This is a genomic window from Paenibacillus dokdonensis (assembly GCF_004916975.1).
GTDB classification, from domain to species: domain Bacteria; phylum Bacillota; class Bacilli; order Paenibacillales; family Paenibacillaceae; genus Paenibacillus_AQ; species Paenibacillus_AQ dokdonensis.
Genome location: NZ_STGQ01000002.1, coordinates 826,255 through 883,925, shown reverse-complemented (window position 1 = coordinate 883,925; position 57,671 = coordinate 826,255). Strand labels below are relative to the sequence as shown.

Genomic DNA, 57,671 nt, shown 5'->3' with positions numbered 1-57,671 from the left:
TGTGTTTCTACTGTATTCATGGTAGTTGGTCGCTTCGAGCACATCCGTGTAATACCATTTATTTTGCGTATTGTCCGGCCATGTCTTCGCATTTTCATGAATACCTTCTACTGTGACTTTACGATTCAATACACTATTGATGAAAGCCATGGCTTCCGCACGTGTGATGTATTGATCCGGCTTAAACTTGCCGTCCGGGTAACCCTTAATCCAGCCTTTATTGGCAGCAGATACGATATACTTCTCAGCCCAATGGCCTTTAATATCCGAGAACGACGTATTCACCTGCTGATCCAAATCATCAAATCTTGAAGCGATAGCAGCAAACTCTGCTCTTGTAATTTGACGGCCTGGTTTAAATGTTCCATCCGGATAGCCGGTAATGATACCCGCGTTCTCCATGGTAGCGATGTTTTTGTTAGACCAGCGAGTTTTTTCAACATCCTTATAAGCGCTGATGTTTTTGATATAGTCGCTGCGTGTTGCATCATCCATCAATCTATAGAAGATGGCTGCAACCTCTTCGCGGCTAATATTGTTCTCCGGTTTAATCGTTCCATCTGGATAACCATTGATGTAGTTGTAATGGTTGTCGGTTTCCAGCTTCGGTGGCGCTGGAGGCAATGGTGCAACTACCGGTGGTGCCGGTGGCAGTGGTGTCACGCTTGATGAACCCGACGGTGTGCTTGGTGTTGGATCCGGCGTGCTCGGATTTGGATCCGTAGGAGTTACCGGAGGACTATTCTTCGTATAGTAGAAGATATATTCCTGTCCGTCTTCATCCCCGAACGTGTACACAAAAGTGGACTTCACAGGAGTGTATCCTGAGACCGAAGCAGCGGTCAGCGAAATGTTGCTTCCAACCTTGCCTGTTTTAATCGTCGGAGCTGCCACTTCAGTGTTTGTTTCTTGATCCAGGTATTTAACCGTAATCTTCTGATCCTTCTCTACCGGAGCTCCATCTTTAATGAAGTAGATCTCGGTTTCTTGATTCTCTTCAGCAGTGAACGTATAAGTGGATGATGGCGATTCCGGTTTATAAACAACTTCGCCTACTTTAATATTTCCAGGCGTTATCTTGATCATTTGATCAGGTCTTCCTTGGCGAATCTGTTCACCAATTTGTTCTCCAGACTCTTTATCCAAGAACTTCACCAAGACCTGTTGAATACCCTCAATGTCACCTTTTTCATAGTAGAACGTGTATTCCTGTTCTTGATTCTCAGTAATAAGGTAGTCATCGTTGAATATAACTGGCGTGTATACCGATTCGTTATAAGTAATCTTATCTGCGGTCAAGAAGAGTGTTTCGCCTACATTTCCCTCTTGTGCAGTAGATTCAGCGATAGTTTCTCCCGTTTCCTGATCTACGTAATGGATTGCTACCGTACGCTGTTCTACGTCAGGAGTCTCATCTTTGGTGTAATAGAAAGTATATTCTTGGCCTTGCTGTTCAGATACAGGGTATTGAACATAGTATTCTTCAGTTGTATAACCATCAAAATGCGGTGCTTCAAGTGTGATATCCTCCCCAACATTACCATCTTGAGTGGTTGGATCTTGAAGCTGGGTTTCTGTACCGCTGATCAGATACTTAATCGTGATTGTACGCTTTTCTTTCGGTTGTTCGTTTGCTGTGTAAGTGAATACGTATTCTTGACCGACTTCGTTGGTTACCGTGTAGACATCGCTGTCTTTGTCCGGTGTGTAGCCTTCTACATTTGCAGCAGTAACATCAAGCTGCTGACCTGCGGTACCTTCTAATGTAATTGGATCTGCCAGTTTGTTACCTTCTGCATCCTGGAATTTAACAATTACCGGGTAGGTCGTCAATGTGTAAGTAAACANTGACCTGCGGTACCTTCTAATGTAATTGGATCTGCCAGTTTGTTACCTTCTGCATCCTGGAATTTAACAATTACCGGGTAGGTCGTCAATGTGTAAGTAAACACATACAGTTGATTACTATTATTTGTTACTTCATATACATCCGTTTGTTTATCCGGTGTATATCCCTCTACTTCAGCTGCTGTAACATTCAGCTTTTCGCCGGCTGTTCCTTCCAACAGAACTGCGGTAGCCAGCTCTTTACCTTCCTCATCCACAAACTTCACTAGCACTGGATAAGTTTTCACCATGTAGGTAAAGACATACTCTTGGTCGGCTTCTTTGGTTACCGTGTAGACATCGCTGTCTTTGTCCGGTGTGTAACCTTCTACTGTTGCAGCTGTAACATCTAGTTCTTGACCTACGGTACCTTCTAATGTAATTGGATCTGCCAGTTTGTTACCTTCTGCATCCTGGAATTTAACAATTACCGGGTAGGTCGTCAATGTGTAAGTAAACACATACAGTTGATTACCTTTATTTGTTACTTCATATACATCCGTTTGTTTATTTGGTGTATAACCTTCTACTTCAGCTGCTGTAACATTCAGCTTCTCGCCGGCTGTTCCTTCCAACAGAACTGCGGTAGCCAGCTCTTTACCTTCCTCATCCACAAACTTCACTAGCACTGGATAAGTTTTCACCATGTAGGTAAAGACATACTCTTGGTCGGCTTCTTTGGTTACCGTGTAGACATCGCTGTCTTTGTCCGGTGTGTAACCTTCTACTGTTGCAGCTGTAACATCTAGTTCTTGACCTACGGTACCTTCTAATGTAATTGGATCTGCCAGTTTGTTACCTTCTGCATCCTGGAATTTAACAATTACCGGGTAGGTCGTCAATGTGTAAGTAAACACATACAGTTGATTACCTTTATTTGTTACTTCATATACATCCGTTTGTTTATTTGGTGTATAACCTTCTACTTCAGCTGCTGTAACATTCAGCTTCTCGCCGGCTGTTCCTTCCAACAGAACTGCGGTAGCCAGTTCTTTACCTTCCTCATCCACAAACTTTACTAGCACTGGATAAGTTTTCACCGTGTAGGTGAAGACATATTGCTGGTTCGCATCTTTCGTTACCGTGTAGACATCGCTGTCTTTATCCGGTGTGTAACCCTCTACGTTTGCAGCTGTAACATCTAGCTTCTCACCTGCTGCTCCTTTTAACGTAATTGGGTCCGCCAGTTTGTTTCCTTTCGCATCCTGGAACTTCACTACTACTGGATAAGTTTTCACCGTGTAGGTGAAAACGTACTCTTGATTAGCAGCTTTTGTTACCGTGTAGACATCGCTGTCTTTGTTCGGTGTGTAACCTTCTACGTTTGCAGCAGTAACATCTAGCTTCTCGCCTGCTGCTCCTTTTAACGTAATTGGGTCCGCCAGTTTGTTTCCTTTCGCATCCTGGAACTTCACTACTACTGGATAAGTTTTCACAGTGTAGGTGAAAACGTACTCTTGATTAGCAGCTTTTGTTACCGTGTAGACATCGCTATCTTTGTCCGGTGTGTAATCTTCTACGTTTGCAGCAGTAACATCTAGCTTCTCGCCTGCTGCTCCTTTTAACGTAATTGGCTCTGCCAGTTTGTTACCTTTCGCATCCTGGAACTTCACTACTACTGAATAAGTTTTCACCTTGTAGGTGAAGACATATTGTTGGTTGGCTTCTTTCGTTACCGTGTAAACATCGCTTGATTGGTTCGGTGTGTAGCCTTCGACATTCGCTGCAGTAACATTTAGCTTCGCACCCGCTGCGCCTTCCATCTTAACTGCGGTTGCCAGTTCCTTACCCGATTCGTCTTGGAACTTCACGGTCACCGGATAAGTTTTCACTTTATAGGTGAATACATATTGTTGATTGTCTTTATTCGTTACCGTGTAAACATCACTTGATTTGACTGGTGCATACCCTTCGACCTCAACTGCGGTCACATCGAGCTTATCACCCGCTTTTCCTTTCAGATCTTGCGCAGGTGCTACGTCCTTGCCGGATTCATCCTGATACTTGACTGTTACCTTATACTCGTTCGCCGTGTAATAGAACGTATAAACTTGGCCAGACTCTGCTGTAAAGGTATATTTAGCTTCCGATTTTTCAGGAGTATATCCAGCGACATTAGCCGCCTTCAAGTCCACTTCCTTGCCTGTACCGCCTTTTGCGGTCGTTGCTGGGGAAACTTCTTTGTTCGTGCCTTTTTCCAAGTACTTTACAGTTACGGTCTGTTCGTTGGCTGTATAGTAAAATGTATAAGTCTGGTCTTTATCGGTAGTAAAAGTGTACTTGTCGCTTGATTTTTCTGCCGTATAGCCCTGGATGGTTTTAGCTGTAAGCTGTACTTGTTTTCCTTTTATGCCCTTTTCCATAGTAGCGGATGACAGCTCTTTGTTCGTTCCTTTTTCCAGGTACTTCACGTTGACTTGCTGTTCGACGGCCTGTACGTAGCCAAACCAAACCGTTGGCGTCGGATTACCGATCGTCAGTGACACTTTTGTCGGATCTGTTCCCACTTTAAGCTCGTAGCTATCGACGCTAGGCGCGGCCACGTCGTAGGATTTATTGATGTCCAAAGATTCGTTGTTCGACTTATCTTTGAAGTAGTACCCCTTAACGAGTTCCTGTGCTTGCTCCGGCTTATCGACAACCACGCCGTCTTCATTGATCGGCTGGCCGTCATTGTTGACGCGGTAGCCTTTCACCAGAATCGAGCCTTTGCCGAAGCTTACTTTAGGAACCTCAAAATACTTAGTGGTTTTTTTACCGTTGATATCGTCATACTTGAGGATAGTATCGCCATTTGTAGGATATGCAGTATTTGAATCAATGGTTTGCTTAGGATCCAGCTCCACGTTATACGTCAGCGTAGCCGGCGAGCCCTCCATCACGTTTCCTACTTTCCAGGTAAAGGTCTCCGTCTTGCTGTCCCATTCAATGGTCCCCTGAGAAATCGCCGGTTCGTTGACCTTGTTGAACATCGCGCCCATCGGGTCGGTTACCACGGCGTTTTGCGCCGCATAGGAGATTTGTCCGGACAGTTCATTGAATACTTTACTGAGATCTCCGCTGTTTGAAGAGTAGTATCCTTTGTTCTGGACATTGTTCAGCACATATTTGGCATTGTCGTCATTTCCGACTTCGAGGCCGATGGAATAAATGCCGATACCGCCATCTCTGGCAAGTTTCGCCTCGGACAAAGCAGCGATGCCATTGTCCTGAACCTTGAATTTGTTGACGGTATAAGTCTCGTTTTTATAAGTGAAACCGCTCCAATACTCCAAGCCGAAATCTCCACCGGAACCCAGAACCTTATTGTAACTGAACTCCGAAAGAGTAAAACTATACTTATTGCTCGGCCATGTATACGCTGCTGCGTTGGATGCCTTATAGCTGTATGTCGGAGCACCGTCGCTAAGCAAAACGACGACTTTATTCTGCGCTGAGCTTTTTTCAAGCATTGTTCGTGCTTTATTGAGTCCCGCTTGAATGTTCGTTCCTTCATTGCTGACAGTGATATTTTTAATCACTTTAGTTAAATCAGCCTTTTTGTCGACTCCCACGAGTTCGGATTTGACATCAGCCGTTTTATCGAAGGTGACCACTGCGATTTTCGTTGTCGAATCTTTCAATAGCAGGTTATCCACGAACTTCTGCGCTGCGGTTTTGGCATTGTCCATCCGTTTAGAATTGTCCATGCTCCCTGAACGGTCAATCACCAGCACTACATCTGAAGCCGTCTTGATATTCTTGCCTTCCACAGTCAACGTGACTTTCCATTGACCTTTCTTGCCTTCCACGGGCTCGGCAATCTTCTTCAGATTGGTCGCGCCGGGATTGGGCCATACGATCTCGCCCGAAGCAGCTGCCGATGCCGAATTTACAAAGAAACCACCTGGAATCAGGCCTGTAAATAATGCCACGATGCACAGCCATGATAATATAAGTTTATAGCCTCGCTTCATCTCGTCCTCCTTGAAATTTTAAATTTTGTCCCTTGGAACGCAAAAACGCCCGGCTGCATTAACGATGTTAATTGCAGCCGGACGATCATAAGTCATAGACTCTTAGACTCCTGGGCTTTGCGAGCTAATCTTTCGATTAGTGTGCCAAAATATAAAATTGTCGTTAATTGCAGATGAACAAGATAAATATCTTTATGCGCTGCTAGTCCTAAAATAGTATATAAGAACTATTGGCCTAGACCAATATATACCAAGTACAATTGATTGTCAATTACCCAAATATGCAGAATTTTATTCATTATTTCTCCTTCGATGTTCCTCCTACTACAACAATTTCAGGGATGAATGCTCCAAATTCGACATCTACATTCTAGCATACGCTTCTTCTATTTCAGTCTCAAATTAGTCTCATTCTTTTCCCATTCATCATTGCGAAGCTATAATAGCTATACTTCCATGTAATCAACCTCACGCTCCGAAAGACATTCCCCCAGCTTTGCTGAAAGTACCTGTGCAAAATTAGCTACCGCCTTTTTAAGATACCGATAAAAGGTGGCGCGGCTCATACTGCATTCCAGCGCTGCAGCATCCGGATTTCCAGCATGGAGCCAATAAGCGGCGTGCAGGATGGCCCGGTTTTCTTCTGACAAGCCATACTCTTCCACGGATCGCAGCATATGAAGCAAAAACCGCTGCAGCTCCAATCCGCTGCCGATTCCTGCAAACCAGCTCGCATAATCCTCCAGCTCAACCGGTTCGTGGATGGAAAGAAGCATTTTTCTCAAATGCTGTTCCTGTTCTTTGGAATTCAGTGCATGAAACATTTCATTCGTTATCGCCTGCCGCTCATCCCTTCCATTAAAAAAGGAAAGTACCCACTCGCCAAAGTTTTCTGCACGGAAATCAAGCTCCAAAATATCCGCTTTTGCCCAAGTGACATCGCAGGCTCGGGCTGCCGTCGGCCTGATTTTAAAACCAATTCCCTGCAGTTGCTGCTTCAGCACATCATTGGTGGCAATCAATATGGCGCGGCTGCCGTCACCCAGCAGTGACAAACGATCCAATGTCAGCAGTCCGATGAGTTCCTCCCTTGTATAACCAGGCATTTGATTCGTAGCGGTAGTCAGAACGGGATAGTAGGTATCTGCTTTGTCGGGATCACACCTCCACTCCTCTTCCTTAAAGCATTCCGCCAGTTCGTGGGGAAAATAACGCTTAAGGAGCATGCCTGTTTCATAGTAGACCAATACGATAATAAACATTCCCGCCGCCTGCCCCTGACTATCACGTACCACCGCAATGCTTTCGGGAAAACGTCCCATAACCTCGTCTAAAAATTCATGATAAGCATCGTACGAATGCGGATCAATGCTATAGCTGCACCATTCCTCCAGCATTTCATGCAGCTTCGGCAGATCTGAGGCTGCCGCCTGCTCCAAGGAGGGAAGCCCTTCGACCGAGAAGTCGGCATACCCCCTGTGGGGAGAAAGCAAATCCTTGCTTAGTACTAACATCTGGGAAGCAATCTTTTGGCGTTCTTTGCGATCCGATTGCTGAAGCTTCCTGTAGAGAAGTTGCGCTGCGGAGGACTGCAGCTGCAGCAGCCGATCCGGTTCCCGCTGGCCAAAATCCCTCAGCAGATGCATTCGGGCCACATCATGCAATGCCAGCCCACCATCTACCGTACGCACGAATGATAAACCGGCAAGCTCCCGAAATTGCTGTACGGGTACCGGCAAATGGAGTAAGCGGGATATCATCTCTTGGTTAGCCTGGAGAAGAACGGTCAGCACATCCACCATGGGCTGCAGCAGCGGCGAGGTAACCTCATGCAGCACACGAGCACTGATCGATTGCGAAATGATTTGTTTTTCATGTCCACTGGAAACATCCCTCATGGCTGCATCAACCGACAGGGCCAAAGCAAGCGGATGACCGTCACTATGCCGGACCAACTGACCCACGGTTTCATCAGAAAATGCCCCAAAGGACTCAATATAGTCGTACATCTCTTTATCCGTAAAGTGAGCTAACTTGAATTCCGTCACTCTCGGTCCCCATATCGGATGGGCAATCCAAGTCAAGGGCAATCGCGGCCGGGAAGCAAGCAGGATGGCCACTCCCGTAGCAGGAAGCTTAGGCAGGAATGCGTCCAGCAGCCACCCCTCCAACAAAGAGAGCTCCTCAAAAGTATCTATGAAAAGCATTACACGCTTCAGCGGACTGGCTTCTATCAAAATTTGCAACGGATGAGCATAGGAGAACCCCAACTGCTCAAGTGATGCGGCAGCCGATAAATTTTCCAAAAAAGATGCTGGTGTTGGCGTAAATGAACGGCCATCGAGCCAAATGCACACGCAGCCTGCATTTTTTCCAATCTGTGATATGCGAGACATCAAGGAGGATTTGCCGATGCCTCCCATACCCGTAATGGAGAATACCTGTGTCCCTGCTGCCTGATCCTGCATCCAAAGCGACAACTTTGCCAGTTCGTCCAGCCTTCCAATAAAACGTTTGTCTTCATAGGGCATAGGTTGATTTGATTTTCGCTCCATAATTCCTCCGCTGCCAGTCGCATTTTTGTACTCATTATAACTTTGCATCAAAATAGACGACAAGCCCATTCTACTTCCTAGTCATTAGTAAATTTATATAGTCAACTCTATGTTATCTGTATTATGAAACTAAAAACACGTGATGCAAAACTGCGCCATCTTTCTGAAATCCAGTCTATCCCACGTCTTCAATAAACAAAAAGAGACATCCCTTGAGATGTCCCTTCTCATATTAGCAGGGTATATCCCTTACTCCCCCAGCTACTCCCCTAACTGCTTCTGCAGCTGCTCAAAAATCTGCTTCGTCTTCAGCGGATCTTTTTCATTATAAAAAATATACCCGTTATCAAGCTTAATCTTTAGATACGGTGGATTATTTTTAAAAATATACAATCTCGCTTTCCCTACTTCCTTCAAGCAAAAATGCCCTCTTGAATACTGGCCTGTGGCTTCGCCGTTCGTCTTGGCACCGGAAGGAACATGATCTACGAGCGACAATTCACGAATGTCATCGATGCCAAAGTCGTAGGAGTACATCGGATATTGGATATCCACTCTGTGGTCCGGTGTGATCGCAATCGTAGGAGATGTCATCTCTGACCGGATTATCATAAAGGAGACCCCGATGATGACCGCTGCCGTAATACCGATGGTTCCCCAGACGATCAATTTGCCAACCCCGGTCGCTGTATTCACGGTCTCTCCCATTCCCACGCGCTTAGGCACAAAAATACTTTTGTCATGGGGATTATGGTATGTAAAGCCGTTCGCCCAGTACTCATCATCATCCGTGTAGATGACTTTGCCGTCTTGCGCCAATACCTCTTGTTCGAGAGTATGGATTTTGTGATAAACATAATAAATGCTGCCGACCGGAATCGCGGAAAACAATGCAACCACTGTAATCCACAAGATATCCAAGCCTGCGTTCTCATTGATAAAGAACATTTGAGTGAGTAAAAAATGAATATTCTCAGCGATAGCCATAAACAGCCATAAGTAGGACAAAGCTCTGCGTCTTGCTTGATTTAAAACTAAGTTTACATCGGTATTAATACTGTATACCTTTGCCTTGTTTTTGCGCATATAGAACGAAATGAAGAAGAAAAGAATCGTAAGGACCAAACCGCCGGTTGTGACACCCCAAAGCTGATCTTCATCACGAATTGCCCACAGCAGCAAGCCAATTGCCATCGCAAATGGGATAAGGTAGAGCCATAAGGAAGCCGAACGTTTATTTTTTAGATGGGCTACACGCAGATCGCTCAGGATAACACGCTTGTTACCGACAAACCACTCATGTTCACGTTTAAGAGCCAGTGTATCGCGAAATGCCCGCCGAAATGGCATCAACATCACAAGCATGAAGACAGATAACCACACGAAAAAGTACAGAACTTGATATGGAATCCATGCGTAAAGAAGTAAAAATGGAACGAGGCCTATCCCCATCCAAATGCTTGCTTTTGAAAATAAATGATTAAACCTCGCCTGTACACTCTGAATATCCGTATGATCCATGACATCAGCAGGCAAGGTCACGGCAAACAGCATCCCTTTCTTATATTTCGCTTGCGGCTTGTAGGTAGCTAATATCGCAATGTAACAGATGATCGCTGTCAATAATAATAGGGCAGTTAACATCAAGACACCTCATTCCAGAAGGTTAAGTTTAGGGGTGCTGATAAGTCATTTTCGAAAAAATCTGAGCACAAAGCGCTTGGAACCGGGATTCGTTGATGCCCTGTATCGCCGCCTGCGCAATAATTAATTGCAGCTTCTCCTCTAATTGCGGGGAAGGATTCGGATTGTCATGCTCTTGTGGGCTTACCTTCGCTCCATGCCGCCGGTCGATAACAATATATCCTTCCTGTTTTAAAAGTGAATAGGTTTTATTGACCGTCATCGTATTGATGCCGAGCTCCTCAGCCAGCTGGCGGACCGTTGGCAGTTTCTCTTGTGGTTCTAACTGACCCGTAGCAATGCCAATGACAATCTGATTGCGCAGCTGTTCATAAAGGGGTGTATCACTGTCCAATTGTAAGGAAATAACCATGCGAATTCTTCACTCCCCTGCACGTTCATTCATGAATCCATTCGTTCATTAAGTATTACCTATCATAATACAAATAATACTTAAAGTCGAGGTTTATTCTGAGAGGCTCAATGACAAGCCGTATGCAGAAAATAACTCCATTTCATCTAGCTGGAACACCGTTGATTTTATGAACAAGAAAAAAAGACACCGACATGAAATGTCAGTGTCTTTGCACAATGCCTTCGGTTTCTCTTGGGATCATATTTTTCCGTCTATAGATGGACAGCAGCAGCCCCACCGTATATTAAAATGTAATCCATACCCCTGATTTATCATCTGATATTTTAAAACGGGGATAGCGGATGCATTCGGGATCGCCCTTCTCTAAGGCAAGAAGCCACTCAGCATAATTTTCCAAACCATCAGAGGCGATACATCGCAGAAGCCTTTCGTCCAGCTTCTCCATCTCTGGCGCTGTATTAGGCCATTCCTCCGGATAGAACAACCCGTCCGTCACGAGCAGCAAGCCGGCCAGCTGGATCCGATTGATTTTACCGTACTCGATATATTTCTCCGCATCCGGCAGTCCATTCAGCACGGAATATCCGTCATCGGTATTCATCTTATCCTTGTTGCGGAGTAATTGTGGCTGAACCTTCTCCCATAGCGCTGATTTGGTGCGGATACCTGAATCAATTCCCTGTTTCCATGTCGTCATAGAAACATCGCCGATATGGGAGACATGATCACGCGTAATTGTCCTAACCGAGCCATCACGGTATAGCGCCATCAGCATGCAATCTCCTGCCTGCGCATATTCGATATGGTGGTCTGTGATCCGGACGATGGCAATCGCTGCCGTCCACAGCTCTCTTTTATCATCCATCCGGATACCGCTCACGCGCATTTCTTCTCCAAGCTGAAAATTCGCCTCATTCGTCAACGTCTCCAGGTCACGGCAGTCCTCGCTTGTTAACTGTTCAAAATAACGTTGAAGCAGCTGCGATGCAAGTCGCCCGCCAGTTTCATTGTTTGTCCCTCTGAACGGGACGAGGGAAGTCGCGCCATCAATGACGCCATAAAGCTGCTGTTTCTCATTTAAGACAACTGCGTCTTCGTTCCATTCTCCGGTGCCTTGAATTGAAATATGATGTACCGCCATGTTGAACCCTCCTTCGGCCTCATCTAAATGGTAGCATATACACGAAAGATCGAATAGCCAATCGGAACGACCCGTTTGTGCCGCATTTAAAATCCAAAAAGAAAAACCTGGTCCTCATGCGGACCAGGTTTTCATGGTGGAGACGAATCGGTATAGCAAATCTACAATTCGCCGCCGTGTGCAGCCTATTTATTTTTTAGATTGGCTGGGGCTTGTATTGGTTAACACCGTCAGCATTTTCTGTTCTTTAACCATTTTGGACTGACATTGAGGGCATACAGGAGCCTCGGAGAAAGCGAAATTATCCCGCATCCATCCCTTGCAGTTCTCATTCGAACAAGACCATATTTCGGTTAATTCAGTGGGCAGATCTTCTAATGGTTTTTTTCGTGAGTTGTACATATGCATCCCTCTTTCTATCCAATATTGGTTTTAAAGGCAATAAAAGTGCCCCGAACAAGTCTTGTTCGGGGCACCAGGCTCTATATTAGAGCTTTACGACATTTTCGGCTTGTGGTCCGCGATTGCCTTGTACGATATTGAATTCTACGCGTTGGCCTTCGTCCAAAGACTTGTAGCCGTCTCCAACGATTGCGCTGAAGTGTACGAATACGTCGCTTCCGCCTTCAACTTCGATAAAGCCAAATCCTTTTTCTGCGTTAAACCATTTTACTGTGCCTGTTTCCATTGATAATTACCACCTTTTTTAAAATTATATGGCATTCTTATTCTTAAATAAAAATCACATATCGTACAAGGTTATTAAATAAGTGAATAACCCTCTACGTTATGTGAATTCCGTTAGGACGCTATTTCAATATCTTTATTATAACACAGTTAAGAATGAATTGATACTTCCAAGAGGTGTAAATTCAAAAAAATTTTTTTTGCTTAAATCCATCCATCGTCTGATGATGTATTTTCCGTTTATCCACGCGGGTTCTTGCTGTTTTGGTAAGATAAAAAGAGACCCCGGAAACGAGGTCTCCTTTTCCTTTTACGGAGCTGGATACTTGCTAAAAATGGAAGTGACCTGAATCAATTCAGTTTCTGGCCGCAATTCGGACAGAAGTTAGCCCCTTCGTTCTTCGCACCACAGTTCGGGCAAAAATTAAGCTTTTTGCCGCCCTGGGAAGCTGCGGAATCCGATGTCTCCGACTCCTTCTGAGGCTGAGGCTTTTGATTCTGGTTCATATTTTTCATCATTTCGTTCGCCATGTTCATCCCCATCATCATGCCCGCCATGTCCGAAGCCGCACCGCCGCCCTGCAGCTTGCCGGAAGACATTGCGTCGGTCATGCTGACCTGCTGGTATTTCTGCAGATTGCCGATCATCTCATGGGAAGCCGTCTTCGTGATCATATCCTGGATTTCCTGCGGATAATTGAAGCTCATCACCTGGAAGCCCGTAATCGTCATCCCGTGGCCCATCACTTCCATATCGAGATCTTCGCGGATGCCTTTGGCGATCTCGAACGCATTCGCCTGCAGATTGAACATGTCCTTTCCTTCTTTGCTGATCCACTTCATCAGCAGCTGGTCCAGCACAGCCGTGATCCGGAGCTTTAAATCCTCTACGAGATAGCTGTCTTTGATGCCTGCAATTTTATCGATGAGCATCACGTAATCATTCACTTTAAAATTGAACGTGCCGTTGGCGCGGATCGGCATGCCGCCCGGCAGCTGAGGCGTCGGGATCAGCACCGGATTCTGCGTTCCCCATCTGACGGTGAACTCTTTCGTGTTCACGAACAGAACTTCCACCCTCATGCCGCTGTTGAAGCCGAATTTAAATCCTTTTAGCGTGGAGAGAAACGGAATAATGTCCGAATCAATGTTGTACTCGCCTTCATCCTCGAAAATCCCTTCAATTTTGCCGTTGTTCATGAAAATAGCGTCCTGGCCGGAACGGATGATCAATTTACTTCCTTTTTTGATCTCCCGGTTGCTCCATTTCCAAAAGATCATGTCATCTCTGAACTCTTCCCATTCCACCACATTTGAAAATTGATTCTTGAAAAATCCCATAACTGTATCCCTACCCTTCCGTTAAAATGATCCTCTGCTGCCGCTGTGCGAATGGCCGCCTTTGGTCGTGCCGCCACCGCCCGAGCCGCTGCCCGTGTTCTTTTCGATTTTCCGCTTCGTTGTCGTTGTCCGAATATAACGGTCCTGGTGATCAAGGACTCCCGAAGTACTCGCATCCTCGTATGTCCGCCCGCTTACCGTAACGCGTCCACCGGAGCGGTATGCCATGATGCCGACAACAATGCCGCCAATCACCACGGCGCCGCCTAATTGAAACCAGATATTAAAGAAAATATTGTCCGGATTCACGTCCGGCTTGTAGCCCATATATTTGTAGGTTGTTTTAATATACTTTTCGAACGCAAGCTTGTAGTCGCCATCCGTTAGATCCGGTGTTATTTTTTCGCGTATTTTATCAAGCCTTCCATCATCCAAGTATTGCTTTGCTTTATAAAATCCGGCGAGATAGATATCCCTGTGGTACAGGTCCAGCGTCAATATAACGGCATTTCCGTGGGCTTTGTCGTACCCTGGTGCCTGCTCGTCATAGAAGTCCTCCGTCATTTCCTGCACGTCTCTGCCTTCGGGGTTATCAGAAGTAAAAATGATGATGTCCGTTTCCCGCTTGGCGCCGTACTCGTGGGCCATGGCGTTCAGCTCAGACTTGTCTTCCTGGCTGAGCAGCCCGGCTTCATCATAAATCAGCTGGTTATCATTCGCTGCATGCGCCATTTGAAAAGGAAAAACGAGATAAGCCGTGAAAATCATCAAAATAGTCAGCAGGCTCCAAACGGAACGATGTCTTTTCACAAAAACCCTCCCCCCATCATCCATGAAATCAGCTTCAATGACAGGAAAGAAACCCCGAAGATTCCTGCGAACCACGCCGCCACCTTCGCCTTGCTGATCGGAGGCTTGCCCACGACTTTTCCCGTCTGGCCGTTCATGGCAAACGCATAATTGGATTTGCGGAAGTCATAGTGGACCATCCATACAGGGAGCAGGCAATAATCAGCTTGTTTGGACTCGGTATCGATCTGCTTATCGGTGTAACTGACGGCAGTGTATCCCGAAACGGTTGAAGCGATATATGCCTCGATGAATTCCCTGATCTTATCCTTCGCCCGCGGAAAAAGCGCTTCGTCGTCATAACTGTATTTCTCCGCATTGTAACCAGCGAGATACGGCGATTTAAATTCCTTGAGGCGCTCATAGGGAAATGGCTCCAATTTATCCATCAATCCATCATTCATTTTTTCCGATGCATCGATCGGCACCTTCACGTAATTCAAGCGGATCTTCCGGTAGATGTCAAAATGCTGCGTTTCGGTATACTCGTAGTCACCGCTCGTGTACATTCTCACTTTGGTGGCATGACCATGTACCTCAACATGGTTATGTAATTCATATAACCAGAAGGGCACGTACATTCCGGTGATGCCCTTGATCCGATCGGCGGACATGAATCCGCTTGGCGTCAGTAGGCCATTCCTACACCACTTCTTGAACGCCTTCACTGCTTCTTCCTTGCTTACGGCAAAGGGAATGACCATCGCCGGTGCCAGCTTCCCGGTTAGCCGGTCGCTGAGAACCACCGCGGAACCGCAAAAACTGCAGGTCGTTGCGCTTGTCTCAGGATCGGTCAATATGACGGCTCCGCAGCTTGTGCAATGATATTCCTGGGTGTTATCCTCTGAAAAATCCTGCTGCTTCAGAGGATCGGGGATTTGCTCAATATTGTCTTTTCTTCCGCAGCTGGGGCAAGACAGCATTCCCGTCGCACTGTCAAAGACCATGCCGCTGCCGCAGTTTGGACATTTGTATTCGATAACCGGCATCTGTTCACCTCAATCAAAAGAAACTGATTAATCCTTCTTATTCATTTTTGCTTTGATTGCCGCCAATTCATCTTCGGCATTGGTAGTCGCGTCCGTGTCTGCATCTGTTTGTTTGTTCGAATCCTTCTCGAGCTGCGCGATCAGCTCATCCAAGTCGTCTTCTTTTTTCCCTGCCCGGAGTTCAGCCAGAGCTTCTGCCTCGTTCAGCACCTGGTTCGCTTTTTCTTCCATAGCATTGAATGAGGAGGAGACTCTCCCGGAGGACGAGTTGCCCGTATTCATGCCCTGCTGCAGCCTCGCAGCGGCCATCTTTCCTTTCAGGTCCAAGCGCCGCGCTTCCAGCTGTCCGAGATCCGACACCAGCTTATCCTGCATTTGCTGCATTCTTGCAGCATTGGAGGAGGCTTGGTCGTAAGCCGTTTGCAGCTCGTTTTGCTTCCCAGCCAGCTTCACTTTTTTCTCCAGGAATTTCCTGGCTTCTCCCTCATTCCCCGCTTCCACCGACTTCTCGGCATACCGCTGCAGCTTTTTGATCTCGTCCTCGCACTCATCCAGCGCCGCCCTTGCCCTGCGCTCATTGGAGAGCAGCGAAGCTGTCTCTGCTTTAACCGCTCCCAGATCCTTGTTCAAGTTTCGCATATATTCATCAATGGTCTTTTCCGGATCTTCCGTCCGTTCCATCAACGAGTTGATATTGACCTTCATCACATCCATAAACCTCGATAAGATTCCCATGATGAGCTGCCTCCTCGACATTTCCGTTTATCCTATAATACCGTAATTTTAGGGGAAAGGTTTCATTTGCGAAAGATCAAGGTGAAATCATGAAGCGTACTTACGTGTACCCGCCCGGGCTGCTAACTTCATTTCTGGCCGCAGTTCGGGCAAATGCCTGCTCCTTGGCAATTCACGCCGCAATCAGCCTGCAATTCATCCATCATTTCCAGAATCGCGTTCATTCCCATCTTCGAGACTGTAATAGGAGTATTCTCTTATCTTGATATGAAATGCTCCAACAAATTTTCTTTATATTCCATTGTTTGAAGAAACTAGGTCTAACCTAATAATACATCAGAATTAGGAAAAACGATTCATTTTTCAGTGTTTGTTCCAGGTCATTTTCAAGTTCCGCAAATCGGTGTAGATCAGCAGCAAGCCACGTGAAGATTGTCTGTATTGATGCCCCGTTCCGGAAGATTCATAGGCTAATATAGGTGACAGGCCTTCTCACCTATTCATATGCTGATTAAGGAATGGGGGGAGTATGATGAAATACAAAAGCACGTCTATTAAAAGTAAATGGACGAAAACCAAATGGCTCTTGCAGCACCCGAATTTAAGCAAGCATATTCCATCAACAATGCAATTTAATAAACAACATTTAGAATCCATGCTTTCTGCGTATTCTACTGTCTATTTCAAACCTACCACCGGCTCAGGCGGAGCTCGTATTATTCGGATTAAAAGGAATGGGAGCGGATATCAAACACAATACAACACTTTCAAAGTAAACCATTCTACCCTTGATCGTTTATATGATTATCTGAATCGTTTTTCCAAGCGCCGGTCCTTTTTGCTGCAAAAAGGGATCCATCTGGCCAAGACGAACGGTAAGCCTTTTGACATCAGAGTCATGGTTCAGAAAACGAACAGCGGTAAATGGGAAAGCACGGGTATTTTCATGAAAATAGCAAATAACGGCAAAATCGTCACCAATTATAATCAAGGCGGAAAAATCGGATACTTCCGTCCTGCACTGTCTGGGGCAGGCTTCGATACCACCTCGATCAATAACATAGAAGCCGAATTAAAGCGGATGGGCGTCACCGTCGGAAAACAATTTGATCGTTATCATGGGGGATTCAAGGAGCTAGGGCTCGATGTAGCCTTGGATTCTAAGAGAAAACCTTGGATTCTCGAAGTAAATACGAGACCTCAAATTTATCCATTGTTAAATTTGAAGGACCGGAAGCTGTATCAACGCATCCTTTCCTATGCGAAGCAGTATGGGAGAAATAAGTGAATTGGAAGCAAGGCAAATAGGCCACCCGTACCGGGCGGCCTATTCAGCTCATTGCACGTTCCTACATTTATACTTGCTTAAACTCAATCCAGTCGATTTGCAATCCTGGTTTCACGAAATCCAGTTTCAATTCATACAGACCTGCTTCGAGTTTGATTTTAACAAGCTTCTGCTTGATCCATCTGCCGTCTGTACCGTTCGTTTGAATGGTCGTCATCGACTCATCATTCAGCGTCACGTTGCATGCGCTTTGCGCAAGTTCAGATTCCGGAGACATGATGCGGACAATGATCCGGTACTCGCCGGCCTGATCCACCTTCACAACTGTCGATTCGGCTGCAGTAGGCTTCACCTGGGCGTTATCGGACAAGGCTTGCGCTTCTGTTACCGAGAGGGACGGATCACCCGTGAATGCGGCAACCACTTCTTCAATCACCTGTTTGCGGGAGAATACCGGTGCATGCATTATAAATTCGCAAATGTTGATGGCGCTGCGCTGCAACTCTCCGCGGGTCAGCGTACCATTTGCCAGGGATTCCAGCGTATTGTCATCCCATGCGTTGATTTCCGCGCCATAGTTCATGACTACCATGTACAGATCGTTTTGCGCGCGGACCATCCAATTTGTATATTTCCGGTCTGCAGGGCCTCCGTTCACCACGTCATTCATAATGGCCCACCAGTCCGTCATGACGATGCCTTTGAATCCCCATTCTCCACGAAGAATCGTGGTGTTCAAATCATAGTTTGAAGCCGCCCAGTGTCCGTTCACCGGATTGTAGGAGGTCATAATGGAGTTCGCTCCACCCTCTTTTACCGCAATTTCGAAGCCCTTCAGATAAATTTCCCGCAAGGCGCGCTCCGATACGATAGCATCGACTTTACTGCGGTACTTCTCCTGGTTGTTGCAGGCAAAATGCTTCAGCGTCGCATTAGAGCCGCCCTTCATGATTCCGCGCGTGCAGGCGGCAGCGAATGCCCCGGAAACCAGCGGATCCTCGGAAAAATACTCGAAATTCCGGCCGTTAAGCGGACTGCGGCGGATGTTGAGCCCGGGTCCTAGCAGCGCATCCACATGGTAGCCAAGCAGCTCGCGGCCCTCCATGACATACAGCTCTTCGACGAGCTCAGTATTCCAGGTAGCTGCAAGCAACGTACCAATGGCCACCTGCGTCGCTTTCTGTCCGCTGTCCATGCGGATCCCGGATGGGCCGTCAGCCGTGCAGGCCACCGGAATGCCGTAATGCAGCAGACTATCGCTGACTCCGCCGAAGGCCGATGCCGTACCCGGGGTCACCAAAGGACTACTCATGCCTTCTCCTCGGACGATAACAGCCAGATCCTGATCGCTCAGCTGTGCGATAAAAGTCTCCATGCTGACCTTTCCTTCATGCACGTCTCGTAATTTGTAACCCTGATCACCGGTTTGCAAAAGCGTCTGCGGCAGATTCTTTTCAATCCGTTCCGCCATCGAAATGCTGCGCGTCGGCACCTCCGCATAGGTCAATTCATATGAGCCGTCTTCCTTGCGGACACCTGGCTTCATTCGCTTAAAGCTTTCAGTCGGCGCCATCGCCTCCTGCAGCTGCTTCACGACTTTAAAATCTTCCACGACGTAACCGTCTTGTGCTCCGACGCTGACTTCCACGAGATCTCGGACGCTGCTTCCTGCAAACAAGCGGTACGTCCCAGCTTCCAGTACATATGCGGAAGAATGTCCCGTCACGCCGGCGTCATCATAAGAGGCCATGGCATGTGCCGGAAAGCTTATCGTAAGATGCTGCGATTCACCCGGCTGCAGTTTCTTGGTCTTACCGAATGCTGCCAAAGCTTTGGCTGGTTGGCCCAACATCCCTTGCGGCGCTTCCGCATAGATCTGGACGACCTCTTTTCCGGCATAAGTAGTCCCGATATTTTTAACCGTTACGCCGACTTCAAGATACTCTTCTCCATCTTTGGTTACTCGTTTGCCTTCCTCCGGCGAGAGGCTAAATTCGGTATAGGACAAGCCGTAGCCGAATTCGAACTGAACCTTATCCGGGCAAAACGTCTCGAAGTAGCGGTATCCTACGTATATATCTTCCTCATAAAAATTTTTAAACTCATTGCCGTAGTTGCGGGTCGACGGATAGTCTTCGATGGAATACGCGATCGTATCCGTTAATTTGCCGCTCGGTGTTACTTCTCCGACCAGGACGTCGGCAATCGCGTGGCCGCCTTCCATGCCGCCCTGCCAAGCGTAAATGACGCACGGAATCGGGTGCACGTAACTTTCATCGTTCAACCAGCTCATATCGATAATGTTGGATACATTCAGCACAACGACGGTCTGCTCAAAATGGGCTGCCACCTGCTTCAGCATCCCCTTTTCTTCGGCCGTTAACAGATAGCTGCCCGGTTCACTTGCGTTATCCTGGTCCTCACCCGCCGTGCGTCCGATGACCACGATCGCCTTGGTGGAGATTTTTCTGGCTTCGGCCACCAGCTCATTGGTCAAAGGCATTTCCTTCTGGTGCCACGGCTCTGCCGCCCAGCCACCTCCGCCGTTATCGAAAGGATTTTGTTCAATCCATTGTTCATATACAGCCGCTAACTCTTCATTGACGATAATATTATTTTTGCTGCGCAGACCGTCCAGCAGATTGGTCGTATGCGTAACATGGACACTGCCTCCCGAACCTGTACCGCTGCGATAATAATTCACCTGCGTTCTGCCAAAAACTGAAACGTTTTCGGTTTGCTTAATCGGGAGAACATTCCCTTCATTTTTCAACAGTACGGCACCTTCTGCGGCTACCTTTCTGCTGAATTCGGAAAATCCTTCTAATGGGGCTCCAAATTTTTGTGTGCTCAAAGTATTCCCCTCCTGGTTGGATGTCTCTAACCTCTATATAAAGCTATGTAAAAACGGTCGTGACGACTTACGCATTCCATATTTTAAAGAAATATAGGTCGTCGAACCATCTTGTATATCAAAAACATCAATAAATCATGTGATCAAACTTTGAATCCAATTTATATAGTATCATAGCAACAGATTGTACAGAAGCAAATAAAATCGGTTACAAGTTCTATCTCCTTCAGGGAAAATAGCTTTTCTGAGGATTCGCTGTCTAATACGAACCCATGTTTTTTATAAAAATTTAAATAGGGCTGTAACGAATACAGTCATTTTCGGATATATCGCTTAAGGAGGTGAATGAATGCAGGACACCGAGGAACTCTACAGGGAATATTCGACGCAAGTATACAAGTTCGTTTTTAGTTTATGTCATAGCCACTTGCTGGCGGAAGAGATCACCCAGGAAACCTTTTATAGAGCCGTAAAATCCATACATAGATACGATGGAACCTGCAAGGTGTATGTCTGGCTGTGCCAAATTGCCAAGCATGTGTGGTATCAGGAGCTGGATAAGCAGAAAAAGAGACCGGCTGATGCGTTCATGGACATGCCCCTAGTCGATCCGATTTCCCCGGAATCTCAGTTCATCATGGCTCAAAATAAAATGGACTTATACAAGCAGCTTCATTCCCTTGACCCCAATACCAAAGAAGTCATGTACCTGCGCATGACCGGCGAATTCAGCTTTCGGGAGATTGGCGAAATTCTTGGAAGGGACGAAACGTGGGTAAGAGTGACCTTTTACCGCGGAAAGCAAAAGTTAATGAAAGGAAGATCCTCATGAAATGTGATATGGTTCGGGACTTATTGCCTTCCTATGCTGAACAACTCACCTCTGCCTATAGTAACGACGAGATCGAGAAGCATCTGAGTTCCTGTATGGAATGCCGCCAGTATTACCAGCAGATGACGGAGCCGATCGGTTCGAGCCTACCCATCCTGGATGCGGAAGAAGTAGAGAAACTCGATTACCTCAAAAAAGTGAGGAAAAAGAACAAACAGACCCTTTTTCTTTCCATCTTTGCCGTACTTGTATTGGTCATGGCCGTCATCGGACTATTTGCCATCGGTCTACCGGTGTCCTCCAAGGATGTGAAAATTTCTTATCAGAATGTCAACGATCGTTTGGAGGTTCATTTAACCCTTGAAAACGGTAAGGATTTGATATTCTCGAATAAAAGCAAATTCATTTATGATGAAGATCATAACGTTGTAGGATATGAGACTCGTTACACGCCGAAAGGCGTATTCCACAATCCGTTCGATGATGTAGGAAAAGAGATGATGCTGGGGATGCAAAATCACTCCTCATCGGATTATAAAAGTATCTTCATTCTGGAGTTTAAAGATAAAACGATGACATTTGTAGATGGGATTTTGGTGAAGTGACATTCTGACCAACCCGTCTTCGGAACCTGATCCGATGGCTGGTTTTTTTTATTCTCAACGATACCCTAAACATCCTTGCAACAACTTCCAGCCCGAGTTAATCCTCCATTTACAAATGGAATGTATACTAATCGTTAAGAAAGGTGACGATAACACGCACCTGAAGAAAGGAGATTAATATGGGAATTCATACGTATTTTCAATCGCTAAATGACCTCGAGCGCATTATTCGCTGTCCCGGTAAATTCAAATTCGAAGAGCACAGCGTATCCGCCCATTCCTGGAAGGTTGTGCAATATGCCAAAACACTAGCCGACATTGAGGAATCGAATGGAGTCGTCATCGACTGGAAAAAGCTATACGAGATCACGAGCAGCCATGATTACGGAGAGATTTTTATCGGGGATATCAAGACGCCTGTTAAGCATCATTCCCTGGAGCTTCGGGCCATGCTGCAGCAAGTGGAGGAAGGCATGGTCGCCCATTTCATCGACGAGCATATTCCTGAGGAATTCAAGCCGATTTTCCGCAGACAACTGCGCGAAGGCAAGGATGATTCCGTTGAAGGACGAATCCTCGAGATTGCTGACAAAATGGATCAAGTCTATGAGGCTTTTGCAGAACTTGCGCGCGGCAACACCGAAAAGGAATTTATCGTCATGTATCGTAATGCCCTGATCAAAATCAAAAGCATCGAGCTGCACTGCGTAGACTACTTCTTGCAGCATATTTTGCCTGATTTGGTTCGCGAAGGATCCCGTTCCCCGATCAATATTGAACAAATCACGAACGAAGCTCTATCCTCTTAATCTCTGCGCTCTTTTTACTCCTTTATACTCCATTTCAACCCCGGATCACTCATTTTCTTTCCTCTCTTTTATCTTCAAAACTCCGTTTATTTCGCCTTGTATCCTATTTACTCTCCAATATCCTTTTTCCCACTTTCCATTCTTACGTATTTTCTCCGTTACGCACAAAATCCCCGCAAGTTCTTTTAGCTCCACTTCCCTCTTCATAGTTTCAATTTCTTCCTACATATGAACTTAAGCAGCCCCTGTTTTGGTGCTCCTATCCCCCTATTTCCTATTTCTCTCCCGTTCACCATTAACATTTTTGAATGAAAATTCCGAAATATTATTTAAATGTATTCCTATTATTTTGAAAATAAAAATCAGTAGTTCTAGCAACAAACATACATATGAGGGGGAAAGGCCCATGAAATGGATTGCCAATCAAAAAATATCGCACAAGATCAACAGCTTAATCGTGCTTTCTTTGCTTTTTCTGGCTGTCACTGGAACGATCGGGTTCGTATCTTTAAAGGCCGTTAATGCCAATGCGAAGGGAATGTACGAAGACAAGATGCTGCCGAATGAAGCATTGAGTCAACTCATTACGACCAGCACTCAGATCGATACCTATCAAACCAAGCTGCTTCTGGGGGATGCCAGAGTGGATCGTGCGGGCACAACCGCTAAGCTGGACCAGCTGAAAGAGCAGGATGCAGCGACGAGAAAGCAGCTTGAGGGTTATGGAAAGAACGCCGTGGATCAGGATCTTTACAAGCAGTATTTGAAATTAGTCGATTTCGGTGAAGAGCATTATAAGCGCGTAAAAGAGCTGCTGAGCGAAAACAATGCGACGGAAGCCTATGTATACTATGATTTGAATTTCAGGACAAATATTGAAAGCATCGTAACCGTGTTAAGACAAATGAAGTCTACGAATCTGGAAATTGCAGAGCAGTTTAATCAGCAAAACAGTGAGCAGGCCCGGAGTATAATGGCTCTCGAGCTAATTGTCGTGCTGGCTGCAATCGTGATCTGCGGTACGGCAGGCCTCTACATATCCCGCATGATTAACAAGCCGATTAAAGAGCTTCAGAAGGTGATGGCCATGGCGGAATCGGGTAACCTCGCGGTCAAGGGCAGCTATCAATCCAAGGATGAACTAGGAGAACTCACGAAGAGCTTTAACGGCATGATTGGAGCGATTCGCGAAATGATTTCCAACATGACCGCACAATCATCCGTGATTGCCGCCAATACCGGAAAACTGCTGTCTAACGCCGAAACCATGACCCTACACTCTTCCCATAATGCCGAAGATCTGCAGGAGGTCGCATCGCAGGCAGTCATTCAATCCCACAGCATTCAGGAGAGCAGCCGAGCCGTGGAGGAAATGGCCGCCGGAGTTCAAAAGATTACGGAAGCCACCGCATCCGTTGCGGACTTTGCCAACCATTCCTCCAGACAGGCCGACACGGGCAGCGAGCGGATCGAGCGTATTCATGGCCAGATGAACGCCATTCTGATGAGCTCGAAGGAGACGGAGGAAGTGATCCGTACCTTCCATCAGCAGACTGAAGACATTGGAAAAGCCGTGCATACGATTCAGGAGATCGCGGAGGAAGTCAATATCTTGTCGCTGAACGCTTCGATCGAAGCGGCCCGTGCAGGGGAATACGGAAGAGGATTTGCCGTGGTCGCGGAGGAAGTGAAGCGGCTTGCAGACCACTCCAAGCAATCCTCCCTGGACATCGTGAAGATCGTGAACCGGATTCAGGAGCGCTCCTCGCATGCGGTCATGCTCGTTGATAAGGAGCAGCACGAGGTGCAGCGGGGCATGACGGAGATGCACGCAGCCAAGCAGGCTTTTGAAGAGATCAACGCGTCCGTGCAGCAGCTGACCGAGCAGTTGCATGAAGTGTCCGCCTCTGCGGAGGAAATTTCGGCAAGCACGGAAGAGGTTACGGCTACGCTTCTCCATTTGAATGGAGCGATCGAACAATCGTCGAACCAAACTGTGCATGTTGCCCAATCGACGAACGAACAAGTAACCGTCATTCAGCATATGAAGGATGATGTGCATGACTTAAGCGGGGTCGCGGTCGAGCTTCAAGGGCTGGCCCGGAAGTTCAAGCTATAAAAAATAGGGCCTGACTCATTCCGGAACCGGATTCGTGAGGAAACCGAGAACTTGTTAAAACGCTACTGACACTACGTTATCAGTAGCGTTTTTCTATGATCGGAATTCCATTTTTGAAGGGTTAAGCCAAGATCCTCGCGGCCGCCAACGCGCCGGGTTTCATGCAACAGCCTGTATCGATCGGAGTGAATTGGGCTGGACCTTCAACTCACTATTGGAAATGCATTATCCCTCCATTTCCAGCGAATACTAACGGCGAAATGTTAATTTCCCAGTCGTTAGGAGCTAAGAACGATGAACAGCCATGAAAAGCACAAATACCATTGGCCACGGATCGGCAAACGGCCGAAGCCTAAGCTGCATCAAGACGACATTACCATCGTAGACGCGAGCATGGCGAGAAAAGCCGTTGTCGCCACGGCCTTGGGCAACGCGATGGAATGGTTCGACTTCGGCATCTATTCCTATCTTGTCGTCGTGATCGGAAAGGTTTTCTTTCCGTCCTTGAGCGGCTCCGTGCAGCTCATTTATACATTCGCTACGTTTTCCATTGCTTTTGTCGTCAGGCCTTTTGGCGGATTGTTCTTCGGACGTCTTGGAGACCGCTGGGGGCGCAAAAAAGTGCTCACCATAACGCTGCTGATGATGGCCATCTCCACCCTCTGTATTGGTCTCATTCCAAGCTACGCATCGATCGGAGTAACCGCATCGGTATTACTCTTGCTGGCCCGGCTGGTACAGGGCTTCTCCACCGGGGGCGAGTATTCGGGAGCGATGACCTTCATCGCCGAATCGACGCCCGACAAAAGGAGAGGCTTTCTATCCAGCGGACTGGAAGTGGGAACCTTGATCGGTTACATTGCCGGCTCCGGATTGGTCACGCTGCTGACCTATCTTCTCGGTTCCGAGCAAATGGTGGCTTGGGGCTGGAGAATTCCCTTTTTCGTTGCGGCACCGATTGGTTTGGTCGGGCTGTATCTCCGCAGACATTTGGAGGAAACGCCTGCTTTTGAAGCGATGGAGAAGGCCAAAGATGAGAATAAGCCGAAGGTGCCGCTTAGAGAGCTGTTATCGAAGCATTGGAAGGTCATGCTGATCTGCCTCGTGCTGGTCTTTTTCTTTAACGTCGTCGATTATATGGTGCTATCCTATATGCCTTCACATCTGACCGCCGTGCTGGGATACGGGGAAGCCGAAGGGCTGCTGCTGATTCTAATCGTCATGTTTATCATGATTCCGATCGTATTGGCCATGGGGCATTTCAGCGACCGGATCGGCAACAAACGAATTATGCAGATCGGGCTCGCGGGGCTGCTGGTGCTCTCGCTTCCGGCTTTTTTATGGATCGGCAGCGGCAAGCTGGGGCTCGTGTTTCTGGGGCTGCTGATCCTGGCCGTGTTCCTCACCTGCTTCGAAGGAACGATGCCTTCCGTGCTGCCTGCGCTGTTTTTTACCGATGTCCGGTATGGCCTACTAGCGATCACGTACAATATTTCGGCGTCCTTGTTCGGCGGCACGACCCCTCTCGTGATGGCTTGGCTGATTAACCTGACCAAGAACAACCTCGTTCCGGCCTATTTTTTGATCGGTACGTCCATCATCGGCTTGGTCGTCGTGACGGTATGGTTTACCGAGACTTCAGGCAAAGCGCTTCGCGGGTCCCCGCCTGCCGTCACGGAGAAGCATGAGATTAAGGAACTGCTGGAGGAACCGGAAGAGGCGCTGTGGTGGCATGAGGAACATGCCTTGATTCAGGAATCCGGAGCAGGTCCGGAGGAGAGGAAATAGACCGGCTGCTTCAAGTTATTTTGATGTAAAAAACCACCGCCCCTCTTCAAGTAAGGAATGCGGTGGTTTTCATCCAACCCAAAACATGCGCTGAATCAATAAAAACCAAGCCAGCCTACTCTTCCATGCGGAAAAGAGGCTGGCTTGTTCTGTTAACCTTTGAATCGGTTAGTTGGCACTCCGGTTATCGATCAGCTTGGACTTGATTAAAAACCGCTGCACAATCACTGCAGTTTCAGCCCGGGTAAGGTTCCCTGCTGGCTTCAAGCCTTCTGTCGATCCTTCCACAAGTCCATTCTTCACGGCTGCGGCAATGGCGGGCTTCGCCCAGAAAGCTAGCGCTGCACGGTCTGCAAACGGAGACAGCAGCACATCTGCGTCTAATCCGTCCGCTTCAAGTCCAGCCAGCTTCATCGCCCGGGCCATGATCACCAATGCTTCCTGCCGGGTGATGGTCTGATCAGGAGCGAACGTCTGATTGTCGTAACCCTTGATCAGGCCGTATTCCACTGCCTTCCCAACAGGGCCAGCAAACCAATCGCCGGACTTGACATCGGTGAACTCTGACTTGCCGTTGTCTTTGTCAGATAAGCCTAACGCTCGTACAACGACAGCAGCGAGCTCTGCCCGCGTAATGAACGCATTGGGGCTATAATGGTTGCCATCGCTCCCTTTGACAATCATTCGGGAAACCATGTCGTTTACGGCCTGCTTCGACCAGTGCCCTTCCATGTCCGCAAAAGCCTTAGGATTCCATATGAGGAAGTAGTCACTGTTAGTGAGACTTTTCACTACCGCAACATTCTTCCCTTCACGAGTCGTAATATAGGTTGGGACATGGCGTACGCTGCCGTCCGCGTCCAGCACCGCAGCCGTCGTCACCTTGCTGGGGTCGAGGCCGGCGGGAAGCGGAATTTCGCGTTCCACGTAGCTGCTGAATTGCTCTACGTTTACCGTTTTACCATTGTAAGATGCCGTTACATTAAAGGATACGGGCGGAGCCGTAATCGCAAAGTTCCCTTGGGTTGCCGCAGCCTCTGCGAGAGCCGCCGCGGCCTCATCGCTCTTGGCAATCTCCACATGTACGACAATGTCTGAAAGTTTGACTTGTTCGCCCAGTTTAGAGGAGATATTATCGATGGCTATTTGTCCGGCAGGCAGCTTGTAAATTCCGTATGGCGTCTGTACCTCCAAAACCGCCTGCTTGGTTTCCATGCTCTTCACTGCTTCTCCGGTCAGTACCACCGACACCTTGTCCACGCTTGCGGTAACTGGAATAATTACGGTAGATTTATCCGCCGCCTGCTTGAGCTGATCAATCAGCTTCGCTTGGTTGATTGTGGCCGTCAGCACTGACTTACCGTTTTCTTTGGTGGTCAAGCCTGTAGCGATTTGGTCCTTCACGACGCCGTCGACGATGACTTGAAAGCCGTCGGGCTTCTCAGTATTCGTCGTACTTGGAATGGATGGCGTGCCAGAGTTATTCGAGTTGTTCGAGTTGTTCGAGTTGTTTGAACCATTACCTGCCCACTTTGCATACAGCGTCACATCGGACGTAACCGTATCCGCCGCGAAATTCCATGCATGCGTTCCCGCCGCTTCTTTGTACCAGCCTGCGAATGTGTAGCCCGCTCTCGTCGGCGCTGGAGGAGCGCTGATGATCGTGCCGCTATCCACGTTAGTGATGCTGGAAACTGCACTGCCTCCCTGCGAGTCGAACGTCACGATGTGTTGTACCGGTCCCTCTTTTACCGTAACTTTACCGGGAGTCAACGTTTTTTCCATCTCGTCTCCAGCTGAATCTATGATCGAGAAAAGATCCGGCTCTTCCGTCTGCACCGTCAGTGCCTTATCGCCTAACTCCGCTTCGCTCTTGATCTTGAAGCTGATGGTGAACAGCTTCTCTCCCGCCGCAATCGGCGTATCGCCCGCATCGCTGTCTACCCATGCTGCTTTGAGCCAGCCTGCAGCGTTATCGTAGTTGGAGTCGAAGTAATCTCCAGCATTTCCTGTAACGCCTGTTACTTCCAGGGCCTCCGTGTCAAAATCAATCTGTACGCCATAGGCTGCTACTCCGTAGGAGGAGTCGGCCACTGTGACCGGTACGTCCACAGTAGACCCAGGCGTTCCGCTCACCGAGCCGATCTGAATCTGCGCCGTGTGCAGCGTCCACTTCGCGTACAGCGTCACATCGGACGTGACCGTATCCACTGTGAAGTTCCATGCGTTAGTCCCCTCTGCTTCCTTGTACCAGCCTACGAACGTGTAGCCGGACTTCGTCGGCGCTGGAGGAGCGCTGATCGTCGTACCGCTGACCACATTGGTCGCGGGCTCTACCGCGCTGCCTTCCTGCGAATTGAACGTCACGGTATATTGCTCCTGCACCATTGCCGTCCACTTTGCGTACAGCGTCACATCGGACGTGACCGTATCCACTGTGAAGTTCCACGCGTTAGTCCCCTCTGCTTCCTTGTACCAGCCTGCGAACGTGTAGCCAGACTTCGTCGGCGCTGGAGGAGCGCTGATCGTCGTACCGCTGACCACATCGGTCGCGGGCTCTACCGCACTGCCTTCCTGCGAATTGAACGTCACGGTATGTTTAGCGCTCGCTGCCTTTACCGTAATTTTGCCGGCATCCACCGTTGTCGAGGCGATTTCTACGCCCTCATAGAGCTCATGCTTGGGCGCAGTTATATCCAAATCGCCAGGCTGCGCAGAGTCCTTGATTTTGAAATGAAGGGTGAACACTTTTGTATCTTCAATTAAAACCGGGTTGTCAACCAAATTAGCTTTTACATTGGCGATCCCCGTAATGGTGATATCCGTATCGAACGTATCGCCTTGACTGGCACCCAGTTCATTTGTAACTTCATTCCCGGGCAACAGTTCGAGCGACGCAGCATCGAATCCGATCGAAATGTCGTATTGGTTGATCATATCCTCCGGTGTCAGAAACACCGATACATCAACCAAATCTCCGGCATACCCTACTTCGCTGCTTACCTTCATCGAGTTTGACGCTGTATCCTGATCGGCATGGCCTATCGTTTTGAAGGGCAAGAACAACAGAACGACCGCCAGCATTACCGAAATCATTTTTTTCCAATGCATAGAATCAACCCTTTCCCACGGAGATGGCAAGTATCGCTTTGACATCCTCATCATCCCATTGTCCGTCGCCATTCATGTCGAGCGCCTGCAATTGCTCCGGCGTTAGCGTAATCTTACCTTTGATGTATTTGGTCAACAAAAGCGCGTCCGCAGCCGTCACCTTGCCGTCCCCATCCGCGTCTCCCATGACAACCACCGTGTAATATGCGGTATATGTCACATCAGCGGTCACCGTCGAAGCGGAAACCTGTTGGCTGCTAAGCTTCGTGATGCCTCCATCGCTGCTCCATCCTGCAAAATGGTACCCCGCCTCTGGCGTGACCGTCGGAACAGCTGCCGGATGCCCCCCGATTGTTACCTGTTCACTCGTTCCGCTGATCGTTCCGTGATCTCCAGGTGCATAGCTTACCGTCGCGATCTGCAGTGTAAGCTGCGCGCTCGCTTCCACCGAGAAGGAGCTCTCCCCATTATCGTTAATGGCCGTCACAATGAAGTAATAGGTCGTTCCACCCGCAAGCCCCTGAACAGTATAATGGCCGGTCGCGCCATCCACTGTCGCGATCGGATCAGGCCCGTACACCCCGCTGGCGGTGCCTTGATAAATCTTGTAATTCGCTACCCCAGCTCCCAAATTCCAGCTAAGCTCCGCTTCCCGATCTCCTGCAACCGCTTGTAAACCCGTAGGGGCAGCAGGCGGTTCCCGACGTTCGGACACATGAATTTTCGAGACGTCGGACCATGCTAGATACATCGCGTTGTTCAATGAGGCAAAAGAAGTAACGTTGCCGAGATTCCTGTCCGCAAGTCCCTGGTCCGCCGGGCTCCAATTCGTGCCGTCGTATTCCTCGACCCGCAGATTCCACTGGAACCCTTGCGAATTCACATCGTTCCAGACAGCAACCAGCTTCTGATTATATACAAATAAATTCGGGCTTTGCGATTGAACCCCCGCCGGTTTATCCAAATTGCCGCTACCGACAGGGCTCCAGGCATTTCCGTCGTAGCTGCTTACCTTCAACTGAGCCGGATTGTTATCCCTCCATACCGCATATAACCGCCCGTTATAGGCTTGCAGAACTTGGCTTCCAGCCGATGTCGTCGTATTCGTAATTCCCAAATTTCCCGACACGTTCGCCCAAGTGACACTTCCTGCACCCTTGACCGTTCTTTTCATGACGGGGATATAAGAGTAATACGGGCTGTCCACCATTTGCTCGCTCCAGGTTAAATAAAGATCGTCTTTATAGACTGCAAGCCGCGGCCCAAATGCCGTTACGTTTGGAACGAACGTCATATCCACCGCTTCACTGCTCCAGACGCTGCCGTTATATTTTTTCACTTGAATTTTTCGGCCCGTACTCCCGTCCGAAGTACCTATCCAAGTCGCATACAAATCACCTTGATAAACGAGGAGCACCGGCATTTCACCTCTGCCGCTGCCGCTTACCGGATTGTTTCCACTCGTCGTAGAGACCCATCCGTCCCCACAATTTTTCTTGGCCATAATCTGGTTGAACGGATACCCGAATGAGGTTTCAGCTTCCGTCCAGATGGTGTACAAGCAGCCCTGATATACAGTAAGCGAAGGACTGCTTGTACTGCTGCTCGACATAAAGTTCAGGCCACTCCCGTCATCAGCCGCCGACCACTGATTGCCGTCCCACTTCATTACTCTTATTTCTGTTTCCTGCTGCATCTGGTTATTCATATATTCCTTTTGCTCTGACCATGCCGCATACAATTGGTTGTTCCAGGTCGCGATGCTCGGGTCCCTCGAGCCGGAGTTCGAACCCGTACCCGCGCTGAGCCCGCCCCCGTCGATCGGCTTCCATACGACTCCTGGGGCGGCGGAAGCTTGTCCCGGCACCGCCAACAGTTGGAAAATCGCCCCGAACAGCATGACCAGGCTTATAATGACGGATATGACCGCCCTGCAAGCAGTGTTGTTCCTCTTCTGTGCGTTCATGTCTGATCCTCTCTTTCTGAATGTATAAATTACGGACCTCATGGTCATGAGATCGCCTGCATCTGAGTCTCATTGTAATCAGCAGCTCTCAACATTTTCACAACATTACCCCATAAAACGACAAAAACAGCCTTCAAATTGGTGTTTGAAGACTGTTTTCTCTACATTTTATGCGATTGTTGTCTGCTACTTCCGTCCCATTCGCCCCCGCTCTATTCTCCCTTCAGCTCCATCTGCTCCATCATTGCCCGCACCCGGAAAACGCCATCCTGATCCCCGGCTTGGTTCAAACAATCCGCCAGCAAATCATAGTAGGACAGCCGGCTTGGCTCCAATTCGATCAATTTCCACAGAAGCAGCGAACGGTATTCATGCGCGGCCTGATCCAGCGACGCAGTCATAAAAGACATCATGACCGATCGAAGCTCCATCCGGTAGGCATTGGCCCATTCGTAATGCTCCATTTCCAGATAATCGCCACCGTACAGTTGAAGCAACTCCCTAATTTCCATCGTTGCATTCCCCTGATCCAGTCCCCCAAGGAGCTCCTCCAGGTCGCCGCGGATGGCCGACGAATCAATCCAATACCGCTCGTCACCGTATTTCACGAATCCGTCGTAGCCTTCCGCCTTGAATAGGCTCCGCAAGTAATAAAGGGACGTATGCAGCAGCTTTTGTCCACGTTCCGCCGAATCATCCGGCCACAAATATTCCAGAATCGCGTATTTGTAGACCGGCCGGCTTCGATGATGCCAAAGCAGCGCAAACAGCTCCTTCGTTTTCTTGGTACGCCATGTCAATAGCCGTCCGTCCGGGGCGTACAGTTCCATACTGCCCAGCACTTTGAGCGACAGCCGCTGCTTATCTTCCGCTTGTCTTTCTAGTCCAGCCGCCGGACTGGCAGCACTCAGTGCGTTCCCATCCATAGAATCACCGCTTCGGATCTGCCTTTTGGCTTGACGATCCGCATAACGGGATAGCGTCTTAACAAGCTTGTCCTTGGCGACCGGTTTAAGCAAGTATCCGATGGCTGCGGTATCGAACGCATCAATCGCATACTGGTCGTGAGCCGTCACAAAGATGATTTCAGCGTCCGGACAGCATGCTGCCAGCGCTCCTGCAGCTTCCAGCCCGCCCACTCCAGGCATTTCGATATCCAAAAAAATCAAATCCGGTTGGAGAACGCCGCATCGTTCAAGCGCTTCGGCAACCAACTGAAACCTGCCGACTACCTCCACACCGCCAACCTCGGTCAGCATGATGTCCATGACATCAAGCGCGATCTCTTCGTCATCAATCAGAATGGCTCTCCACATAACGCCCCTCCGTCAAATAAATCGTGATTCGAGTTCCTTCGCCCGGGCGGCTATGAATATCCAGATTCCGCCCGTATCTCATTTGCAGCCTCCGGTTCACATTTCCGATGCCGATGCCGCCTGTCTTTCCATGCTCCAGCTGCCTAAGCGTACTTTCATCCATTCCGACTCCGTCATCCTCGACGATGATCTCAACGCCGCGATCACCGCGGCGGACGATGATATTCACCGCTCCCCCTTCGGGCTTCTGCCCGATTCCGTGGCGGACTGCATTTTCGACAATCGGCTGAAGGGTAAGCGGCGGCAGCATGGTATGCGCATGCTCATCGATTTTATAACGGACGACCAGCCGCTGGCCGAAACGAAGCTGTTCAATGGCAAGATAGGCTCGTACCAGCTCTAATTCCCTTTCCAGCGGGACTAGTTCTCCCTGAAAAACGAACGTGAACTTGGTGCGAAGATACGTGGTCAAATGCTGAATTGTCTCTCTCAGCTTATCCACGTTTTTGTAGCTGAGTCCAACCAGCGCGTTGAGGCTGTTGTAAAGGAAATGCGGGGATATTTGGGCCTGCAAAAAATCCATTTCCCGCCGCACTGCCAACGACGAAGAGCTTTTCATCGCCAGGAGCGACTGCACCCGGGCCCGAAGTTCCGCCAGTTGGAACGGCTTTTGCAAAATATCGTTAGCCCCCGCCCCGAAGGCGGCCAGAATATCGCGCGTCTGTCCCGAAGCGGTCAGCATCAGCACCGGAAGCTCCGCCAGCCCGTGCAGTACGCGGATTTCTCGGCAAATGTCTAGCCCTGATACGCCGGGCATCATCAGGTCGAGCAGCACCAAATCCGGCTGCTTTTGCCGCAATGCTGCGAGTGCCTCGGCCCCGCCAGCCGCCGTCGTATACGTATGTCCCATGGAAGCGATGGCGTCCATGGCCACTTTCAGGTTGGAAGGCTCGTCGTCGACGATCATAATATGGAACGTCTCTTCCACACCCCCAGGGATAGGCGAGAGAGGAGCTTCCGGTACCAGGTTGTTCCCGTTCTCCTTGCATTCCTCGTTCTCGGGGTATTCCATCTCCCCTATACGTTCGGCTTGTTCCGCGGCTGCTGCAGCCTCGTGCGTTCCGCTCCAGGCCAACGGCACTGTAAAGGTAAACCGCGAACCTCGGCCAACCGTAGACTCGACCTGCATATGCCCGCCCTGCAGCTCCACCAGCTGCTTGGATATGCTGAGCCCTAGGCCGATGCCATCGCGCGAATGGGAGCCCTCCTCATCATGTTGAAAGAACGGCTGAAACAGCTCATCCATGACATCGGCTGGAATCCCCCTCCCGGTGTCGCTGACCCAAACGGCCAGCAGTTCTCCTCGTATCTCCGCCGAAATCGTGACGGTTCCCCGGTCGGTGTATTTAAGTCCGTTCTCCAGCAGATTGTGCAAGATCTGACGCAGCCGGTTCTCATCGGCCAGTACCAGAGGCAGCGAAGGAGGCAGCTCGCACACAAGCCGGACGCCGCTCTTGATCGGCGAGATCGACAAGGTTTCCATGACGAAGCGCGTCGACACGTACAGATCAACCGGCTTCAGCTGCACTTGGAGCTGCCCGTACCGGATCCGGTTCATATCGAGGATATCATTCACCAGTCCGGCAAGCCGCCGCCCGATCAAATGCAGCAGCCGAACGTTCTCACGATGCTCTGCTGCAAGCGGCGCTTCCTTGTTTTCCAGCAGTACTTCCGACAGATTAATGATCCCATGAAGGGGCGTGCGAAGCTCATGCGACGTTTTCGCCAAAAATTCATCCTTTTGCCGGTCATGGATCAGAAGCTGTTCGGCCAAGCGTTCGCTTCGCAGAAAGGCTCCCCGAATCCGATCTGTCATCAGGAACGACTGCGACAGCACAACCAGCAAAAGAGTAACGATGATGTAATAAGGACTATCCAGCGCCAGCTGGTAACGAGTCTGGGCAAATACCCAACTAATGAGCAAAAAGAACACGCCAAGCAAAATATAAAAAATCTGGATTCCCTGATGACGATTGCGGAATATCGAGGCAAAGATAAACCCGAAGGCCACAATCTGCAAAATAACACCGGGCCACAACAGAACCAGCAGAAAATCATTCGGAAGACCGGCCAACAAAGCCAGATAGGCAAGGGAAACCCACTGGAATGCCCTGAACCAGTGCCCGCTTCTGTCGCTTAAATAGATGCGCACATAATGAATAAAGAACAGAATGGCCAGGTACGGGAGGATGAACAGAAGCTTTTGCAGCAAAAGAAAGGACATGGACGGAACCAGGCTTCCCATAATAATTTCATTGTCGATGCTGAAAAAAAGCCCCAGTGCCAAACAGAACAAGCTGAAAAATATCAAGTACGGCTCCCGTCGCCACTGCCTGAACATCCCGGCAAAATAAATGCCAAAAGACAGCAGCGTAGTCATGACGATCACGTCGGCCATGCGGGCGCTATCCCGCCGGTTCATGACATCGGCCGTCAATCCAAACTCAGGTGCCTGTACGAGTCCTCCTTGCAGATATCGGTAGCTTGACACCTGGATGATAATATCGATCTCATGACCATCTGCCTCGACCGATCCAAAGAACGGAACATTGCTCGGCATAAAACCGTTATCCGACAAGGCAGGCTGCCCAGTGCCTCCAAGCTCCTTGCCACCCATGTAAATGCGGCTCGACATCCTAATTTTTTTGGCTCGAAGTCCATAATCTCCAATGTCGCTCACCAAAAGCCGCAACCGGTACGTTCCGGCACCGTAGCCGTCGTTCGACACCTCTCCTTCCCATCCTCCAGGGACGGAGAAAAAATGCCGCTCCGGCTGCAGTTCCGTTCCCCGTTCGGCAGGATCGGTGAAGTCCCGAGGCGTCATCAGCCGATCCTTGTAAAATTCCCATTCACCTCGAAGGGGAATGATCCCTTGCTGCGCAAAGTTCCATTGCCTGGTATCCAGCACGCCTTTACGTGCTTCCGGGTAGTTAACGTTTGGATGAAGCCATTCATAAATGAAGACAGATGTCGCGACGGCAAATACGGCGACCATGACGATCAAACCTGACAATTGCTTTTTCATAGGCTGCAAGTTCCCTCCTGCCATAGGAAACAGATTCAAAGAGTATAATCATTGCACGAAGGCATGATTCAAAGCATTAAAAGTCATCCATTTATTCCCACAAGAGCTGGGTTAAAGCTATCATACCACGCCTTCCCGGCTCAGTTATACATGTCTGCTGCATCGGAAGAAGCCAGGCACGCTCCATATCGCATCCTTGAATCATTCCTTCCGAGCATACCTTTGATCACCTACGTCGGCATACGCAAAAAAACCACCGCCCCTCTTCAAGAGAGGAATGCGGTGGCTTTTTCATTATAGAAGATATTTAGGATAAAGACATATGATAGCAGTTCTCGGTAATGCTTATTTTTTATCGAGCTGGATGCTGAACGAAGAACCGGCGTCACCCGCGAAAACGATCGTTCCGTCCTTGGGAAGGACGACTTGGTTCGAGCCGCTGGCTTCGCTCATATTCACGTATTTGCCTGCGGCATCATATACAGCGAATCCGCCTTCAACCGGCAGCTTCACGGTCATCGTCTTGTCCGCTGCCGCAGCAGGGACCGTGAACCATCTGGCGTAACCGTCATCCTTCACCGTCACGGTCGACTGCTTGCCGTGATAGAGCGGTTTGACCAGGTCTTCGCTGACGAACAGGCTTCCCGCCGTTTCCAGGTACTCGGCACCATCCTTTTGGTAGAAGCTGTATCCGGCCGTATCCCGGCCGTCCATACCAGGAATTTGCAGGCTGCTTACCGCCGTGTCCGGTCCGGTAATTTCCTTGTCGTTCACATACCCTTGAAAATCTTTGGAACGCTTCATTTCGAGCGTAGGCTTCATCAAGTACATCACCGAGGTGTACTTTTCATTGACAGGATAGTACGTCTTGCCTTCACGCTTCGTCCATGCGTCTTCCGCGTCTTCCGTCAGCGGATTGCTGTCCAGCTTCTGGGCGAGATAGTGGGACATCGCCACTTGCCCGAGCTCAGGTACCGTGCTGTATTGGCGAACCCAAAGGTAGGTTAGACCGTTCGATTCGGTTACGAAGCTGAGCTTAGCGGTTCCTGTTTCGTCCACGAACGTTCCGTCTGCTGTGTACACGTACTTCTCTGCCGGATATTCGGGTACGCTCGGCACCGTAACGGACATGGTTCCATCCTTCAGATCAACCTTGACCAGCTGGCCCGTCGAGCCGTAATATCCGGCATGCTTCTTCATGTCCTCCGGAAGGCTGGCCGCTACCGGCTTGCCGAACGATTTGTCCGGTTTGATGTCCTTAATGGCTCCTTTTTCTTTCAGCGCTTCGAGCAGAATTTGGGTCGCCAGGAGCTGGTTCGTCGAGCTGCTGCCGCCCGAGGATACGACGGCCGCGGCCATGTTCTGCTCCGGAAGGACGATCAGCGAAGCATGATACAGAATCGTGTCTCCGCCCTTCACCACCGCCTGAATGTCGTAATCATTAAAAGGATACAGTCTTACGCTATCCCAGCCGAGGCCATAGTCAAAGGAATTGTCCGCGTCTTTAGGCCACAGTCCTTTTTTGTATTCGGGCTGTCCCATGGCTTCCACTGCTTTGGCAGAGAGAATGCCCGGTTTCTGGCCGGTAAAGATTTGCGAGAACCGTGCCATATCTTCCGCCGTGGAATAAATGCCTCCCGTTCCGATGACATTCACCGTTTCATTCGGCAGCTGCTGCGGAATTGTAGGATAATACAGCCCTGCGGTTTTAGCCGTATCTACCATATCCTGCGAGGTTTTGGTATCGTTCATGCCCAGCGGCTCGGTGAAATGCTGGTGCACAAAGGCGGTAAACTTCATTCCGCTTACGTGTTCCACCAAAATCTCCGCCAACGTAAAGCCGTCGTTGCAATATACCGAGAAGGCGCCCGGGTCGGCCTTCAAGCTTTGCTTGGACAGCTGCTCCAGCAGCGTATCGTGGGCGTAAGGGTCCGAATCCTCGAACAAAAATGCGTTGTTCAGGCTGGAACCCTGAATCCCGGAGGAATGGTTCAGCAGCATGCGCGGGGTAATTTGCTTGTAACGCTCATCCTTCATTTTGAATTCCGGTATGTACTGCACAAGCGGGGCATCCAGATTGATTTTCTCCTCATCAGCCAGCTTCATGACGGCAGCGGCCGTGAACATTTTGCTCGTCGAGCCGATGCCGTACATCGTGCCCGGGGTAAGCGGAACTTTCCCCTTTTCGTCATTTTTCCCGGATTGACCGGATACGGTGATCTTTCCCTGATCGATGAGCGCGTACTGAACGCTCACCGTTCCATACTGCTCGGTGAGCATCGCCGCCTTTTTCGCCGCGAGTGCTCCCAGCCCTTGAGCGGCCGCTGCTTCCGTGCCGGATGCCATCGCCGCGGTTGGAACAAGCGGCGTCAATGTCAGCGCGGCAGCCAGAAGCCATGCCATTCTTTTCTTCATGAATGAACCTCCTTTTGTTGGATTACACTGTAGTACGTTTTGGACCCTGATTTGGTTCAGTTTTCCAACAAAAAAAGGAACTTCGTCTCATACCGCGGTCCAATATAGGACCAGCCGTCTATCGGGAAAACGATGGAACACGCCTATCAGCTCACTTCAAAAAGGCAGCCGCCCTGAAAGGGGCAGGCTGCCTTTCTCACCGCACGCAGCTCCCGGCGGCAATGCGGCGTTACATGACGGAGGTCCACCACATGCGGCCTCGGGTTTAATACACCCGAATTTCAACCAGCTCCGCGCACGGAGCGCCGTTCGTCTCTTCGATGACGATGCGCAGCGCATCGGCCAAGACCGGCTCCTTCATACGGATGCGATTGCTTCTACTCCGATTATCCCCAACTGATGTTGCAACACGCCACTGCCGTTGAACCCGGGCCTCGATCCGGTACGACTTCACCAGCTCGGGAATGATATCGAATGACGTACGGTGATGATGAAGGTTGATCAGGTCCTCGTTCACGTCGTCGTTCCACGTCAGCATGATTTCCTTCATCGATATTTCATGCTCCCAAGTCAATTGCAGCCAAGCCTCGCGCTCAGGCCCGATCGGCTCGGATGTCCACATATTCGGACCGCCGAATGGCCGTTTGTATCCACCAACTGCCTTCTCCGGCGCATAGGCTTCTGTTCTGCCCTTGACCTTAAAGCAGAAGGGCTGACGGACCGCCGCCTTCATGCTCCAGGCCACGACGAGTTGATTCTCGTCGTGCTCCTCCAGATTGGCCGATGCATTAGGAACTGCCCCCTTCTCAAAAGCGAGGATGCCGGTAAGCGGTTCGACCGCCGGGTCAACCGGGAACAAAATCGCGGCATCACGCTCCAGCCGGTATGCCTCATGCGGTTTATCCACACTGATGCTGCTTCGAAACGATGATGCCGAAACCTGCGCCAGGCGGGCCAGGTCCCGTTCGTCTTCATGCCGCAGACCGATGACGGAGGCGTCCTGGCGCAGCAGCGTCTGCTGCAGCTCTTGTAGATGTGAGCGGTAGATCTCCCTCGGAGATACGCCCTTCGCGGCGCACAGCGAAGCAGCGGTACCGGCCGCTTCTCCTATAACCGCGCAGGTTGCCATGACGCGCGTCGTGCCGAATGCCACATGGGAAGCGCTTATGTTGCGGCCGTCGAACAGTAGATTTCCCACGTTGGCCGTGTACAGGCTACGGTACGGGATATGATAATTGCCGTCCGCATGCATATGCTTGGAACCACTGGCTTCGGCATACATCCCCTGCGGGGGATGCAGATCGATGGACCAGCCGCCAAAGGCGATCCGGTCATGGAACGGCTCCTGCGCGATGATATCGTTCTGGTTCAGCACATAATCGCCGACGAAACGGCGGTATTCCCTTTTTCCGGGGATGGAGCCGACCCACTCCAAGGTCATGCTTTCGGCCTCAAACTGCCCCGAATTTCCATATAGTCCCAAATGCCGTAAATGACAGACCACAGCTCGTCCCGGATCACTCGCTTGATCGGGATTGGCGTCTGCTCGATGTCCTTGGCGAAGGACGGCGGCATGAACCGGACCGGATGCCCCGCGTCCTTCGTGTAGAATAGCAGCGTACTGCCCAAGGTAATGCCGTCCGCTTCCTCCGGCGCCCACGCTTCCCCGTATTCATGGGAGGCTTCCCGGCTGATCCGGTGCCGTGCACAAGCCATGAAGCCGACGAGGCCGTCGCCGGTGCAATCCACAAGTAGCAACGAGAATCTCATACCATGCCTACTGCGCCTTTCCAACAAACGGGAAAGTATTTCCCTTGCACTTACCGCCGAACTAGGCTATTTCATGGCGCTCTAAGTGTGTAAGACTATTTCCAACAAGAAAAAACTACGTATGAAATTACTCAAGACTTTTATATTCTGTTGCTTCTTGAGCTTTGACAGTAGAATTGATACTTGAATCTGATACGCTATGTAGACAAAACTATGATTCCTATAACCTAAACTTCGTTAGAAATGTGATGAGAGCACTTTCATCAATTATTATATACGCCAACTAAGAATTGTACATATTTGTAAAATTACAGTCCTCACATATAATAAAATTGCAATACAAAAAGATTCTTAAAGCAAAGGAGGAGGATCACGGGTTCAACCGGTCTTGGTAACAGACGTCTTGACATACAAAGCCAAAATAAAGGAGATGTAGTAGTGAAGAAAAACGTATTTTCTTTATTCCTTATCTGTGTCATGCTGCTAACCTATATGGGAAATGCTGTACCAAAGGCGTCGGCTGATTCGACGGTGGAGCAGACGAACGTAGCTTTGAAAGCGATTGCAAGCACAACGGCTGGTACAAGCCAGAATACGATCGGCAGCATCAATGACGATAGCATGCAAATAGGATGGGTAAGCAGCAATTTTACGATGCCTGCGTATGTAACGCTCGATTGGGGCACCAATAGGGTGACCACGAGCAAAATCTCGTTGTCCGCTAATTTTGGTCCGAAGCAAGGTATTAAAACGATGGACCTCGAGTATTTTGACGGTCAGTCTTGGCAGGTTGCCAAAACAGATATCGTCCTTAATTGGACAAAAAACGAACAGGCGGCTGAAACCTTGGATATTGTTTTCCCGGAGATATCCACGAGTAAGCTTCGTATTAAAGTGAAATCTGCGGCTCAAACATGGAGTGGGTATGTCATTATGGAGTTACAGGTATGGGGGAAACTCGATTATTCTTCGAGCAGTGTAGCCGGATCCATCACAAGCATCAAGCAGCCCGGCAGAGGTCAATTAGTGCTCGATCTTCCAAATGTCCCTGCTGGATTTATCGTTCAAATTTATTCATCTGATCGGGAAGACGTCATTGCGTTAGATGGTACGATAGCTCCTTTACCGAGCGATGAGAAGGTAACCGTTGTGCTTGAAGTCAGCAAACTAACAGATCAGACTAAAGCGAACACCTCAGCTCTTCAAGTTCTTGTACCGGGCAAGCCCCCTGAAAATTATATAACGACGTTACCTAAAGAAGATACAACAAGCATCATCAAAAATCCTGCGATGGGTTGGGTAATGTATGTTGAGGAATTTGGCGGTGGCGGAAATACGATGGGTAATATGAATGCCCAGACATATTGGGATACGGTTGATCCTTATATAGATGCTGCCAATATGCTTTATATTCGTGTCCCTTGGTCCCGGATGGAACCCACAGAAGGACATTATGCTTGGAATGAAGACGAGAATTATAAAGCCTATGTGAAAATGGCTCTCGATCGACATATAAAGCTCGCTTTCCGCGTTGTCGTTGACAGCCAAGACGTACATATGCAAGCGACACCGCAGTTTGTATTTGATGCTGGTGCAAAAGGGGTCCCTACCGCCTCCAATCCTAACTTCAAATCCCCCGTTGTCACCGATGCAAAATTCAGAGAGAAATTCGAGAAGTTTGTTCGGGCATTTGCCAAGGAATACGATGATCCAAGTATCGTAGATTTTGTTGATGGCGGCGGTATGGGGTATTGGGGGGAGATGTACACATTTAGTCACAGTATGACGAAAGCGGAGAAAGACGACACCTTTAAGTGGATCGTCAATTTATACGCAGACAATTTCAAACACGTATTGATTGGTCAACAAGACGCGAGCAGTTTTGATTGGGCGTTGCAAGATTGGGCTTACAAAGAGAAAGGTTTTATACTTCGAAGAGATAGTTACGGCAGTCCGGTATATTTCGATCAAACACAAAAAGACCGAATCGTTGCTCGTTGGCCGGAAGTTCCGGTCTTTGCAGAAAATTGCTATCAAAATTTCGTATCCAGAGCCACTTCATGCGATGGTCAGAATAAGCCGATTGGCGATATGTTAACCAGAGTTGTTAATGATGCGTTGTATACACATGCCAATACATTGGATCTAAGGCATCCGGAGGATGTCATTGAATTTTCAGTTAACCATCCGGCGTTGGTCGAGAAGTTTGCACTGCAAGGCGGTTATCGCTTTGTTCTGAATGAGGCCGTCTACCCGACCACGATGAAGCCTGATACATCCTATAAGATTTATCATTCATGGAAGAACACCGGAGTAGGTAAACTACCTAACGATCTGGCAAACTGGGATCATAAATACAAGGTTGCCTTTGCACTGCTTGATCCGAAAACGAAGCAACCGGTGACGATGAGTATCGATAAAGCAGAACCAGCCGATTGGATCAAAGGTCAAACGTATAGCTACACCGGGGATTTTAAATTCAGTAGCATTCCAGATGGAACGTATGATTTGGCTGTAGCGATTGTAGATAGCACGAAAAAGAATACGCCAGCCATTAAACTTGCGGTTAAAGACATAATGACGAGCACAGGCTGGTATGCATTAGGTCAAGTTCAGTCTTCTTCATCCTCTGCATCTGCGGAGACAGCAACAACGCTATCCGCTGTTGACAGCGTGCAGTCGGGCAAGGATTTTAACGTTAAATTAGGAATGCGCGATGTGAGACCAAGCGTGTATGCGCTCGACACTCGCATGGACTATGACTCCAACCTTGTCGAGTTTATGTCTGTTGAGTCAGAGAAGGAGGAAGTCAGCCTTGTAGAGACCTTGAACAATGCGCCAGGCAAGCTGCGATTTATCATGGCGAGCACAGGAGCGGCAAATGCCCTCCCTTCTGATGTGGATCTGCTAAATCTGGTCTTTAAAGCAAAGACCGTTCAGCAGTCAGTAGAGACAGCCTTATCAGTGACGGACATGACTATGGGTGATGATACAGGGGCAGAAACGAAGGGGACTCCTTCTTCGATCAAAATCCAGATTACGCCAGAGAACGTGCCACCGGTTATCCCTGGCGATGTTAACAATGACGGTAAGGTGAGTATCGGGGATCTTGCGCTTGTAGCGGCAAACTACGGTAAAAATTCGACTAGTGCGGATTGGGACCGAATCAAGCAAATGGATATGGATGGGAACGGCAAAATTGATATCCTAGACCTTGGATTCATTGCTAGTAAAATTGTGAAGTAAGCATACAATAAACTGTTGGCAGCATTCAAAGACATGCGTGTGAATACGTTGTGAAAGGACCTCTATAATCGGGATCTTTTTTATAAAATTCAATGTCAAATGACTCAGTTTAAGTTTAAAACTAACCGCTTTGATGAAGACGCCATATAACGGACATTGAAAAAAGCCTCTAGTCAACAAGCTGTCGTCGGCTGCCTACCGACGTAAATTTACAGCTTAGGAGCGTTTCCTCATTCTATAAAGAAAATCTTTAATACAATGAATGAAAATGGGGCTGTCTCATAAGTGGATTTCCCACGACAGAGACAGCTCCGTTTTATTTTGGGATCCAAAAAAGGAGCGATTCTCCCGTTATTGGAGAATCGCTCCTTTGCGCTTTTGCTCTACTCCGGCTTGCTTCAGCATATTATGGGCAAGCGAAAGCCATCCGACCTCCAGCGTCACTTTCTTCATGCCGCGAAGCAGAAACCGCCGGAAGCCCCGGTTGTTTTTCAGTTGGCCAAACACACTCTCCGGCTCCATCATTCGCCGTACGGCCAGGGCATAGCCTTCCTCACTTCGGAGGCGTTCCCGGGCTTGACTTTGGTATCGCAGCCTTTCCAGACTTACCGCTACTGTGCACCGATCTTTCAGCGGGCAGCCTTCACAGCTTTGACTTCGGTAATGACGCCTTCGAATCTCATATCCACTTTCTAGTGTTTCCTTACTTTCTCTGTGGAAATGCAGTGTTTGCGCGGCGGGGCACGTCCAGGTATCCTCGGCTGCGTTGTACGTCCAATTCTCGATTTTACTCACATCTGCTTTCCACGCTTTGCTCTTTTCTTTATGGTAACTGCCGTATTTAACGACTGCTGTGATCTCTTCCTTTTCCAGATAGGCATAGTTCTCTTCACTTCCATAGCCTGCATCTGCAATGATTGTCTGTGGATGTTGCCCCAAGATCCGCCGTGCTATTTCCAGATGCGGCTCTAAACAACGGGTATCCGTGGGTCCTTGGTGGACACTGTAGGCTAAAATGAACTGATTTTCCGTGCCAATCTGCACATTGTATCCCGGTTTTAACTGTCCATTTCGCATGTGGTCTTCTTTCATCCGCATGAAGGTGGCGTCCGTGTCGGTTTTGCTGAAGCTGTTTCGATTTCCAAGCAACTTTTGGTAATGTTCGTACTTCACAAGTCTTGGAAGCAAGTCCTTCCGAAGCTTCCGAACGGCTTTCTTTAAGGGGGTATCCTTGGGATGTTTCAGCAGCTGAGCTTCCAGTTGCTGCGTGACTTGTTCGAGCTTGCTGCTATCCAACTCGGAAGCCTCACCGAGTTCGGTCAGGTCTTTGCCGTGATGCTCGCACTCTTCCTGATGCTCTGCGGCTTCGATGGTGGAGAAAAGTGCATGTACCTTCTCTTGCAGTTTGGTCTTGTGTTTGCTGACCGCTTTACCCCAGACGAAGGTGTAACGATTGGCATTGGCCTCAATCTTGGTACCATCTACGAAATAATGTTCCAAGGAGATGTACCTTTCATCGACCCCCTTAACATTTCCCGTAAACTCTATCGAAACAATTACATACCTCCAAAAAGATAGAGAAAGGATCGCGGAAAATTAGCATCTTTGCTTCAATAAGTTCATCTAAACAGGAAAGACCTAGTCTAAAGTCTAGGTTCAGACACTCCCTAAGACGGTTATGCCAGGCAAATAAGGCGGATATAATGGATTTATAACTCAGAGCGTGACGTATGAAGCCAAAGGAGTGTTTGAATGTGAAGGCAAAAGAAGCGCCGGCAAAGGCGCCAAACGGCAAGGTGAATTGGGTGTTTTTTAATCCGAAAACCTATGCAACGATTCTCTATTTATTGCTATCCCTCCCATTAGGGATTATCTATTTTACAATAGCGACAACGGGACTTGCGCTATCCATCGGTTTAACTCCGATATTTATCGGAATACCGCTGTTTTTTGGAGTAGCTAGGCTGCTGAATGGGATTGTCAATTTTGAACAAGGCATGATTAGACATATTTTGGGTTTACCGCATCCGGCTGCTTCGAATACCTACCATCCACAGCCTGAAGCTGGACGGAACTGGTTGGTGCGAATGGTGAGAGGTTTTGACGGTGCGCTATTCATTCGGAATCTGCTGCTCGTCGTACTGAGATTTGTAACAGGCATTGTCTTCTTTGTTATTATGGTAACGGTGATTTCGCTAGGACTAGGATTTATTGCGCTCCCTGTCGTACACATCATTTTGATGAATGAAATGCAGATTGATATTTTAGAGAATAACTTGTTTAGTTATTTCCATATCGATTGGACCTATAATCAGCAATATCTGCTGTATGTAGGCGTTGGCCTTGTCATCTCTTGGATCGCGCTTCACGTCGTGAATGGGCTCATGCAAATTCAGCGCAGAATCCTGTATGTGGATGAGCCCTATCAACAGCCGTCAGTGTCCGCGGAAGCACAAATGTATTCGTCGGTTCAATCGCCATATGATGAGTACCAAGAGGATCAGCCCAATCAAGGGATGATGCAGCCAGCCTATAGAGAGCCTTAACTTACTGACCGTCAGTAAATAGACCCCGCACCTTACGATGGGGGTCTATTTTTTTTGGTTTGTTCCGCAAGTTCTTAATAAAAAAAGAATCAAACGCGTGGACCATCGAAAAGATGCTCACGGTTTAATTCCTTTTAAGTACATCGTGGGGGTGAGCACTGGCTGTTTAAAACCTCGATTCGCCTTGTGATGCTTAACCAAGCCCTACTCTTTCACCGCGCCCAGCATAATGCCGGATACGAAGTACTTTTGTAGAAAAGGATATACGACCAGCATCGGCACCATGGCGATAAATACCTTGGCCGCATTCAGCGTCCGGTTAGACAGCTCCGACAGCTTCTTGTATTGTTCGGGGGTCAGATTAGTGCCAACCGGAATGTTGACGACAAGCTGCTGGATATAGGTCTGGAGCGGATATTTATCGGAAGTGTTCATCAGCACCAAGCCATTAAAGAACTCGTTCCAGTGATACACGCTAAGAAATAGCGCGACTGCAGCAAGAACGGGGATGGAGCATGGGATATATACCCGGAACAAGATCGACCAAGGACCGGCACCGTCGACGACGGCTGCCTCATTCAGTTCCTTCGGCAGATTGCGGAAGAAGTTCATGATCAGGATCACGTCGAATACCGGCACGCCTCCGCCAAGCACTAACGCCCAGATCGTATTGAGCAAATGATAGTTTTGAATCGTGAGATACCACGGGATCAGTCCTCCGTTAAACAGCATGCAGAAGACAAGAATCCACATGAACGCATTGCGCGCTTTGAAATCTTTTTTAGGCCTTGCCAGTGGATAAGCCATTAACACGGTTATCAGCAAGGATAACCCTGTGCCGAGCACGGTCCGCTGGATAGAAATCCAGAACGAATTAAAGAACAGGCGATCGTTGATAATTTCCTTATACGGCGACAAGGAGAAGCCGATGGGGAAAATGGTAACCAAGCCTGCATTAGCGGCGGATTTGTCGGAGATGGATACACAGAAGGTGTACCATAGCGGGTATATGCAGCTAATGAGCAGGAGGCCGAGGACGATGATATTGGCAATTTCAAACGTCCGTGAGCCTAACGTTTTATTTCTGACCAATGCAGCGCCCTCCTTTTAGAATACCGTGTAATCGGCATAGCGATATGCCAGACGATAGGATATGAATATCAGCACAAAGCTAATGACCGACTTGAACAAACCGGCCGCCGTCGCCAGCGAGAACTGAAGATTTTGCAAGCCCAGCCGGTACACCCATGTATCCAAAATATCTCCGGTTGAATACACAAGCGGATTATACAGGTTGTACACTTGATCGAATCCGGCGTTCAGTACGTTGCCTAAACTCAAGACGCCTAGCAGGACAACCGTGGTCGTCAGCGCAGGCAGCGTGACGCGCCGGATCAACTGCCACCGGTTGGCGCCATCAATGGCGGCCGCCTCATACAGATTGGGATTGACGCCTGTCAGTGCCGCCAGGTAGATAATCGCGTTATAGCCAAACTCCTTCCACACATCGGTGCCGATGAGCAGCTGCCGGAATATCCCCGCATCCGCCATAAAAAGCTTGGGATCAACGCCGAACATGCCAATGACCGTGTTGACGACGCCATAATAGCCGAAGATTCCGATCACAATCGTTGACATAATAACCCACGACAGAAAGTGCGGCAGATATACGACGGTCTGAACCAGCTTTTTGTAACGCAAGCTGCGAAGCTCATTCAGCAGAATGGCAAAAATGAGCGGAATGAGCAAATTGAACACGATTTTGCCAACAGCGATGATAAAGGTATTGAGAATCACCGTCTTGCTGTCATTGAGCTGAAACATATACTTGAAGTTATCCAATCCGACCCACTCGGATTTGAACAATCCAGCTCCCGGATTATAATTCTGAAATGCCATCGCAATGCCGAACATAGGCACAATACTGAACATCACAAGCCAGACCATACCCGGCAGCAGCATCAAATAATAGTGTTTCTGATGGCCCAATTTTCTCATTACGGCTAACCTCCCGTCTCTCTATATAAAATGAACTAAAGTTTAACCTCGATTCTCCTTAATTCCATCCGGAATACAGGCGATGTGCTTCCCTTTCTTTAGTTCAATTTATCTAGCAGGATAGCAAAGCTTGCTAAAGGCACTTCAAACCGCCAGTGCCTTCCGCAAGCTTCTGCATCATTACTTCTTTAAGAGCTCCGCGACCTCTTTCGTGATCTCGTCTCCGCCTTGAGCCTTCCAATCCTTCACGAATTTGTCAAAGGAGTCGATTGGCGCTTGGCCAAGGATGATTTTCAGAACGGTCTCATCCTCCATCTTCTTCAGGTTGGCCCATTTCGTTTCCATCGTCGGGGTCTGGTTGTAGGTTACGCTATACACCTTCTTATCGATTGGAATCGTTGTGAACGGACGATCGCCGATCATGATGGAATAGAGGCGCTGGAAGTCGCCGAAGTTAGCCGTGTTGAAGTTGCTGACATTCAAATCGTCGTACGGAGCCTTAATGACGTCCTTCACCTTTTTCGCATCGGCATACATCAGCTTGTACAAGCTATTGGGCTTGTTATAGTCCTCGGGCTGGGTCTCGCCCTTCAGTACTTTCAGAAGCTCGGCATATTCGTATTCCGTCTCATTGGCCGCGGCCATCACGTTGCGAAGCGGGTACCAGCCCACAGCTACCGACAAATCAAAGGTCGCTTCATCGCGCACCAGGGCATTGTTCATGATGAGGATGGCCTTGACGACATCCGGCTTGGCATTTTTGCTAATAATGGTATAGGTACTGCCCGTCGTCTTCATATGCGCATTCCACTTATTATCGTCGGAATAGACCGGATAGGCCTGCCAGTTCGCCGTCGGGTCATTCTTGAAGGAGTCGCCGTTGCCGTAGCCACCATTCCACCACGGGCCGAAGAAAATCCCCGCCTGATTGGCATTGATCGGATCCCCAACGTTGTCACGGGTACCCACTTCGGGATCGATAAGGCCTTTTTTGTACCAATCCGCCAGTAAAGCCAGCGTATTTTTCGTATTGTCCGTCAGCGTTCCGTACGATACCGATCCGTCCCCATTGTCGAGCCAGTAGCCTGGATAAGCATCCATTGCGCCAAAAATCGGATCAAATCCACCCATATTGTTGGAGGATAGGAGGAAAGTGGAATAAGGGAAAGAATTTTTGGAAGGGCCGGCGATACCTATCGTTTTGTCCCCGCCAAGCTTGTTATCCATAAATGCTTTTGCTGTCTTTTCGATATCCGACGTCGTCTTTGGCACCGGCAGCTGCAGCTTGTCGAGCCAATCCTTGCGGACCCATAGAACGTGTACGCCATCGGTATCCACCGTAATGTTCGGGAGCGAAACCATCTTGCCCTTGTAGCTTGCGTTTTCCAATGCGCGGCCGTCGGTGCTCGCCATAATGTCCTTCACCTGCGAGGATTGATACTGCTGGAACAAATCTGTAATGTCATACAGCAGTCCCGAACTGGCCGCCTTGGTCATGAAGGAGCGGTCATCGACGACCATACCGTCAGGCAGCTTGCCCGACGCGATCGTTAAGCTGACCTTCTGCTTGAAATCATTGCCGGTGGCTGCCGTCCAATCCACAATCACGTTGATGTTATACTTTTCCTTGAGGTAACGCGTGTACTGGTTGTTGCTTACGCTGTCGCCTTCCGGCAGCGTTTTGTCTGTCGGATCCACCACCATGCCGATGTGAACATCAACCGGATTAGGAAACTTGGAGAAGGCCAGGTCATCTCCTGATAGTGCCGGGGTCGTGGAACTTGAATCCGGTTTTGGAGACGCTTTCAAATCATTCGATGAGTCCTTGGAAGAAGTACATGCTGTCAAACTTAGACCAAGTAATACGACGGAAAGCAGCATTGCCATATTCCTTTTCATCTAATCCCTCCTTAAAAGAATCGCGAAGCAATTCTTACTTCGTAAGCAAGTGCTTCATCCTTTGCCTTCTCATTGTACATGGGAAGCGGAGAAAAAAAGTCAGACGGATGTGCCGTGTTTTGTGATGGGTAATAGGCCGGGGTAGATATTTGTTCGATAGATTGTAATCAATCATCCCCCCTATGAAATTGGGCCCGGAATTCCGAGGGCAAGAGGCGGGTCTGTTCATAGAAGAGCTGAGAGAAATATTTGGAGTCGTTATAGCCAACGGCATGAGCAACCCACGCAATCGACTGATTGGTTTCGCTCAGTAATCTCTCGGCTGCTCTGATCCGCTCTTGCTTTAAGTAATCGTTGAATGTCGAGCCCGTCAGCTTCTTAAAGCATTGGGAAAAATAGCTTCGGCTCATATGCACATGATCAGCGACGTTCTCGGCATGCAGCGTATTGGAAGCCTGCTCGCGAATGAATAACACAGCCTTTAGAATGCTGTTCGTCGTATTCGTAAAATGGGTGGATGTCCCAACCTGCGCATAGACACGGTTCCTGTAATCGCGCATCCATTCCACAGCCGACCGGACATCGTTTGCTTCGGACCGGAAATCGGCATCCAATTCAAAAACGGTTTCCATTTGTGATAGCACACGCATGAACAGCCCTTCCAGACGGCGGAAGGAAATCTTTGTTTCGACGGTCTGTTTGCATAAGCGCTGGAAGACGGATTCATTATAGAGCCAGTAGTGAGAACGCCACCCCTGCTCCAGTCTGCTCCACTCTTCTTCCTCTTGTGAGCAAGTGTTTTGCCCGGGGGATGACGCAGGAGGCTTGACGGTACGTTCAAGTCTTTCACCTGTCATTTGCTGCCGGATTCGTTTCAGGATCTGCTCGTCGTCCTCCGATTCCAGGCGCACCTTGGAGATATAATCGAGCACGCCCATACGATAAGCCGTCTGTACATTCTCAAACTCTTCGTGAAACGATAAGATAACGGCGCGCAGATCCGGAAATCTTTGGCGCATGACTTGAAGCAGCTCCATTCCCGACATGACGGGCATCGAGAGATCCACGAACATCAGATCCACCTCATGCGTTTCCATAAACTCCAGCGCCTTTGCACCATTTGCCGCTTCCCCAACCACCATCATATCGTGATTGGACCAAGGCATAATTGAGATCAATCCTTTGCGAGCAAGCTTGTCATCGTCAACAATTAATACACGGATCAAATCGCTCTCTCCTTTCTGGGATGGAGATAAGGAAGATTTAACGTAACCGTTGTGCCTTGATTCGGCATGCTTTCGATATCCATGCGGGCTTTACGGCCATAAAAGGATTCCAGCATGGACCGGACGTACCGAAGCCCAATTCCCCAGCCCGTCTGCTGCTGATCCGGCGTGTCGCGCTGCAGCAAGGCCAGCGTCTCCTGGCTCAACCCTTTGCCGTCGTCGCGGATGATGATGCGCACCATCTGCACTGTTTCATCGGGCGAAATGATAATTTCCAGCTTGCCGTTATCGTCAAGGCCGTGACAGACGGCATTTTCCACGATGGGCTGCAGGATGAATCTTGCAACAGGGCTATCGAGATAGGCCTCTTCCGCAATATCCAGCTTCACCTCAAAGTCATGCCGCATTTGCTGCAGCTCCAGATACGTTCGCATGATCTGTATTTCCGAGCGGAAGGTAGCCGTTTCCTCTGATTTGCCCAAGTTATAATTCAGCAAAATAATTAACGAGGAAACAAATTTCTCGATCTCCTCCTGCTTATGCATGACCGCCAGCCATCGTACCGAATTCAGCGTATTCATCAGAAAATGCGGGTTGATCTGATAGGCAAGTTTTTCGATCTCCAGCTGATGCCGGCGCTTTTCCTTCTGCTCCACATCCATAATCAGCTGCTGAATCTGCCGTTTCATCATATTGAACTGATCGAATAACCGGTCAAATTCATCGATCCCCGTATGATATTGACGGGTGCCCATGTAGCCCTTGCCAAAGGTCCTCATTTCCTTCTCGATCAATCGAAAAGGCCTGTTAATCAGCCTTCGCAATAACAAAGTGAGTGTAAACATCATCAGGAGGGCAATGGCGAGAATCCATAGCATGTGATTTTTCCATGTATAAAGCTCGTGATTGTAACTGGAGACGGGAAGCAGCAGCGCAATATTGTAACCGTAATCGCCTTTCATCCGGTTCCATACATATTCACCCGTCATGCCCGATTCCCCGTTTAACATCAACCGCTCTCCGGCCGCAAAGGCCGCTGAATTACTGCTATAGGTCACCCGGTCCGCCGTATCGGTGAAAACAAGTGCATACGGCATATTCAAGCTTGCTGAAAGTGAGTTCATATCGGCGGGGATATCCGTCCTGGCTTCAACATAAACGACTAACTGCGTACCATCTGAAAATTGAACTTCCCTGGTTACCGACACCACCAGATCATCGCTGAATCGGCATAGAGATTTATGCGGGGACTGGTATTTCAGTGTCTCCATCCCTGCCACATTGGGCAATGATTGCAGCTTGAAGTCTCCGCGCAGCGGCAAATTCGAATAGGGAGCTTGTCCGCTTGCGGGATTGTAGTACATGACCAGCTCCATAGCCGGGTTCGAAAAGGTAATTAATCCAATATTGTAGGAAATATCGCGGGAGAGAAGACGCTGGCTGTAAATGTCTACGGTAGAGACATACGTCTCCATCAGGTTGCCCACTGTGCCTTCCGGCGTCATCTGCTGGGTAACCTGAAGCAGGTTATTGTACATTTGATTCAGCTTGGACCTTTGCTGGTACAGATCAAAAGCCATCGAAGTCTTGATTTTATCGCGCTGCATCGTGTAGATCGCATTGTAGGAGACCGACGCCATCAAGACGGCGCATCCCACAAAGCCAACGGTCAAAAACATCATAATTCGTTTGCGAAGAGAGGAGAAAACAAACCGTTGACGCAGCATAGACATGAAGCCTTTTTTCCTACGGGCAGCCTTTAAGGAGCGATTGCCTTTTATCTCCACCACCTCACAACAAGTATGGAACAATATTCGCTGTTGGGCGTGTTTATCCTTCCTGATAAGGAGGAAAGTTGCGGGGATTTGCACAAGTATTAACCATCAACATTAACAATCCTGGAAAAAGTAAAAACCCGCTCAATGAGCGGGTCCATCGAAATGGTTCTCGAGAATCGGTAATCAGATAAGGCGGGCCAAAGCCTCTCGATAGATGTCGTGAACTAAAAGGTTCGCTTTACATGCTCTTTTGCGCCAGCATTCTCAGCAGTGCCGTTACCGCTTCTGCTCTTGTGGTATTATCGTTCGGAGCAAATTGGTTCGTGCCTTTACCTTCAATAATACCCCTGTTTTTCATGGCCGCCACTGCGCCTTTCGCCCAGTCCGGAATGTATTTGTCGTCCGCGAAGCCCGTTGCTGTCTTCTCTTCTATCGACTGAGCCAAAGCCTTGGCGATCATCGCTGCCACTTCTGAGCGTGTAATTTCGGCATCCGGACGGAACGTGCTGTCCTCATAGCCTGTAATGATGCCTGCATATACCGCCTGCATAACCGGTTTCTGCGCCCAGGCGCCGATCTTCGACTTATCGATAAACGTCAGGGCTACTTCATCCCCTTGCGGGTTGAGGGCATTCATCAGCATGACCGCAAATTCCGCTCGCGTTACGGTACGATCTGGCTTGAACTTGCCGTCCTGATAGCCCTTGACGATACCGGCGCTAACCGCTTGCTTGATGTTATTCTCCGCCCAGTGCCCGGAGACATCACTGAAGCTTGTCGGCTGCTTCGAGTTTGACGTGGAATCTGAATCTTTCTCTACACCGAGTACCGCGAACTTCGTGAAGTGATTAACTTTGACGGTAATGGTATTGCCGTTTACCTCGCCGCCGACTTTCACCCAGACCTGTTTCGATTCGTCATAGTAGAATACGCAAGCCTCTTGATCGCCCTTCAAGCTATTCGGATCGAAGGTAAAGGTCATCGTAATCTCATTGCTGAAATTCTCCGAGAAGTTCTTCAGAATTTCGAATATCGGGCTAGCCAGATCATCATTTTTCGTAATCAGATTTAACGAGTCCGTCATTTTTCCAATCGTTAATATCAGCTCTCTGTCTGTAGCATGAGCAGGAATCGAGATCTTGATTGCATTGCCCAAGCTAACCTGACCCGTTTTACCGACGGGAAGCTTTAGTGTACCGTCTGTCGAGGTAACTGTATCGATTGAGGGCGTCGATGATGAGCCGCTGCCGCCTGACAGGACAATACCGCTCAAGTCTGCGTTATTATTATTCAGCACGTTTATAACCTGTGCCGTCGACACGCTACTCTTGATGTTATCAGCACCTCGATAAGATACCTCGATCTTGTGCGATCCAACAGAAAGCTGCGGTAAATTGAAATGAACACTGCCATTCACGTCAAGCTCGGACGAACTGACTGTCTGATCATTGATAATAATATCAACAGTACCTGTAGGGATGACATTGCCAAGCGTACCGACTTGTACATCAATTGAAACTGAGCCCCCCACGACTATCGTAGATGGTAAAACATTCATATTCATTTGCGACTCTATTTTATTCACGTTTTGTAGCAAACTCTTCGTTATATCTTTATAGTGACTATCACCGCTATAGCTCGCAGTAATGGTATGGCTACCAGCTAATAACAAGGGTACAGAACATTGTGCGGTGCCATCTGTCCCCATAGGAACGTTACATAATAGAGTAGTTCCATTTTTAAACGTTACGCTACCTGTGACAGGAACCAAATTTATGGATGGTACGGAAACCGTGAACGTTACGCCTGAGCCGTAAGTTAATTGGGCTGAACTAGAGGTCAGACTAGGATTCGACTCGATGTGATTAACCGTATGTGTCAAAGCTGAGGATGTGCTTGATTCAAAGTTGCTATCACCACTGTAGCTCGCAGTAATCGTATGAACGCCTGACGTAAGACTTGACGTCTCATAGACCGCGGAGGTTACGCCGCTATTCCCCAAAGTTACAATCCCTAACTCTACGTTTCCATCATAGAAAGTGACAGCACCGCTAGGAACAAGACCACTTACAGAGGGAACCTCTGCTGTAAAAGACACCTTATCACCATAAACCGACGATGTAGCGCTGCTTGTCAATGAAACCGGGGATGCGATCTTTGAAACATTTACCACGAAGGTGGATGATGTATTATTATTATGGTTGCCATCGCTTGAATTAAACTCTGCCTTAAACTCATGAACGCCAACCGATAATGGAGGAGTCGTTATTGAGGCTATACCGTTGGCTGCTTTCAGTGAGTTTAAGTTTGATGTTACCTTCTGATCCGCTTGCCCAACAAAAGAAACCGTATGGTTCATGTTGTCCAGCTCGATTTTATACAAATATCGAGCTCCTGTATTGGAGATATTTTGATTGACGATATCTCCATCCTTATTGTATTGCACAATATTGAAATAACCCATATTATCTGTATCGCTATATCCCCAGAACGTATACTCCCCCCATTTCAAAACAGGACAGGTGGGAGAACCTACCGGATAGTTATCTCTTCCATCAATCATACACGCTTGTTTGTATCCACTTGGAATATTACCCGGAGGCGAAGCTAATGTAATAATCTCAGGTGTTTGCTCAATCAAAGTCTGAGCCGTTTGAATCGGAGTGCCATTATCAGTAAACGTAACAGAGCCCACAGGGGAATTACCGCTAACCGAAGTATCTGTAACCGTTGAACTTAATGTCACGCTTTGACCATGAGTAACTGTAACGGCATTCCCTGCCAGAGATACGCTTACGGGATTGGCTGCATAAGCCTCTCCAGAAAAAAAACCAGAGCCATATGCAATTACAAGTATTAGGAAACACTTCGCGAATAACCCCTTTTTTGTGAGTAATGATAATTTTCTCACTGTCAATACCTCCAAATTTCATATAATCAAACTCTGATTTGCTAGCGTGTCCAGACTGATCTGTTCACCGTCAATCTCGACTAATTGGGTTAAACTAAGCCAAGATCCTGAATCGTTTGGGGCATCAAGAATGCCTATGTAACGCAAATTCATTTTCTAAAATATGTCCTTCTCGTTAGGCTCTAGGCCCTGTATTTCGTGACTGTATCTTTGAATAATCAATTAATTATATAAATAATCCACTTTAAATAATAGTTACTCCTGTCACCATAATGTCACGTGACAAACTGAAATAATTTTACAATTATCATGTATCATCCAATATATAATTAAAAAAAGAATAGAGAGGTCATACTGAATTTTGACCATAAAAAACTGCACCCGATTGTTAGACATATCTAACAATTGGGTGCAGTTCAGCTCAAGGTATAGTTGGTAAATTTGTAATAAAAAATCATTTAAAATCATAATTCAAAGAGTATTATTAGGTTAATCAAGAAGAACCATTATTGTAGACATTTCGTCTACATTTTAGTCCATAAACAAGAAGGCGAGGGGAGTCGAACCCCTGTCCGAAGACAACGCCACATACGCTTCTACGGGTGTAGATAGTGGCCCTTGTGATTCATCAATCCTCGCTTTATTTAGTGCTTTGTCTGAATAGGACTTGTATTAGCTAGAATAGGCAGCATTTTCTCACCCTTTTCCATGAAGCAATTGCATTGGCCACAAATCGGTTGAATCAAAAAAACGAAGTTGTTCCTCATCCATCCATTGCACTTTTTATTGGTGCATGACCATATCGTTGTCATTTCCTCTGGAAGATCAATCATCTGTCTTTTCCGTGAATAGTACAAGCAGCATCCTTCTTTCTCTTCCGGAATAATGATGAAAAAAAAAGTCCCAAAACTATGTTTTGGGACTTTCTAACAGCAATTATAGTTTAACAACATTCTCGGCCTGTGGGCCTCGATTGCCTTGTACTACATTAAATTCAACGCGTTGACCTTCATCCAACGATTTGAAGCCCTCGCTAACAATTGCACTGAAATGCACGAATACGTCGTCTCCGCCTTCAACCTCGATAAAACCGAAGCCTTTGTCTGCATTAAACCACTTTACTGTTCCTTGTTCCATGATCCATTACCTCCATACTTTCATAATTACATGATCTTCAAATTCAAAAAAATCACATATTGTACAAGGCTAGATAATCAAAATCATAACCCTCTACAATATGTGACTTCAGGTCGAAATTCCAATAAACTAATTATAACACACAACTGGAGCTGATTTACAACTTTTCTTGCATTTCCACTTCAATCCATTCACCTTTAGTTAACCATGACACTATATAATCTTCAGCGGTACAGCCTATGCAACAAAAAAACACACTTCCCAAGTGATCTCAACATAATTATCAAGGGTTAAGTGCGTTTCTCAATCATTTTATAAATTGGCTATAATAAGCGGGTAATGGTCGGGATGACACGATTTGAACATGCGACCCCCTGGTCCCAAACCAGGTGCTCTACCAAGCTGAGCTACATCCCGATAACGATGGTGCCGGTGAAGGGACTCGAACCCCCACGGTTTCCCTCACGATTTTGAGTCGCGCGCGTCTGCCAATTCCGCCACACCGGCTTAAAGAAAACGCGCCCTAAGAGATTCGAACTCCTGGCCTTTTGATTCGTAGTCAAACGCTCTATCCAGCTGAGCTAAGGGCGCAAAATATTTGGAGCGGACGACGGGAATCGAACCCGCGACCCTCGCCTTGGCAAGGCGATGCTCTACCGCTGAGCCACGTCCGCATATAAATTATAAAACTGGTGAGCCATGAAGGACTCGAACCTTCGACACCCTGATTAAAAGTCAGGTGCTCTACCAACTGAGCTAATGGCTCTCAATTA

35 protein-coding genes, 5 tRNA genes, 2 pseudogenes and 1 riboswitch (1 of these 43 running past the window's edge) are annotated in these 57,671 nt (G+C 48.4%); of the genes and pseudogenes, 8 read left to right on the top strand and 34 right to left on the bottom strand.

The genetic code is table 11. From position 1 onward, the window contains the following. The 12 genes from E6W40_RS30540 to E6W40_RS21955 all read right to left on the bottom strand — a co-directional run. Positions 1–1,833, bottom strand: the 5' portion of a protein-coding gene (locus tag E6W40_RS30540) for an S-layer homology domain-containing protein (RefSeq protein WP_136607712.1). 51 nt of this gene lie to the left of the window's left edge; only the first 1,833 of its 1,884 coding nucleotides appear in the window; the start codon lies at positions 1,831–1,833; its stop codon lies off the left edge, out of view. Positions 1,834–1,848: 15 nt separating this feature from the next. After that, positions 1,849–5,843 (bottom strand): MucBP domain-containing protein (locus E6W40_RS30535; protein ID WP_425464951.1); only part of this gene is annotated, 3,995 nt, incomplete at its 3' end. 69 nt (positions 5,844–5,912) lie between these two features. After that, positions 5,913–5,999: riboswitch (cyclic di-GMP riboswitch) on the bottom strand. A 290-nt stretch (positions 6,000–6,289) separates the two neighbouring features. Continuing rightward, the gene (locus E6W40_RS22000; RefSeq protein WP_136607710.1) at positions 6,290–8,461 is read right to left on the bottom strand and encodes an ATP-binding protein; all 2,172 of its coding nucleotides are present in this window, start codon (positions 8,459–8,461) and stop codon (positions 6,290–6,292) included. A 198-nt stretch (positions 8,462–8,659) separates the two neighbouring features. Continuing rightward, a complete protein-coding gene (locus E6W40_RS21995; protein WP_136607709.1) occupies positions 8,660–10,042 on the bottom strand; it encodes a DUF5808 domain-containing protein in 1,383 nt (460 codons plus the stop codon). A gap of 28 nt (positions 10,043–10,070) precedes the next feature. After that, complete coding sequence (locus tag E6W40_RS21990; RefSeq protein ID WP_136607708.1) at positions 10,071–10,454, bottom strand: GntR family transcriptional regulator; 384 nt, start codon at positions 10,452–10,454, stop codon at positions 10,071–10,073. 286 nt (positions 10,455–10,740) lie between these two features. Continuing rightward, a complete protein-coding gene (locus E6W40_RS21985; protein WP_136607707.1) occupies positions 10,741–11,598 on the bottom strand; it encodes a PP2C family serine/threonine-protein phosphatase in 858 nt (285 codons plus the stop codon). 189 nt (positions 11,599–11,787) lie between these two features. Then, the gene (locus tag E6W40_RS21980) at positions 11,788–12,000 is read right to left on the bottom strand and encodes a cold-shock protein (protein WP_136607706.1); all 213 of its coding nucleotides are present in this window, start codon (positions 11,998–12,000) and stop codon (positions 11,788–11,790) included. Positions 12,001–12,085: 85 nt separating this feature from the next. Further along, positions 12,086–12,286: a cold-shock protein CspD gene (gene cspD / locus E6W40_RS21975; RefSeq protein ID WP_136607705.1), complete on the bottom strand. Its 201-nt coding sequence runs from the start codon at positions 12,284–12,286 to the stop codon at positions 12,086–12,088. Between the two features lie 350 nt (positions 12,287–12,636). After that, entirely contained in the window at positions 12,637–13,626 is a 990-nt protein-coding gene (locus E6W40_RS21970; protein ID WP_136607704.1) for an SPFH domain-containing protein, read from the bottom strand. A 21-nt stretch (positions 13,627–13,647) separates the two neighbouring features. Further along, the gene (locus E6W40_RS21965) at positions 13,648–14,436 is read right to left on the bottom strand and encodes a TPM domain-containing protein (protein ID WP_246073128.1); all 789 of its coding nucleotides are present in this window, start codon (positions 14,434–14,436) and stop codon (positions 13,648–13,650) included. After that, positions 14,433–15,464 carry a TFIIB-type zinc ribbon-containing protein gene (locus E6W40_RS21960; protein ID WP_136607703.1) on the bottom strand — a complete coding sequence of 344 codons (1,032 nt, stop codon included), beginning with the start codon at positions 15,462–15,464 and terminating at the stop codon, positions 14,433–14,435. Before E6W40_RS21960 ends, E6W40_RS21965 begins: the two co-directional genes overlap by 4 nt. Positions 15,465–15,491: 27 nt before the next feature. Beyond that, a complete protein-coding gene (locus E6W40_RS21955) occupies positions 15,492–16,199 on the bottom strand; it encodes a PspA/IM30 family protein (RefSeq protein WP_136607702.1) in 708 nt (235 codons plus the stop codon). Positions 16,200–16,728: 529 nt separating this feature from the next. Between E6W40_RS21955 and E6W40_RS21950 the strand changes: the two genes are divergently transcribed. Continuing rightward, the gene (locus tag E6W40_RS21950; protein WP_246073127.1) at positions 16,729–17,487 is read left to right on the top strand and encodes a YheC/YheD family protein; all 759 of its coding nucleotides are present in this window, start codon (positions 16,729–16,731) and stop codon (positions 17,485–17,487) included. Positions 17,488–17,554: 67 nt separating this feature from the next. Here E6W40_RS21950 and E6W40_RS21945 read toward each other — a convergent pair whose 3' ends face one another. Then, positions 17,555–20,341, bottom strand: coding sequence for a glycoside hydrolase family 3 C-terminal domain-containing protein (locus tag E6W40_RS21945; RefSeq protein ID WP_136607700.1), 2,787 nt, complete (start codon positions 20,339–20,341; stop codon positions 17,555–17,557). Between the two features lie 349 nt (positions 20,342–20,690). Between E6W40_RS21945 and E6W40_RS21940 the strand changes: the two genes are divergently transcribed. The 3 genes from E6W40_RS21940 (at position 20,691) to E6W40_RS21930 (ending at position 22,587) form a co-directional block, all read left to right on the top strand. After that, entirely contained in the window at positions 20,691–21,173 is a 483-nt protein-coding gene (locus tag E6W40_RS21940) for an RNA polymerase sigma factor (RefSeq protein WP_136607699.1), read from the top strand. Then, the gene (locus tag E6W40_RS21935) at positions 21,170–21,778 is read left to right on the top strand and encodes a zf-HC2 domain-containing protein (RefSeq protein ID WP_136607698.1); all 609 of its coding nucleotides are present in this window, start codon (positions 21,170–21,172) and stop codon (positions 21,776–21,778) included. The genes E6W40_RS21940 and E6W40_RS21935 overlap by 4 nt, the downstream gene beginning before the upstream one ends. Positions 21,779–21,957: 179 nt before the next feature. After that, positions 21,958–22,587 carry a YfbR-like 5'-deoxynucleotidase gene (locus E6W40_RS21930; RefSeq protein WP_136607697.1) on the top strand — a complete coding sequence of 210 codons (630 nt, stop codon included), beginning with the start codon at positions 21,958–21,960 and terminating at the stop codon, positions 22,585–22,587. Positions 22,588–22,632: 45 nt separating this feature from the next. On the opposite strand, the gene E6W40_RS29595 is transcribed toward E6W40_RS21930, so the two are convergent. Continuing rightward, a complete protein-coding gene (locus E6W40_RS29595; protein ID WP_168929004.1) occupies positions 22,633–22,794 on the bottom strand; it encodes a hypothetical protein in 162 nt (53 codons plus the stop codon). Positions 22,795–22,993: 199 nt separating this feature from the next. Between E6W40_RS29595 and E6W40_RS21925 the strand changes: the two genes are divergently transcribed. Continuing rightward, the gene (locus tag E6W40_RS21925; RefSeq protein WP_136607696.1) at positions 22,994–24,706 is read left to right on the top strand and encodes a methyl-accepting chemotaxis protein; all 1,713 of its coding nucleotides are present in this window, start codon (positions 22,994–22,996) and stop codon (positions 24,704–24,706) included. A gap of 294 nt (positions 24,707–25,000) precedes the next feature. After that, positions 25,001–26,494, top strand: coding sequence for an MFS transporter (locus E6W40_RS21920; RefSeq protein ID WP_136607695.1), 1,494 nt, complete (start codon positions 25,001–25,003; stop codon positions 26,492–26,494). Between the two features lie 168 nt (positions 26,495–26,662). Here E6W40_RS21920 and E6W40_RS21915 read toward each other — a convergent pair whose 3' ends face one another. The 6 genes and pseudogenes from E6W40_RS21915 to E6W40_RS21890 all read right to left on the bottom strand — a co-directional run. Next, positions 26,663–29,605 carry an InlB B-repeat-containing protein gene (locus E6W40_RS21915; RefSeq protein ID WP_168929003.1) on the bottom strand — a complete coding sequence of 981 codons (2,943 nt, stop codon included), beginning with the start codon at positions 29,603–29,605 and terminating at the stop codon, positions 26,663–26,665. Positions 29,606–29,609: 4 nt separating this feature from the next. Next, positions 29,610–31,571: a dockerin type I domain-containing protein gene (locus tag E6W40_RS21910; RefSeq protein ID WP_136607693.1), complete on the bottom strand. Its 1,962-nt coding sequence runs from the start codon at positions 31,569–31,571 to the stop codon at positions 29,610–29,612. A gap of 212 nt (positions 31,572–31,783) precedes the next feature. Then, a complete protein-coding gene (locus E6W40_RS21905) occupies positions 31,784–32,887 on the bottom strand; it encodes a response regulator (RefSeq protein ID WP_136607692.1) in 1,104 nt (367 codons plus the stop codon). Continuing rightward, complete coding sequence (locus E6W40_RS21900; RefSeq protein WP_168929002.1) at positions 32,865–35,972, bottom strand: hybrid sensor histidine kinase/response regulator; 3,108 nt, start codon at positions 35,970–35,972, stop codon at positions 32,865–32,867. Before E6W40_RS21900 ends, E6W40_RS21905 begins: the two co-directional genes overlap by 23 nt. 345 nt (positions 35,973–36,317) lie before the next feature. Then, on the bottom strand, positions 36,318–38,387 hold the full coding sequence (locus E6W40_RS21895) for a serine hydrolase domain-containing protein (RefSeq protein WP_136607690.1): 2,070 nt from the start codon (positions 38,385–38,387) through the stop codon (positions 36,318–36,320). 478 nt (positions 38,388–38,865) lie between these two features. Further along, positions 38,866–40,169, bottom strand: a pseudogene (locus E6W40_RS21890) (FAD-dependent oxidoreductase); the annotation flags it as partial. 426 nt (positions 40,170–40,595) lie between these two features. Here E6W40_RS21890 and E6W40_RS21885 point away from each other — a divergent pair. Then, on the top strand, positions 40,596–43,403 hold the full coding sequence (locus tag E6W40_RS21885) for a cohesin domain-containing protein (protein WP_136607689.1): 2,808 nt from the start codon (positions 40,596–40,598) through the stop codon (positions 43,401–43,403). Between the two features lie 351 nt (positions 43,404–43,754). Here E6W40_RS21885 and E6W40_RS21880 read toward each other — a convergent pair. Continuing rightward, positions 43,755–44,909 (bottom strand): annotated as a pseudogene (locus E6W40_RS21880) (IS1182 family transposase); the annotation flags it as partial. Between the two features lie 248 nt (positions 44,910–45,157). Between E6W40_RS21880 and E6W40_RS21875 the strand changes: the two are divergent. Continuing rightward, positions 45,158–45,949, top strand: a complete 792-nt coding sequence (locus E6W40_RS21875; protein WP_136607688.1) for a sensor domain-containing protein — start codon at positions 45,158–45,160, stop codon at positions 45,947–45,949. Positions 45,950–46,153: 204 nt separating this feature from the next. On the opposite strand, the gene E6W40_RS21870 is transcribed toward E6W40_RS21875, so the two are convergent. The 13 genes from E6W40_RS21870 to E6W40_RS21810 all read right to left on the bottom strand — a co-directional run bounded on the left by E6W40_RS21870 (position 46,154) and on the right by E6W40_RS21810 (position 57,664). Next, complete coding sequence (locus tag E6W40_RS21870; protein ID WP_136607687.1) at positions 46,154–47,041, bottom strand: carbohydrate ABC transporter permease; 888 nt, start codon at positions 47,039–47,041, stop codon at positions 46,154–46,156. 15 nt (positions 47,042–47,056) lie between these two features. Beyond that, positions 47,057–47,947, bottom strand: coding sequence for an ABC transporter permease (locus tag E6W40_RS21865; RefSeq protein WP_136607686.1), 891 nt, complete (start codon positions 47,945–47,947; stop codon positions 47,057–47,059). A 180-nt stretch (positions 47,948–48,127) separates the two neighbouring features. After that, complete coding sequence (locus tag E6W40_RS21860; RefSeq protein WP_136607685.1) at positions 48,128–49,846, bottom strand: extracellular solute-binding protein; 1,719 nt, start codon at positions 49,844–49,846, stop codon at positions 48,128–48,130. A gap of 167 nt (positions 49,847–50,013) precedes the next feature. Further along, positions 50,014–51,072: a response regulator transcription factor gene (locus tag E6W40_RS21855; protein WP_136607684.1), complete on the bottom strand. Its 1,059-nt coding sequence runs from the start codon at positions 51,070–51,072 to the stop codon at positions 50,014–50,016. Continuing rightward, positions 51,069–52,805, bottom strand: coding sequence for a sensor histidine kinase (locus E6W40_RS21850; protein WP_136607683.1), 1,737 nt, complete (start codon positions 52,803–52,805; stop codon positions 51,069–51,071). The genes E6W40_RS21855 and E6W40_RS21850 overlap by 4 nt, the downstream gene beginning before the upstream one ends. A gap of 283 nt (positions 52,806–53,088) precedes the next feature. Then, the gene (locus E6W40_RS21845; RefSeq protein WP_136607682.1) at positions 53,089–55,761 is read right to left on the bottom strand and encodes an Ig-like domain repeat protein; all 2,673 of its coding nucleotides are present in this window, start codon (positions 55,759–55,761) and stop codon (positions 53,089–53,091) included. A 644-nt stretch (positions 55,762–56,405) separates the two neighbouring features. Beyond that, positions 56,406–56,618 (bottom strand): cold-shock protein, encoded by a 213-nt coding sequence (locus E6W40_RS21840; RefSeq protein WP_136607681.1) that lies wholly within the window; start codon positions 56,616–56,618, stop codon positions 56,406–56,408. 79 nt (positions 56,619–56,697) lie between these two features. Beyond that, the gene (locus E6W40_RS21835; protein WP_136607680.1) at positions 56,698–56,898 is read right to left on the bottom strand and encodes a cold-shock protein; all 201 of its coding nucleotides are present in this window, start codon (positions 56,896–56,898) and stop codon (positions 56,698–56,700) included. 340 nt (positions 56,899–57,238) lie between these two features. Continuing rightward, positions 57,239–57,315: transfer RNA gene (locus tag E6W40_RS21830), tRNA-Pro, on the bottom strand. Between the two features lie 7 nt (positions 57,316–57,322). Then, positions 57,323–57,405: transfer RNA gene (locus E6W40_RS21825), tRNA-Leu, on the bottom strand. 10 nt (positions 57,406–57,415) lie between these two features. Continuing rightward, positions 57,416–57,489, bottom strand: a tRNA-Arg gene (locus E6W40_RS21820). An 8-nt stretch (positions 57,490–57,497) separates the two neighbouring features. Further along, positions 57,498–57,572: transfer RNA gene (locus E6W40_RS21815), tRNA-Gly, on the bottom strand. Between the two features lie 16 nt (positions 57,573–57,588). Continuing rightward, a tRNA-Lys gene (locus E6W40_RS21810) sits at positions 57,589–57,664 on the bottom strand. Positions 57,665–57,671: the final 7 nt, after the last annotated feature.

What these genes read in the sequence shown, in the direction of transcription:
- E6W40_RS21995 (WP_136607709.1), bottom strand. Translation starts at nt 10,042, where the DNA reads ATGTTAACTGCCCTATTATTATTGACAGCGATCATCTGTTACATTGCG.
- E6W40_RS21990 (WP_136607708.1), bottom strand. Translation starts at nt 10,454, where the DNA reads ATGGTTATTTCCTTACAATTGGACAGTGATACACCCCTTTATGAACAG.
- E6W40_RS21985 (WP_136607707.1), bottom strand. Translation starts at nt 11,598, where the DNA reads ATGGCGGTACATCATATTTCAATTCAAGGCACCGGAGAATGGAACGAA.
- E6W40_RS21980 (WP_136607706.1), bottom strand. Translation starts at nt 12,000, where the DNA reads ATGTACAACTCACGAAAAAAACCATTAGAAGATCTGCCCACTGAATTA.
- cspD (WP_136607705.1), bottom strand. Translation starts at nt 12,286, where the DNA reads ATGGAAACAGGCACAGTAAAATGGTTTAACGCAGAAAAAGGATTTGGC.
- E6W40_RS21970 (WP_136607704.1), bottom strand. Translation starts at nt 13,626, where the DNA reads ATGGGATTTTTCAAGAATCAATTTTCAAATGTGGTGGAATGGGAAGAG.
- E6W40_RS21960 (WP_136607703.1), bottom strand. Translation starts at nt 15,464, where the DNA reads ATGCCGGTTATCGAATACAAATGTCCAAACTGCGGCAGCGGCATGGTC.
- E6W40_RS21955 (WP_136607702.1), bottom strand. Translation starts at nt 16,199, where the DNA reads ATGGGAATCTTATCGAGGTTTATGGATGTGATGAAGGTCAATATCAAC.
- E6W40_RS21950 (WP_246073127.1), top strand. Translation starts at nt 16,729, where the DNA reads ATGATGAAATACAAAAGCACGTCTATTAAAAGTAAATGGACGAAAACC.
- E6W40_RS21940 (WP_136607699.1), top strand. Translation starts at nt 20,691, where the DNA reads ATGCAGGACACCGAGGAACTCTACAGGGAATATTCGACGCAAGTATAC.
- E6W40_RS21935 (WP_136607698.1), top strand. Translation starts at nt 21,170, where the DNA reads ATGAAATGTGATATGGTTCGGGACTTATTGCCTTCCTATGCTGAACAA.
- E6W40_RS21930 (WP_136607697.1), top strand. Translation starts at nt 21,958, where the DNA reads ATGGGAATTCATACGTATTTTCAATCGCTAAATGACCTCGAGCGCATT.
- E6W40_RS29595 (WP_168929004.1), bottom strand. Translation starts at nt 22,794, where the DNA reads ATGAAGAGGGAAGTGGAGCTAAAAGAACTTGCGGGGATTTTGTGCGTA.
- E6W40_RS21925 (WP_136607696.1), top strand. Translation starts at nt 22,994, where the DNA reads ATGAAATGGATTGCCAATCAAAAAATATCGCACAAGATCAACAGCTTA.
- E6W40_RS21920 (WP_136607695.1), top strand. Translation starts at nt 25,001, where the DNA reads ATGAACAGCCATGAAAAGCACAAATACCATTGGCCACGGATCGGCAAA.
- E6W40_RS21915 (WP_168929003.1), bottom strand. Translation starts at nt 29,605, where the DNA reads ATGCATTGGAAAAAAATGATTTCGGTAATGCTGGCGGTCGTTCTGTTG.
- E6W40_RS21910 (WP_136607693.1), bottom strand. Translation starts at nt 31,571, where the DNA reads ATGAACGCACAGAAGAGGAACAACACTGCTTGCAGGGCGGTCATATCC.
- E6W40_RS21905 (WP_136607692.1), bottom strand. Translation starts at nt 32,887, where the DNA reads ATGTGGAGAGCCATTCTGATTGATGACGAAGAGATCGCGCTTGATGTC.
- E6W40_RS21900 (WP_168929002.1), bottom strand. Translation starts at nt 35,972, where the DNA reads ATGAAAAAGCAATTGTCAGGTTTGATCGTCATGGTCGCCGTATTTGCC.
- E6W40_RS21895 (WP_136607690.1), bottom strand. Translation starts at nt 38,387, where the DNA reads ATGAAGAAAAGAATGGCATGGCTTCTGGCTGCCGCGCTGACATTGACG.
- E6W40_RS21865 (WP_136607686.1), bottom strand. Translation starts at nt 47,947, where the DNA reads ATGAGAAAATTGGGCCATCAGAAACACTATTATTTGATGCTGCTGCCG.
- E6W40_RS21860 (WP_136607685.1), bottom strand. Translation starts at nt 49,846, where the DNA reads ATGAAAAGGAATATGGCAATGCTGCTTTCCGTCGTATTACTTGGTCTA.
- E6W40_RS21850 (WP_136607683.1), bottom strand. Translation starts at nt 52,805, where the DNA reads ATGTCTATGCTGCGTCAACGGTTTGTTTTCTCCTCTCTTCGCAAACGA.
- E6W40_RS21835 (WP_136607680.1), bottom strand. Translation starts at nt 56,898, where the DNA reads ATGGAACAAGGAACAGTAAAGTGGTTTAATGCAGACAAAGGCTTCGGT.